This is a genomic window from Sphingomonas sp. Root710, from assembly GCF_001429065.1.
In the GTDB taxonomy this organism is placed as follows: Bacteria; Pseudomonadota; Alphaproteobacteria; order Sphingomonadales; family Sphingomonadaceae; genus Rhizorhabdus.
In genome coordinates, this window is sequence record NZ_LMIB01000015.1 from 393,690 (window position 1) to 449,512 (window position 55,823).

General features: G+C 64.6%; 55 protein-coding genes (2 of these 55 cut by a window edge). 26 read left to right on the forward strand and 29 right to left on the reverse strand.

The features are described from left to right. Both ASE00_RS16975 and ASE00_RS16980 read left to right on the forward strand, forming a co-directional pair. Positions 1-66, forward strand: partial view of a nuclear transport factor 2 family protein gene (locus ASE00_RS16975; RefSeq protein ID WP_082594780.1) — the end only. Its footprint begins 324 nt before the window's first position; the window shows 66 of its 390 coding nt (coding positions 325-390); its start codon lies beyond the left edge, outside the window; the stop codon is at positions 64-66. 26 nt (positions 67-92) lie between these two features. Continuing rightward, complete coding sequence (locus ASE00_RS16980; protein WP_056382450.1) at positions 93-632, forward strand: nuclear transport factor 2 family protein; 540 nt, start codon at positions 93-95, stop codon at positions 630-632. A 48-nt stretch (positions 633-680) separates the two neighbouring features. On the opposite strand, the gene ASE00_RS16985 is transcribed toward ASE00_RS16980, so the two are convergent. Beyond that, positions 681-1,565, reverse strand: coding sequence for a LysR family transcriptional regulator (locus ASE00_RS16985; protein ID WP_056382452.1), 885 nt, complete (start codon positions 1,563-1,565; stop codon positions 681-683). A gap of 85 nt (positions 1,566-1,650) precedes the next feature. On the opposite strand from ASE00_RS16985, the gene ASE00_RS16990 reads away from it, so the two are divergent. Beyond that, complete coding sequence (locus tag ASE00_RS16990; protein ID WP_056382454.1) at positions 1,651-2,358, forward strand: CoA transferase subunit A; 708 nt, start codon at positions 1,651-1,653, stop codon at positions 2,356-2,358. Continuing rightward, positions 2,358-3,008 (forward strand): 3-oxoacid CoA-transferase subunit B, encoded by a 651-nt coding sequence (locus tag ASE00_RS16995; RefSeq protein ID WP_200957958.1) that lies wholly within the window; start codon positions 2,358-2,360, stop codon positions 3,006-3,008. The genes ASE00_RS16990 and ASE00_RS16995 overlap by 1 nt, the downstream gene beginning before the upstream one ends. A 76-nt stretch (positions 3,009-3,084) precedes the next feature. On the opposite strand, the gene ASE00_RS17000 is transcribed toward ASE00_RS16995, so the two are convergent. Further along, on the reverse strand, positions 3,085-4,743 hold the full coding sequence (locus ASE00_RS17000; RefSeq protein WP_056382456.1) for an FAD-binding protein: 1,659 nt from the start codon (positions 4,741-4,743) through the stop codon (positions 3,085-3,087). A 290-nt stretch (positions 4,744-5,033) separates the two neighbouring features. Between ASE00_RS17000 and ASE00_RS17005 the strand changes: the two genes are divergently transcribed. The 6 genes from ASE00_RS17005 to ASE00_RS17030 all read left to right on the forward strand — a co-directional run bounded on the left by ASE00_RS17005 (position 5,034) and on the right by ASE00_RS17030 (position 11,420). Further along, positions 5,034-5,903, forward strand: a complete 870-nt coding sequence (locus ASE00_RS17005) for a helix-turn-helix domain-containing protein (RefSeq protein ID WP_082594781.1) — start codon at positions 5,034-5,036, stop codon at positions 5,901-5,903. Positions 5,904-5,971: 68 nt separating this feature from the next. Beyond that, positions 5,972-6,694 (forward strand): glutathione S-transferase N-terminal domain-containing protein, encoded by a 723-nt coding sequence (locus ASE00_RS17010; RefSeq protein WP_056382462.1) that lies wholly within the window; start codon positions 5,972-5,974, stop codon positions 6,692-6,694. Between the two features lie 10 nt (positions 6,695-6,704). Further along, entirely contained in the window at positions 6,705-7,865 is a 1,161-nt protein-coding gene (locus ASE00_RS17015; RefSeq protein ID WP_056382463.1) for an epoxide hydrolase family protein, read from the forward strand. After that, on the forward strand, positions 7,862-9,124 hold the full coding sequence (locus ASE00_RS17020) for a cytochrome P450 (RefSeq protein WP_056382464.1): 1,263 nt from the start codon (positions 7,862-7,864) through the stop codon (positions 9,122-9,124). The genes ASE00_RS17015 and ASE00_RS17020 overlap by 4 nt, the downstream gene beginning before the upstream one ends. Positions 9,125-9,154: 30 nt before the next feature. Beyond that, positions 9,155-9,718, forward strand: a complete 564-nt coding sequence (locus ASE00_RS17025; protein WP_056382467.1) for a nuclear transport factor 2 family protein — start codon at positions 9,155-9,157, stop codon at positions 9,716-9,718. 205 nt (positions 9,719-9,923) lie between these two features. Then, positions 9,924-11,420, forward strand: coding sequence for an aldehyde dehydrogenase family protein (locus ASE00_RS17030; protein WP_056382471.1), 1,497 nt, complete (start codon positions 9,924-9,926; stop codon positions 11,418-11,420). Between the two features lie 71 nt (positions 11,421-11,491). Here ASE00_RS17030 and ASE00_RS17035 read toward each other — a convergent pair whose 3' ends face one another. Further along, a complete protein-coding gene (locus ASE00_RS17035; protein WP_056382473.1) occupies positions 11,492-13,576 on the reverse strand; it encodes a PQQ-dependent dehydrogenase, methanol/ethanol family in 2,085 nt (694 codons plus the stop codon). 369 nt (positions 13,577-13,945) lie between these two features. On the opposite strand from ASE00_RS17035, the gene ASE00_RS17040 reads away from it, so the two are divergent. After that, the gene (locus tag ASE00_RS17040) at positions 13,946-16,180 is read left to right on the forward strand and encodes a TonB-dependent receptor (RefSeq protein ID WP_162256483.1); all 2,235 of its coding nucleotides are present in this window, start codon (positions 13,946-13,948) and stop codon (positions 16,178-16,180) included. Between the two features lie 65 nt (positions 16,181-16,245). Here the strand turns inward: ASE00_RS17040 and ASE00_RS17045 are convergent, their stop codons facing one another. The 5 genes from ASE00_RS17045 to ASE00_RS17065 form a co-directional block, all read right to left on the reverse strand. Further along, positions 16,246-17,457: a cytochrome P450 gene (locus ASE00_RS17045; RefSeq protein ID WP_056382478.1), complete on the reverse strand. Its 1,212-nt coding sequence runs from the start codon at positions 17,455-17,457 to the stop codon at positions 16,246-16,248. Positions 17,458-17,541: 84 nt separating this feature from the next. Continuing rightward, positions 17,542-18,195, reverse strand: a complete 654-nt coding sequence (locus ASE00_RS17050; RefSeq protein WP_162256484.1) for a TetR/AcrR family transcriptional regulator — start codon at positions 18,193-18,195, stop codon at positions 17,542-17,544. Then, entirely contained in the window at positions 18,188-19,327 is a 1,140-nt protein-coding gene (locus ASE00_RS17055) for a Gfo/Idh/MocA family protein (RefSeq protein ID WP_056382481.1), read from the reverse strand. The genes ASE00_RS17050 and ASE00_RS17055 overlap by 8 nt, the downstream gene beginning before the upstream one ends. Positions 19,328-19,433: 106 nt before the next feature. Continuing rightward, positions 19,434-20,258 carry an acetoacetate decarboxylase family protein gene (locus tag ASE00_RS17060; RefSeq protein ID WP_056382483.1) on the reverse strand — a complete coding sequence of 275 codons (825 nt, stop codon included), beginning with the start codon at positions 20,256-20,258 and terminating at the stop codon, positions 19,434-19,436. A 19-nt stretch (positions 20,259-20,277) separates the two neighbouring features. Next, positions 20,278-22,506 (reverse strand): TonB-dependent receptor, encoded by a 2,229-nt coding sequence (locus ASE00_RS17065; protein ID WP_056382485.1) that lies wholly within the window; start codon positions 22,504-22,506, stop codon positions 20,278-20,280. Between the two features lie 366 nt (positions 22,507-22,872). Here ASE00_RS17065 and ASE00_RS17070 point away from each other — a divergent pair, with 366 nt between their 5' ends. Continuing rightward, positions 22,873-23,742, forward strand: a complete 870-nt coding sequence (locus ASE00_RS17070) for a helix-turn-helix transcriptional regulator (protein WP_056382487.1) — start codon at positions 22,873-22,875, stop codon at positions 23,740-23,742. Positions 23,743-23,757: 15 nt separating this feature from the next. On the opposite strand, the gene ASE00_RS17075 is transcribed toward ASE00_RS17070, so the two are convergent. From ASE00_RS17075 to ASE00_RS17090, 4 genes are all read right to left on the reverse strand, one after another. After that, entirely contained in the window at positions 23,758-25,146 is a 1,389-nt protein-coding gene (locus ASE00_RS17075) for a spinster family MFS transporter (protein ID WP_082594785.1), read from the reverse strand. A gap of 68 nt (positions 25,147-25,214) precedes the next feature. Further along, positions 25,215-27,710 carry a TonB-dependent receptor gene (locus ASE00_RS17080; protein WP_082594786.1) on the reverse strand — a complete coding sequence of 832 codons (2,496 nt, stop codon included), beginning with the start codon at positions 27,708-27,710 and terminating at the stop codon, positions 25,215-25,217. Between the two features lie 178 nt (positions 27,711-27,888). Further along, positions 27,889-28,716 carry an SDR family NAD(P)-dependent oxidoreductase gene (locus ASE00_RS17085; protein ID WP_056382493.1) on the reverse strand — a complete coding sequence of 276 codons (828 nt, stop codon included), beginning with the start codon at positions 28,714-28,716 and terminating at the stop codon, positions 27,889-27,891. After that, on the reverse strand, positions 28,713-29,423 hold the full coding sequence (locus ASE00_RS17090) for a glutathione S-transferase N-terminal domain-containing protein (protein WP_056382664.1): 711 nt from the start codon (positions 29,421-29,423) through the stop codon (positions 28,713-28,715). Before ASE00_RS17090 ends, ASE00_RS17085 begins: the two co-directional genes overlap by 4 nt. A 182-nt stretch (positions 29,424-29,605) precedes the next feature. On the opposite strand from ASE00_RS17090, the gene ASE00_RS17095 reads away from it, so the two are divergent. Then, positions 29,606-30,643, forward strand: coding sequence for an LLM class flavin-dependent oxidoreductase (locus tag ASE00_RS17095; RefSeq protein ID WP_162256485.1), 1,038 nt, complete (start codon positions 29,606-29,608; stop codon positions 30,641-30,643). Between the two features lie 22 nt (positions 30,644-30,665). Here ASE00_RS17095 and ASE00_RS17100 read toward each other — a convergent pair whose 3' ends face one another. After that, on the reverse strand, positions 30,666-31,157 hold the full coding sequence (locus ASE00_RS17100; protein ID WP_056382497.1) for a nitroreductase/quinone reductase family protein: 492 nt from the start codon (positions 31,155-31,157) through the stop codon (positions 30,666-30,668). A gap of 178 nt (positions 31,158-31,335) precedes the next feature. Here ASE00_RS17100 and ASE00_RS17105 point away from each other — a divergent pair, with 178 nt between their 5' ends. The 4 genes from ASE00_RS17105 to ASE00_RS17120 are packed head-to-tail and all read left to right on the forward strand — an operon-like array spanning position 31,336 to position 35,298. Then, positions 31,336-32,604 (forward strand): cytochrome P450, encoded by a 1,269-nt coding sequence (locus tag ASE00_RS17105; protein ID WP_056382499.1) that lies wholly within the window; start codon positions 31,336-31,338, stop codon positions 32,602-32,604. 19 nt (positions 32,605-32,623) lie between these two features. Next, a complete protein-coding gene (locus ASE00_RS17110) occupies positions 32,624-33,406 on the forward strand; it encodes an HpcH/HpaI aldolase family protein (RefSeq protein WP_056382500.1) in 783 nt (260 codons plus the stop codon). 13 nt (positions 33,407-33,419) lie between these two features. Beyond that, entirely contained in the window at positions 33,420-34,367 is a 948-nt protein-coding gene (locus ASE00_RS17115; protein ID WP_156405477.1) for a TauD/TfdA dioxygenase family protein, read from the forward strand. A 1-nt stretch (position 34,368) separates the two neighbouring features. Beyond that, positions 34,369-35,298 carry an NAD-dependent epimerase/dehydratase family protein gene (locus ASE00_RS17120; RefSeq protein ID WP_056382504.1) on the forward strand — a complete coding sequence of 310 codons (930 nt, stop codon included), beginning with the start codon at positions 34,369-34,371 and terminating at the stop codon, positions 35,296-35,298. 6 nt (positions 35,299-35,304) lie between these two features. On the opposite strand, the gene ASE00_RS17125 is transcribed toward ASE00_RS17120, so the two are convergent. Then, positions 35,305-36,081, reverse strand: coding sequence for a hypothetical protein (locus ASE00_RS17125; protein WP_056382505.1), 777 nt, complete (start codon positions 36,079-36,081; stop codon positions 35,305-35,307). Between the two features lie 197 nt (positions 36,082-36,278). Here ASE00_RS17125 and ASE00_RS17130 point away from each other — a divergent pair, with 197 nt between their 5' ends. After that, the gene (locus ASE00_RS17130) at positions 36,279-37,031 is read left to right on the forward strand and encodes an SDR family NAD(P)-dependent oxidoreductase (RefSeq protein ID WP_056382507.1); all 753 of its coding nucleotides are present in this window, start codon (positions 36,279-36,281) and stop codon (positions 37,029-37,031) included. A gap of 24 nt (positions 37,032-37,055) precedes the next feature. Here ASE00_RS17130 and ASE00_RS17135 read toward each other — a convergent pair whose 3' ends face one another. The 4 genes from ASE00_RS17135 to ASE00_RS17150 are packed head-to-tail and all read right to left on the reverse strand — an operon-like array spanning position 37,056 to position 40,130. After that, complete coding sequence (locus ASE00_RS17135) at positions 37,056-37,358, reverse strand: DUF1330 domain-containing protein (protein ID WP_056382509.1); 303 nt, start codon at positions 37,356-37,358, stop codon at positions 37,056-37,058. A gap of 4 nt (positions 37,359-37,362) precedes the next feature. Next, complete coding sequence (locus ASE00_RS17140; RefSeq protein ID WP_056382510.1) at positions 37,363-38,271, reverse strand: isocitrate lyase/PEP mutase family protein; 909 nt, start codon at positions 38,269-38,271, stop codon at positions 37,363-37,365. A gap of 19 nt (positions 38,272-38,290) precedes the next feature. Further along, positions 38,291-38,803 carry a hypothetical protein gene (locus tag ASE00_RS17145; RefSeq protein ID WP_056382512.1) on the reverse strand — a complete coding sequence of 171 codons (513 nt, stop codon included), beginning with the start codon at positions 38,801-38,803 and terminating at the stop codon, positions 38,291-38,293. Further along, positions 38,793-40,130, reverse strand: coding sequence for a 3-isopropylmalate dehydratase large subunit (locus ASE00_RS17150; RefSeq protein WP_200957955.1), 1,338 nt, complete (start codon positions 40,128-40,130; stop codon positions 38,793-38,795). Before ASE00_RS17150 ends, ASE00_RS17145 begins: the two co-directional genes overlap by 11 nt. 296 nt (positions 40,131-40,426) lie before the next feature. Here ASE00_RS17150 and ASE00_RS17155 point away from each other — a divergent pair, with 296 nt between their 5' ends. The 3 genes from ASE00_RS17155 to ASE00_RS17165 all read left to right on the forward strand — a co-directional run bounded on the left by ASE00_RS17155 (position 40,427) and on the right by ASE00_RS17165 (position 42,944). Beyond that, the gene (locus tag ASE00_RS17155) at positions 40,427-41,491 is read left to right on the forward strand and encodes a hypothetical protein (protein WP_056382515.1); all 1,065 of its coding nucleotides are present in this window, start codon (positions 40,427-40,429) and stop codon (positions 41,489-41,491) included. A gap of 115 nt (positions 41,492-41,606) precedes the next feature. Continuing rightward, complete coding sequence (locus tag ASE00_RS17160) at positions 41,607-41,897, forward strand: hypothetical protein (RefSeq protein ID WP_056382518.1); 291 nt, start codon at positions 41,607-41,609, stop codon at positions 41,895-41,897. Between the two features lie 162 nt (positions 41,898-42,059). Continuing rightward, positions 42,060-42,944: a helix-turn-helix transcriptional regulator gene (locus tag ASE00_RS17165; RefSeq protein WP_056382519.1), complete on the forward strand. Its 885-nt coding sequence runs from the start codon at positions 42,060-42,062 to the stop codon at positions 42,942-42,944. 43 nt (positions 42,945-42,987) lie between these two features. Here ASE00_RS17165 and ASE00_RS17170 read toward each other — a convergent pair whose 3' ends face one another. Both ASE00_RS17170 and ASE00_RS17175 read right to left on the reverse strand, forming a co-directional pair. Then, the gene (locus ASE00_RS17170) at positions 42,988-44,148 is read right to left on the reverse strand and encodes an NADH:flavin oxidoreductase (protein WP_056382522.1); all 1,161 of its coding nucleotides are present in this window, start codon (positions 44,146-44,148) and stop codon (positions 42,988-42,990) included. 13 nt (positions 44,149-44,161) lie between these two features. Beyond that, positions 44,162-44,617, reverse strand: coding sequence for a nuclear transport factor 2 family protein (locus tag ASE00_RS17175; RefSeq protein WP_056382524.1), 456 nt, complete (start codon positions 44,615-44,617; stop codon positions 44,162-44,164). 217 nt (positions 44,618-44,834) lie between these two features. Here ASE00_RS17175 and ASE00_RS17180 point away from each other — a divergent pair, with 217 nt between their 5' ends. After that, a complete protein-coding gene (locus tag ASE00_RS17180) occupies positions 44,835-45,767 on the forward strand; it encodes an SDR family NAD(P)-dependent oxidoreductase (RefSeq protein WP_162256486.1) in 933 nt (310 codons plus the stop codon). On the opposite strand, the gene ASE00_RS17185 is transcribed toward ASE00_RS17180, so the two are convergent. Together ASE00_RS17185 and ASE00_RS17190 are read right to left on the reverse strand one after the other, a co-directional pair. Beyond that, positions 45,754-46,131, reverse strand: a complete 378-nt coding sequence (locus ASE00_RS17185) for an EthD domain-containing protein (protein ID WP_056382528.1) — start codon at positions 46,129-46,131, stop codon at positions 45,754-45,756. The genes ASE00_RS17180 and ASE00_RS17185 overlap by 14 nt on opposite strands. Beyond that, entirely contained in the window at positions 46,128-46,553 is a 426-nt protein-coding gene (locus tag ASE00_RS17190) for a VOC family protein (protein ID WP_162256487.1), read from the reverse strand. The genes ASE00_RS17185 and ASE00_RS17190 overlap by 4 nt, the downstream gene beginning before the upstream one ends. A gap of 169 nt (positions 46,554-46,722) precedes the next feature. On the opposite strand from ASE00_RS17190, the gene ASE00_RS17195 reads away from it, so the two are divergent. Further along, on the forward strand, positions 46,723-47,721 hold the full coding sequence (locus ASE00_RS17195) for an aldo/keto reductase (protein ID WP_056382531.1): 999 nt from the start codon (positions 46,723-46,725) through the stop codon (positions 47,719-47,721). 37 nt (positions 47,722-47,758) lie between these two features. On the opposite strand, the gene ASE00_RS17200 is transcribed toward ASE00_RS17195, so the two are convergent. The 3 genes from ASE00_RS17200 to ASE00_RS17210 are packed head-to-tail and all read right to left on the reverse strand — an operon-like array spanning position 47,759 to position 49,905. Continuing rightward, on the reverse strand, positions 47,759-48,682 hold the full coding sequence (locus ASE00_RS17200; RefSeq protein WP_056382533.1) for a TauD/TfdA dioxygenase family protein: 924 nt from the start codon (positions 48,680-48,682) through the stop codon (positions 47,759-47,761). 19 nt (positions 48,683-48,701) lie between these two features. Then, positions 48,702-49,136 (reverse strand): nuclear transport factor 2 family protein, encoded by a 435-nt coding sequence (locus ASE00_RS17205; RefSeq protein WP_056382536.1) that lies wholly within the window; start codon positions 49,134-49,136, stop codon positions 48,702-48,704. Then, positions 49,126-49,905 carry a class II aldolase/adducin family protein gene (locus tag ASE00_RS17210; RefSeq protein WP_056382538.1) on the reverse strand — a complete coding sequence of 260 codons (780 nt, stop codon included), beginning with the start codon at positions 49,903-49,905 and terminating at the stop codon, positions 49,126-49,128. The genes ASE00_RS17205 and ASE00_RS17210 overlap by 11 nt, the downstream gene beginning before the upstream one ends. A gap of 248 nt (positions 49,906-50,153) precedes the next feature. On the opposite strand from ASE00_RS17210, the gene ASE00_RS17215 reads away from it, so the two are divergent. Continuing rightward, positions 50,154-51,419 (forward strand): cytochrome P450, encoded by a 1,266-nt coding sequence (locus tag ASE00_RS17215; protein ID WP_056382540.1) that lies wholly within the window; start codon positions 50,154-50,156, stop codon positions 51,417-51,419. A gap of 18 nt (positions 51,420-51,437) precedes the next feature. Further along, complete coding sequence (locus ASE00_RS17220) at positions 51,438-51,980, forward strand: nuclear transport factor 2 family protein (RefSeq protein ID WP_056382542.1); 543 nt, start codon at positions 51,438-51,440, stop codon at positions 51,978-51,980. A gap of 30 nt (positions 51,981-52,010) precedes the next feature. Here the strand turns inward: ASE00_RS17220 and ASE00_RS17225 are convergent, their stop codons facing one another. From ASE00_RS17225 to ASE00_RS17240, 4 genes are read right to left on the reverse strand one after another with little or no spacing between them, the layout of a single operon-like run. Continuing rightward, positions 52,011-52,550 (reverse strand): VOC family protein, encoded by a 540-nt coding sequence (locus ASE00_RS17225; protein ID WP_056382544.1) that lies wholly within the window; start codon positions 52,548-52,550, stop codon positions 52,011-52,013. Then, complete coding sequence (locus tag ASE00_RS17230; protein WP_056382546.1) at positions 52,547-53,317, reverse strand: SDR family NAD(P)-dependent oxidoreductase; 771 nt, start codon at positions 53,315-53,317, stop codon at positions 52,547-52,549. The genes ASE00_RS17225 and ASE00_RS17230 overlap by 4 nt, the downstream gene beginning before the upstream one ends. Then, positions 53,314-53,661 carry an EthD domain-containing protein gene (locus ASE00_RS17235; protein ID WP_056382548.1) on the reverse strand — a complete coding sequence of 116 codons (348 nt, stop codon included), beginning with the start codon at positions 53,659-53,661 and terminating at the stop codon, positions 53,314-53,316. The genes ASE00_RS17230 and ASE00_RS17235 overlap by 4 nt, the downstream gene beginning before the upstream one ends. A gap of 25 nt (positions 53,662-53,686) precedes the next feature. Continuing rightward, a complete protein-coding gene (locus ASE00_RS17240; RefSeq protein ID WP_056382549.1) occupies positions 53,687-54,709 on the reverse strand; it encodes a ferredoxin--NADP reductase in 1,023 nt (340 codons plus the stop codon). 280 nt (positions 54,710-54,989) lie between these two features. Between ASE00_RS17240 and ASE00_RS17245 the strand changes: the two genes are divergently transcribed. After that, positions 54,990-55,823, forward strand: the 5' portion of a protein-coding gene (locus ASE00_RS17245) for a flavin-dependent monooxygenase (RefSeq protein WP_056382551.1). It continues 369 nt past the right edge of the window; 834 of the gene's 1,203 nt are visible here — the first part of the coding sequence; its start codon is at positions 54,990-54,992; the stop codon falls past the right edge of the window.

Below are 55,823 nucleotides of genomic sequence, written 5' to 3' on the forward strand. Positions count from 1 at the left end.
CAGCGCGCCTATCTCGACCAGAGCGCAGTGTTCGCCGACGAACCCGGCGAAGTCCGCGCCGCCTGAACTGCTACCTCTTACGAAAGCCGATCATGACTGACGCCGCGAAGCTCGCTACCATCTGGGACGAGCGCAACATCCGCAACGCGATGCTCCAGTTCGGCGCGACACTCGATTCCGGCGACTGGGCCGCGCATCGCGCCTGCTTCATGGATGTCGCCAATATCGATTTCGAACGGCTGACCGGCCAGAAGGAAATCCGCCTCAATACCGACCTGTGGGTCGCATTCGCCGACGCGATCCTCTCTCCAGTCCGGCGCCACCACACCTATTCCAACTTCCGCATCGACGTGCAAGGCGACCGCGCCTTCGTCCGCCTCAAGCACACCTCGCGCCACTGGAAGCTCAGCGACAGCGGCGGCGTCGAATATAACCAATATGGCTCCTATGATGTCTGGTTCCGCCGTGTAGCAACCGATGTCTGGAAGATCGAATATCTCAAGCACGACTTCACCTGGTCGAACGGCAACAACGCGATGTTCGACATGCGCGAACCCAAGCTGATCGAGGCGATGGCCAAGGTGTTCGTCCCGGAGCATTTCGCCGCCGCGGTCAGCAACCCGGTCGGTTAGGCACCATCCTGTCACCCGTGCTTGTCTCGGGGTCCCGCTTTTCTGCCCTCACCCCCGCCCCGGATCGATCTCCAACCCCGCGATCTGCTGGAAGATCGTCCGCACCAGCGGATCGCGTTCCTGCGTCCGGATCGCGGCGTGGAACATGATCGAGCGATTCAGGTCGGGGCGTAGCGGCACCAGCGCACCCTGCGCCAAGTGGTCGCGCACCATCACCTCTGGAACATAGCTGGTACCGCCGCCGCGCAGCGCGATATCGATCAGGGCGCGCGCATTGTTGGTCGTGTTGATCATCGCTTCAGGTGGAGCCCGGTCGCCCAGGCCCGCAAGTGCCGTGCCGTGGATCGGCGAGTGGCGATGCAGCAGCCAGATCGGCGCAGCCGCCGGGTCGTCGCCGATCGCCGCAGCGGTCGCCGGGCTCGCTATCCAGATCAGCGCCACATTCCCGATCGGCGCAGTCTCGAGCTGCGCGCTCGCCACCGGCCCGGCGACGATGATCAGGTCGCTGTTCGCGCCGAGCAGCTTCTGGAGGAGGCTTTGCGACAGGTCGATCTCGATCTCCAGCCGGGCACGCGGCAATTCGGTCTTCAGCGCCGCCAGGAAGGGCGGCAGGCAGGTTGCGGCGGCGATCTCCCCCGCGCCGATCCGCACCGTGCCCGACGCCCCCGCGAACTGCCCCGATTGCAGCAGCATCGTCTCGATCGACGCCCAGAGCGGTTCGCATTCGGTGACGAACTGCCGCCCCCTTATCGTCAGCACCATGTTGCGCCCCGCCCGCTGAAACAGCGCGAAGCCGATCTGGTTTTCGAGCTCGCGGATCCGCGCCGATACCGCGGGCTGGGTCGTGTTGAGCCGTTCCGCGGCGGCGGCGAAGGTGCCCAGGCGGCTGATCCACAGCAGCGTCTCGATATGGTAGAGTGCGATACGCTTCATAGATATCGATTATGGATATCGAACAAGAAGAACAATTAGATTTTATACATCCGTACCCTATAGGCCGCTGCGAGGAGGATCGCCGATGACCAAGATTTATTCATCCGCCGCGGCGGCGCTTGAAGGCCTGCTGTTTGATGGAATGACCATCGCATCGGGCGGATTCGGCCTGTGCGGCGTGCCCGAGCGGCTGATCGACGCGATCGTCGCCTCGGGGGTAAAGGGCCTCACCGTTGCCTCGAACAATGCCGGTATCGACGGCGAAGGGCTCGGCAAATTGCTCCGCAGCCGCCAGATCGCCAAGATGATCAGTTCCTATGTCGGCGAGAACAAGGAGTTCGAGCGGCAATATCTGGCTGGCGAACTCGAGGTCGAGTTTTGCCCGCAGGGCACGCTGGCAGAGCGGATGCGCGCGGGCGGCGCGGGCATTCCGGGCTTCTACACCAAGACCGGCGTCGGCACGCTGGTCGAGGAAGGCAAGGAGACCAAGGAGTTCGACGGACAGACCTATATCCTCGAACGCGGCATCCGTGCCGATGTCTCGATCATCAAGGGCTGGAAGGCCGATGAGAGCGGCAACCTCGTCTTCCGCAAGACGGCGCGCAACTTCAATCACCCCGCCGCCACCTCGGGCAAGATCTGCGTCGCCGAGGTGGAGGAAATCGTCCCCACCGGCAGCCTCGATCCCGACTCGATCCACCTTCCCGGCGTCTATGTGAAGCGCATCGTGCTCGGGGCGCCCTATGACAAGAAGATCGAGTTCCGCACCGTCCGGCAGAAGGAGACCGCATGATGGCCACGCTGATCAAGGGCTGGGACCGCAACCAGATGGCGGCACGCGCCGCGAAGGAACTGCGCGACGGCTATTATGTGAACCTCGGCATCGGCATTCCGACGCTGGTCGCCAACAACATCCCGGAAGGGATGACCGTCACGCTGCAATCGGAGAACGGTATGCTCGGCATCGGCCCCTTCCCCTATGAGGGCGAAGAGGATGCCGACCTGATCAACGCGGGCAAGCAGACGATCAGCGAACTGCCCTCGTCGAGCTACTTCTCCTCGGCGGACAGCTTCGCGATGATCCGCGGCGGCCATATCGACCTTACCGTGCTCGGCGCGATGGAAGTGTCGGAAACCGGCGACATCGCCAACTGGATGATCCCCGGCAAGATGGTCAAGGGCATGGGCGGCGCGATGGATCTGGTCGCGGGCGTCAAGCGGATCATCGTCGTGATGGAGCACACGTCGAAGAACGGCGACCCGAAGTTCATCCCGGCCTGCACCCTGCCGCTGACCGGCAAGAATGTCGTCGACATGATCATCACCGATCTGGCGGTGTTCCAGCGGCCCGATCACAACTCGCCGTTCAAGCTGATCGAGACCGCCCCCGGCGTCACTCCCGAGGACGTCGCGGCGCGCACCACGGCGCACTATCTGGTCTGAGCGAGGCGGCCGGGGACGGCCTTTCCTCTTCCTTCAGGCGAAAACGGGATCGTAGCGGCTCCGCCCGGTCCCGTTTTCATGCGCCGGCGTTGGCTGCCGCACGCCCGGCGCGGCGGCCTGAGAAGACGCCGTCGCCGATCGACAGCCCGCTCAGATATCCGTTCGAGCAGAGCCCCACCGCGGCACGGCCCGCGGCATAGAGCCCGGCGATCGCCGTCCCATCCGCCCGCAGCACCGCGCCGCTGTCTTCATCCACGCGCAGCCCGCCGAGCGTGAACATATAGGTGAAAGCATAGATGTTCGGGATCGACATGTTCACCGCATAGAAGGGCCCCTGGCCGAAGAGCTTTCGCATCGCCATCGCCTTCCCGAAAGGATCGGCAAGACCCGCCCGCAACTCGGTGTCGGCCTCGGTCGCGCTTCGCTCGAGGCCGGCAGGATCGATACCGCATTTCCGGGCCAGTTTCCCCAGCGTGGCGCCGCGGCGGGTGCCACCCAGGGCGAAGTTGAGCAGCGCGGGCACGCCATAATATTTGAAGAACAGGAAGCCGCCGAACAGCGACTGGCGAACGGCCTGCCAAAAGCTGTCGGCGCGCAGGATCAGCCATGCCTTGCCGCCCTCCTGCGCGGCGATGGCGAGGCCGAGATGGCCCGAATAGGCTTCCTCGTTGATGAAGCGCTTCCCCGCCGGATTGACGAGCATGCCTTCGAGCAGCGCATTGGGCGGGGCCATGTTACGCGCGGCATAGAGATTGGACATCCGGCCGGTCTCTCCGCCCGCGGTCTGCCCCAGCATTATGCCGCTGCCGTCGCAGCCGAGCGAACCGAGCCGCATCAGCGCCCGGAAATTGTCTGCGTAGAAGGGCTGGTGGGCGCGCAGCATGTCCAGGTTCATCGCGAAGCCACCCGTCGCAAGCACGACGCCCCGGCGCGCGCCTATGCGCCGAACGATCGAATGCGCTTCTTCGAGCTTGCGCGCGGCCGCCGAGGAGCGCTCGGCAAGCACCGCCTTTAAGGGAAGCATCGGCACGACCTTGTCGTACAGCCGCTGGTGCTGCCCCTTCGCACTGTCGGCGAGTTGCGCCACCTCGACGCCGATCACCCGCCCGCCGCGATCCATGATCAGCCGGACCGCGCGCTGCTGCTGCGCCAGCTTCACGCCGAGGCCGGCAGCCGCCCTGGCAAGCGCGGCGAAATAGACATGGCCGGTCAGCCCGGCCCCCACGGGCCGGTGCCCGCGCGGCGCGGGCCGGGCGCGGGCCGCATGTTCGGGCATCTTCTCGTTGCCGGCATAATAGAGATATTTGCCGTCGGGCGGGTACAGCGTCTTTTCGACATAGGCCTCGGATGAATAGGGCACGCCATGCCCCTCCAGCCATGTGAGGTTCGCCGCGCTTTCGTCGCAATAGCGGCGCAGCGTCGCGGGCGAGACGACATCGCCGACCTCCGCCGAAAGATAGTCGTACATCTGACCGGCGTCGTCGTCGAAGCCGGCGTCGCGCTGGTGCCGGGTCCCGCCCGCGTAGATGATGCCGCCGCTGAACGCGGTGGCCCCGCCTCCCGCGAAGCGATCGATTGCGATCACGCTGGCCCCCTGTTCGCGCGCCTCGATCGCGGCGCACGCACCTGCCCCGCCGAAGCCGACCACGACGACGTCGGCTTCTTGGTCCCAGCGCATGTCCGCGGGATCGACGATCAGCGGGTCGAGGACCGCGGCCGGAACGTCGCCGCGCATTGGTCCACCTGCTTGCCCTGCCATGACCCCTCCCGCCTTTTATCGAATGATCAGATGGTCGCGGCGATGGGATGGTGACTCAATACCGCAGACTATCGCGTGACGCTCTTTACCTGACCAATCTGTCCCTGCCGCACCCAGGGTCCGTCTTCAAAAGAGATGAACATTTATGAACAGGCTCGGTGGTTGCCCGTTCGCTGATCCAGGGCGACACAAAGTGTCCGGCCAGGCGGCAGCGGTCCAACGCTGCGCCTAGTTCGGCCGAGAGGAAGCAAGAGGCAGGTACCGCCATGCAAGCCGGTCTTCAGCAATGCCATGTGCGGGTCATCGCGGAGCATCGCTCCGAAGATGCGCTGGTGAGCCTGGTCGATTATGAATGGCCGCAGGCCTTCATCTTCCACAACCATAACAACAGCGTCCATTACCGGCTGATGCCGGTCAACCTGGGCCTGCGCGGCAGGGTGGGCGGCCAGGCCGAGCGCGACCTGGGCAATATGTCGCTGTTGCCTGCGGGCTCGATGCTGAAAGTATCCGACTATGGCGTCGATCATCGTGCACGCGCACTGCGCTGCCTGTTCACGCCGTCGTGGATCGAGGCGCTGCTCGGCCAGCCGCTCACCGCGCTGATCCCCGAGGTCGACGATTATCTGGGCGTTCGCAACAGCAACGCCCGCAACTGCCTTCACCGTATCGCGCTGGAGCTGCTCGAACCCGGCTTTGCGTCGGCGGCGCTTATCGAGTCGCTGATGCGGAGCGCAGTGGTGGAGATCATGCGCGATGTCCACGATCAGTTCCGTCCCGCCGTCATCGACGTCGCGGCGACCGCGCCCAAGCTGTCGCACGCACAAATGCACCGGATCGTCGCGATGATCGAGGACAGCCGCAGCGGGCCGCCCAGCGTGGCCGCGCTCGCGGGAGAGCTGGGCTTCAGCGTTTCGCATTTCCGCCGCCTGTTTCGCGCCACCACCGGCCAGTCGGTCCACGAGTTCATGTCCGCGCTGACCGTCGAACAGGCCAAGAGCCTGCTCGCCAACAGCCGCCTGTCGATGAAGGAGATCACCTATCGGCTGGGCTTCACCTCGCCGAGCAGCTTTTCGGTGGCGTTCCGCCGGATGACCGGATGCTCGCCCAGCCAGTTCCGCAACAAGGCCCGCACCTGAGCGCCAACGCCGCGCCGCCAGCCAGGCATGCGGGCCCGCCATCTCGCAGACGCCCTCGGGGGACCCTCGTGATCGATCTCTTCTTCGCCACCAGCACCAACGTCTACAAGATCATCATCGCGCTGGAGGAGCTGGGCCTGAGCTATCGCCTCCAGCTGATCGACATCAGCAAGGGCGAGCAGCTCGATCCCGCCAATCTGGCCGGATCACCGACCCAGAAGCTGCCGGTGATCCGCGACGATGAACCCGCCGACGGCGGCGATCCGCGCGTCGTCTTCGAATCCGGCGCGATCCTGCTCTACCTGGCCGAAAAGGGCGGCGCGCTTCTGCCCGACGAACCGCGCGCCCGGCTCGATGCGATCCAATGGCTGTTCTGGCAGGTCGGCGGACTAGGGCCGATCAGCGGCCAGGCCTTCCATTTTCACGCCTTCGCGCCGCGGATCGCGCCCGATCGAGACCATGATTATGCGCATAGCCGCTACCACAATATGATGAGCGCGCTGTGGCGCGTGATGGATCGCAAGCTCGGCGAGACGCCCTGGCTGGCGGGCGCCGGCTATTCGGTCGCCGACATCGCCTGCTATCCCTGGATCGTCTATTATGACGCGCAGGAGGGCATCGGCGCCTATCCGAACATCCTGCGCTGGCGCGACGCCGTGGCCGCGCGGCCCGGAGTGATCCGCGCCTATGACCGGATTGGTCAGGTCAAGACCGGCTATGCCTTCAACGACGAGAAGAAGGTCGCCTTCTACCCATGGGAAGGCGTTGTCCAGAACATGATCGTCACCTGAGCGCAGCGGCATGAGTGAAGCGATCACCCCCTTTCGCGTGAAAATCCCGCAGGCCGCGCTCGACGATCTGCACGACCGGCTGGCGCGCACGCGCTGGCCCGAGCGCGAGCCAGTCGACGATTGGAGCCAGGGCGTGCCGCTGGCGGCCGTGCAGGCCCTCTGCGAGCATTGGCGCACCGCTTATGACTGGCGGCGCTGCGAGGCGCAGCTCAATGGATTTGACCAGTACCGCACCGTCATCGACGGCCTCGGCATCCATTTCCTGCACGTCCGGTCACCCGAACCCGATGCGCTGCCGCTGATCATGACCCATGGCTGGCCCGGCTCGGTCCTCGAATTCATGAAGGTGATCGGGCCGCTGACCGATCCCGCCGCTTATGGCGGCGATCCGCGCCAGGCGTTCCACCTGATCCTGCCTTCCCTGCCCGGCTATGGCTTTTCGGACCGGCCCGACCGGACGGGGTGGGGCGTCGAACGGGTCGCGGCGGCATGGGTCGAGCTGATGCGACGGCTCGGCTATCGGCGCTATGTCGCGCAGGGCGGCGACTGGGGCGCGGGCGTCACCGCCGCGATCGGCCGGCTCGCCCCGCCCGAATGCGCCGCCATCCATCTGAACGTGGCGCTGACCGAGCCGACGGGCCCGCTGCTCGATGATCTGACGCCTGCCGAGCAGGCCGCGCTCGCCGACATCAAGGCCTTTTACGACGACGGCTCGGGCTATGCCGCCATTCAGGGGACGCGACCACAGACGATCGGCTATGCGCTGACCGACTCCCCCGCCGCGCAAGCCGCCTGGATCTATGAAAAGTTCCAGGCGTGGACCGATTGCGGCGGCGACCCCGAAAGCGTGCTGAGCCAGGACGAAATGCTCGACGCGATCAGCCTCTACTGGTTCACCGGCACGGCAGCATCGTCGGCGCGGCTTTACCGGGAGAGCATGGCGACCGCCTTCCGCGCCCGCCCGATCACAATCCCGATCGGACTGAGCATCTTCCCGCGCGAACTGTTCCGGTCGTCGCGGCGCTGGGCGGAGGCGCTCTATCCCCGGATCATTCACTGGAACGAACTGCCGCGCGGCGGCCACTTCGCTGCCTTCGAACAGCCAGGGCTGTTCGTCGACGAGCTGCGCGCCTGCTTTGCACCGCTGAGACGGGAAGCCGCCGCCCCATGACCGACGATATCGAGAGGTTGACCGCGCGGCTCGCCGACCCCGCCTTCTTCCTGGAGCCCGGCTTCACCACGTTGCTGCGCCATCTGCGCGACCGCTCGCCGGTGCATTGGTGCCAGGCCTGGCCGCAGCGCGGCTTCTGGGCCGTTACGCGGCACGCCGACATCAAATGGGCGCTGGAACATCCCGAGCTGCTGTCTAGCGAGGCCGCGGGCAATATCATCCCGGCCGATCCCGACCTCCACCGGCAGGACCGCGACGCGATGGGCTTCGGGGTGATGCTGACCAACACCGATCCGCCGAACCACGCGCGGCTGCGCCGCATCTATAGCCGCTTCTTCTCGGGTCCGCAGGTTGCGAAGCTGGAAGGCCAGTGCCAGCAGATCGTCGATGAAATCCTCGCCGAACTGGACGGGCGCGACCGGTTCGATTTCGTGATGGACGTCGCGGCGCCCTTGCCGGCCCGGCTGATCTGCCGCCTGCTCGGCGTACCGCGCGGGGACTGGCCCTTCATCTTCCGCTATGCCAACAGCTTCGCCTCCTTCGCCGATCCCGCGCTGCAGCTGGGGGGAACGCCCGGCGAAACCTTCATGATCGCGATGCGAACGACATTCGATTATGTCAGCGACCTCGTCGCGCAGCGGCGCGCCGATCCGCGCGACGATCTCTGTTCGATGGCCGCGCTGGCGGAGGCTGAGGGCGAGCCGCTGTCGCACGCAGAGGCAGCGTGGAATGCCTGGGCCGTCCTGGCCGCCGGGTTCGAGACCTCGCGCAATGCGATATCGGGCGGGCTGCTCGCGCTGCTCGAACATCCCGAACAGGCGGACGCCTTGCGCCGCGAACCCGGCCTGCTGGTGACCGCGGTCGAGGAGATGTTCCGCTGGTCTAACCCGGCCACCGCCTTGCTCCGCGTCGCCCGCGAGGACATCGAGATTGCGGGTCAGCCGATCGCCCGGGGCGACTGGCTGGCGCTGTTCATCGAGTCCGCCAATCGCGACGAGCGGGTGTTCGACGATCCCTATCGTTTCGACATCCGCCGCCGCCGCAACCCGCATATGAGCTTCGGCTTCGGCATTCACAACTGCATCGGGCGGATGCTGGCGGCGCTCGAGGTGCGCGTGATGATCCGCACGATGCTGAAACGCACCAGCCGGATCGAGGTCGCCGGATCGCTGGAACGAAGCGCATCGACCATCGCCAAGGGGCTCGCGCGGATGCCCGTCCGCGTCGAGTGGACGTCCCCCCGGTCCGAGGCGGCATAGAATTCCGGACGATCGCGAAAGGCAAACAGGATGATGACGCTCGAAGAATTATCCGCGCGCGAGGAAATCCGCCAGGTGATCTACCGGCATTTCCGCGCCGGGGACCGGATCGACGCCGAGCTGGACCGCGCCGCGTGCTGGGACGACGCCGTCTTTATCGGCGGTCCGGTCGACCTGCCGATGGGCGAGGCAATCCCGCTGATCTATGAGGAGATGATGCGGAAATATTTCCGCGTCACCAATCATTACATGATGAACATCTCGATGGACGTGAACGGCGCCGAGGCCCGCGGCGAGATCTATGCCATCGCCTACCACATCCTGCCGACCGAGCGCGAACCACTGGAAGCGGTGCTCGGCGCGGCCAAGCTCGCCGCGCTCGGCGACGCGGCGGACCAGCCGCTCGAACTGTGGATCGGCATCCGCTATGCGACCACCCTGTCCCGGCGCGGGGACGAATGGCGCATCGCTTCGATGAGGCTGATCGTCGATTGGAGCAAGGTCGAACCCTATAGCGGGATCGAGACCGGCGGCTTTCTCTCCTATCTGACGCTACGGGGTGCGCGGGACCGGACGGATCCGTCCTACGGCTGAACCTTGCGGCGCGATCGGAAAAGCATTGGTCGAATATGGAAAGCCTTGGCGATGGCGTCGCGAAGGGCTGCATGGGAGACTATTCTCGATCGAAATCCGCATCTCCTCCGCCAGTCTCCGCAATCACTACCGCATCCTTGCGGCCAGGGCGGGGCGCGGCGCGAGCCTATCCTCAGGCGCGGGTTTCGAGGCTTAGGAGAACCCAATGAACGAGCATAGTTCCATCCTCAAGGCACGCCCTGCCTTCCTGAACGGAAAGCCCAAGAAGCTGCTGATCGACGGGAAGTGGGTGGAGGCCCAGTCGGGCCAGACCTTCGGATCCTTCAACCCTTCCACCGGCGAGGCGCTGGACCCCGTAGCGCTGGGCGCGAAGGCCGATGTCGACCTCGCGGTCGCCGCCGCCCGCCGCGCCTTCGAGGGCCCGTGGAGCCGCTTCAAGCCCGCCGATCGTCAGCGCGTCATCCTGAAGCTCGCCGACCTGATCGAAGCCAATTTCGACGAGCTGTTCCTGCTCGATTCGATTGACATGGGCGCGCCTATCATCATGAAGCCGTTCATCCAGCGGCTGGTGGTCGACACCTTCCGCTTCTGCGCGGGCATGGCGGTGGGCATCCAGGGCGAGACCCTGCCGAACTCGGTGCCCGGCAACATCCTGTCCTACACGCTGCGCGAGCCGGTCGGCGTCGTCGCCGGCATCGTTCCATGGAACGGGCCGGTGTTCAACGCGACGTGGAAGATCGCCCCCGTGCTGGCCACGGGCTGTACGCTGGTGCTCAAGCCTGCCGAGCAGGCTTCGCTCAGTCCGCTGCGGCTGGGCGAGCTCTGCCTCGAGGCGGGCATTCCCGAGGGCGTGATCAACATCATCACCGGCTATGGTGAAGATGCTGGGGCGGCCCTGTCGGCCCATCTCGACGTCGACAAGGTGGCATTTACCGGCTCGTGCGAGACCGGCCAGCGGATCGTCCAGGCGTCCGCCGGCAACCTCAAGCGCCTCACCTTGGAACTGGGCGGCAAGTCGCCCGACATCGTCTTCGCCGACGCCGATCTCGATGCAGCCGTTCCGGGTGCGGCGATGGCGGTCTATGGCAATTCCGGTCAGGTGTGCAGCGCGGGCAGCCGCCTGTTCGTCGAGCGCAGCATCTATGACGAGTTCACCGAGAAGGTCGCCGCCTTTGCCAAGTCACTTCAGGTAGGTAACAGCCTGGACCCGCAGACGATGATCGGCCCGCTGGTTTCCCAAGGCCAGCTCGAACGCGTCAGCGGCTATCTCGAAGCCGGCGCGCAGGAAGGCGCACGGGCGATGGCGGGCGGCGCCCGGCTGACCGACGGCGATCTGGCCAACGGCTATTTCGTGCCGCCGACGCTCTTCGCCGACGTCAACGACGACATGAAGATCGCCCGCGAAGAGATTTTCGGCCCGGTCATCTCCGCCATCCCCTTCGACGACATCGAAGAGGTGGTGAAGCGCGCCAACAACACCGTGTTCGGCCTTGGCAGCGGCGTGTGGACGCGCGATGTCAAGAAGGCGCACAAGCTGGCCGGCCTGATCCGGGCGGGTTCGGTGTGGGTCAATTGCTATCAGGCGATGGACCCGGCGGTGCCATTCGGCGGCTACAAGATGAGCGGCTATGGCCTGGAGGCCGGCAAGCATCATCTCGACGAATATCTCAACACCAAGGCGGTTTGGATCAACATCGACTGATCGTCCCAGGCTTCCTCCGCGAGGCCTGACGCCCCCGTCCGCCGATCGCGGACGGGGGCTTTTTTGTCAAATCAGCGCGGCGGCTGCCAGCTGTCGGGATCCCCCCGTTCGACGACCTTGCGCGCCTCCTGGATCAGGTAGGCGCGGATGTCCTCAGCGCGTTCAGGCGAAACATGCGGGGCGAAGCTCACCATGCCAAGCTCCTTGAAGGCGCCGTCGATCACGACCGAACGGAAAGCTTCGGGATCCTTGACGATCTGCGAACGGCGCAGGTCGGCGGTGTAGCGGCCCCGGGCGCTGAAGCCATGACAGACCAGACAGGTGTCGTTATAGGCGGCAAGCCCACGCACCGGATCGCCCGAACTGGCGACCCCGGTCAGGTCGATCGGCGCGGGCTGCGGAATGACATAGGGTTTTGCCCTGGCCTTGCCGTCGAGCGCGAACACCATCAGGCGGCCAGGCAGCCGCGGCCGATAGGGCACGATCGTCCCGTACATCGCGCTCGGCCCGCCATAGCCGACCATCACCGCGACATATTGACGGCCATCGATCACATAGCTGATCGGCGGGGCGACGATGCCGTTGACGGTGGGATAGGACCACAGCTTCGCTCCGGTCGAAGCGTCGTACGCATTGAGCGTCCCCTCGGCGGTTCCCTGGAACACCAGTCCGCCCGCTGTGGCAAGGACGCCGCCATTGACGAAGAAAGGATGCTTCACCCGCCAGCGCGCCTTCTGCTCGAAGGGATCCCAGGCCAGGAGCTCGCCATGGACCGCGGCCTTCATCTTTTCGAGCTGCGCCGGATCGTCAGGCACCGCCAGGGTCCGTGTGTCGATCCCGATGTTCATATGGCCCGGACGATGTTTGAAGCCGGGATCACGCGCGAATTCCTGCACCATCGCCTGGGCGGGTATGTAGACCAGCCGCGTCTGCGGACTATACGCCATCGGGTGCCAGCTGTGCGCGCCGAGGCCCGACGGCGACTGCAAAAAGGGCTTGTCCTGATAATGCGCGCCCGGGGCTTCGATCGGCCGGCCGGTCTTGATATCCACGCCCTTCGACCAGGTGACGTCGGCATAGGGCTCGGCCGACAGCAGTTCGCCGGTGGTCCGGTCGAGGATATAGAAATAGCCGTTCTTGGGCGCCTGAATCAGCAGTTTGCGCTGACGGCCCTTATACTCGGCGTCGAGCAGCATGATGTGCTGGGTCGCCGTATAGTCCCAGCTGTCGCCTGGGGTGGTCTGGTAATGCCAGAGATATTCCCCCGTCGCCGCCTTCACCGCGACGATAGACGAGAGGAACAGATTGTCGCCCTTGCCGTCCGAGCGAATGTTCCAGTCATAGGGGCCGCCGTTGCCGACGCCGAAATAGAGGATGCCGCTTTCGGGATCATAGGTGATCGAATCCCAGACGGTGCCGCCGCCGCCATTCTGCCGCCAGCCATCGCCGAACCAGCCGGGCGCGGCAAGCTCGCGCAGCGGCTTGTCGGACGGCTGACCGTCGGGCTTGCCCTCGGGATTGGGCACGGTGAAGAAACGCCAGGCGAGCTTGCCGGTGGCGACATGATAGGCTGAGATATAGCCCCGGACGCCGAACTCGGCCCCGCCATTGCCGATCAGCACCAGATCCCCTGCCACCTCGGTCGCACCGGTGATGGTGTAGGATTTGCTCTGGTCCACCGTGAGGGTCGACCAAAGCTTCCGGCCCGTCCGGGCATCGAGCGCGATCAGACGTCCGTCAAGGGTTGCGACGAACACCCTGCCCTTCGAAACCGAAACCCCGCGGTTTATGGCGTCACAGCAGCTCTTTGCCAATGTCGGCTTCGGCACCTCGGGATCGAAGGACCAGAGCTGCCGTCCGGTCCGCGCGTCGAAAGCGGAGACCTTCGACCAAGCCGTGCTGACATACAGCACCCCATCCACCATGATCGGGGTCGACTCCTGGCCGCGATCAGTGTCGAACTCATGATACCATGCCAGCCCGAGCCGCCCGACCGTGGCGCGATTGATCTGGTCGGCCGGAACGAAGCGCAGGCCCATGTTGGTGCGTCCGTAGACCGGCCATTCGACCGGCGGAGGAACTGGCCTGGCGGATACCAGCAGCGCGCAGGCCAGGACCGCTACCGACGTTTTCGCCATTGCCTTGACGGCCTTCATCCCTCAACCTCCCCAATGTTCGGCGCGGTCGCGCCATTCTATCGATCCGTCGATCTATAGATGGCCTGAAGGTCGCAGCCCATGGCTCGACTGCGCTTTGGCGCGAAACTCAAAGAAAAGAGCGCTATTCGATAAAGGCTGAATCTGGACAGCGTAGTGCATTTGTTAAAAATATGATCGAAATTGGAAAATGGGCAAAATCCGGGCTCGCTTTAATCAATCTATACACGCTTAGCCAAAGGCGCTCCTACATCACCACTTTGTCCTGGGATGCATAACAATCCCGTCCTGATGCTTTCACTTGAGCATCAGGCCTCCGCGAACGGTCGTCAACAATGAACGGCCGCGCTTATTCGAGAGGGGATGGATATGCGAAATCACCACGTTCGCCGATTGCTCGCATCGGCCTGTTTCGCCGCACTTTTTCAGCAGCCGGCGCTCGCGCAGACGCCCGAGGACAGCGCCGGGCCGCAGATTGAGGAAATCGTCGTCACCGCGCAAAAGCGCGCCCAGAAATTGCAGGATGTTCCGCTGGCCGTCGCGGCCTTCACCGGCGACACGCTGAAAGCCCGCGGTATCACCAATGTCGGCGAGTTGACGCTGACCACGCCGGGTCTGCAGATCCAGCCGGGCGGCGGCGGATCGACCATCCCCTTCCTGCGCGGCATCGGCAGCACCGCCAGCGCGGTTGGCAATGAATCGAGCGTCGCGATCTATCTCGACGGGGTCTATTATACGCGCCTTCCACCGGGATTCCTGTCGCTCAACAACATCGACCGGGTCGAAGTGCTCAAGGGGCCGCAAGGCACGCTGTTCGGCCGCAACTCGTCGGGCGGCGTCGTCAATATCGTGACGCCTGATCCTTCCTACGCATTCAAAGCGCAGGGCAGCCTCGGCTATGGCCGCTTCAACACCGTCCATGGCGACGCCTATGTCTCTGGTGGGCTAGGCGAAAAAGCGGCGATGGATATCTCCGTCGGCGGCACGCGCCAAGGCGACGGATGGGGCGTCAACCGGGCGACCGGCAACCGGGTCGGCTTCGTCGACGACTTCACGATACGATCGAAGCTGCTGCTCGAACCCGGCGAAAGCACCAAGATCCTGCTGTCCGGCTTCTACTCCTATTCGAAGTCGGGCAGCCAGGGGAACACCTTCCCCGGCTTCACCCGTGGAACCCGGACGATACCCGGCCTGATCACGCTGCCGCTCGATGATTTCCAGGACCATAATTCGGACATCGATGGGCGGCTGAAGGCCAAATTCTGGGGCGGGTCGCTGCGCGCCGAGCAGGACCTCGGCTTTGCGCGGCTGACCAGCATCACCGCTTATACCCGTGACAAGGAACGGTCGAAGGGGGACGGCGATTACGGGCCTGTCGCCGACTTCATCTATTTCCAGCGCGCCGAGTTGAAGCAGTGGACGCAGGAGCTCCAGCTCGCCGCCAATCCCGGCGGCAAGCTCGACTGGATCCTCGGCCTGTTCTACTATGACACCAAGACAGCCTATCCGAACGACTTCTCCGGCCTGCTGTTCAACGCGACGATCTTCCCGGGTGCGCATCTCTATCTCGAGAATTTCCAGCACGTTAAATCTTATGCCGCCTATGGCCAGGCGACCTATGAGATTGCACCTGGTCTGAGCATCACCGGCGGCCTGCGCTATACCCGTGACAAGCTGGCCGGAAACGGCCGTCAGAACCTCGCCACCGAAAATGCCGTGATCAATCCCGCCGCCACATTGATTCCGATCGGGGCGTCGGCAGACCGTAAGACATTCGAGAAGGTCACCTTCCGGACGGCGGTGGATTACAAGTTCACGCCCGACATATTGGGTTATGTATCGTTCAGCCGCGGCTACAAGTCGGCGGGTTACAATCTTATTCCCTTCTCCGCTCCGCCGCAGCGGCCCGAGACGCTGGACGCCTATGAAGCCGGCTTCAAAATGGACCTGTTCGATCGGCGCGTCCGGTTCAACGGCGCGGCTTTCTATTATAAGATCCAGGATCCCCAGGTGCAGTTGTTGCAGAATGGATCACTGGCGCTGTCCAACGCCGACGGATCGCGAGTCTACGGCCTCGAGCTCGACGGACAGGCGGCAGTGAGCGAGGCGCTGACGATGCGTGCGAGCGTGACGCTGCTCGACGCGAAATATACCAGCTATGGTTCAATCGACCCGGTAACCGGCGCCTGCGTACGCTGCGCACCGAGCGGCCCGCCTTCGCCGACCGGCGGCGCGGTCTCCCCGCTGATCAACATCGTCGCCGATGGCAACCGAACCCCATTGGCGGCCAAGGCGACCTTCAATGTCGGGGCCGATTACGGTTTCGATGCGGCCGGGGGACGTTTTACGCTCAGCGCCGATTATTACCACAACAGCGGCTATTATTTCGAACCCGACAATCTGCTCCACCAGCCCAGCTATGACCTCGTGAACGCGCAGCTGAAGTTCGCACCGAACGATAATCTGGCGGTCCGGCTGTGGGGCAAGAACCTGCTCGACAAGAAATATGTCGCGCTGGCGCTGACGCAGGAAGGCGGCCCCGGTTACCCCTATCTGGCCGGCGCACCGCTGACCTATGGTGTGGCGGTAGACTTCAAGTTCTAACTGCAAACGCGCGAAGAAAGCCCCCCGGAGCAAAGGCTCCGGGGGGCTTTTCTTTGTGCCGGGGCTTACCAGACGAGGTCGAGATTTTCGATGCCCATCGTCTGGCTTTTGCGGACCACCGCGACATAATCGGGCGCGGTGCGGAAGCTGGGTATCGCCGCCAGCCATTCCTCTAGACATATCTTCAGTTCGAGCCGTGCGAGATGGATACCGGCGCAGGCGTGCGGGCCGGTGTTAAAGGCAAAATGCCCCCGCGCATCGCGATCGAAATCAACCGTCATCGGATCGGGCCATTGCCCCGGATCGTTGCTAGCCGAAGGCAGCGCGCCGAGGACATGGTCCCCTTTGCGCAGTTGTACACCGCCCAGCACGACATCCTCCATCACCCGCCGGCCGGTCAGCACAAAGGAGAAGCGCCGAAGCATCTCCTCGATCGCCTGCGGGATTTTTGCCGGATCGTCGCGAAGTTGCTGTTGGTGCCCGGGATTCTCGGCCAGGAAACGGGTGATGAAGGTCAGCGCGTTGGTCACCGTGTCGAGCCCCGCAGTGAACAGCAGGTTCGAGATGTCGAGGACCATCTGCCGCGACAGCCGCTGGCCGTCGACTTCGGCGTTCAGAAGAAAGCTGATCGGATCGTCGCCGGGATTGACGGCGCGCTCGTCGGCAAGCTGCCCCTGATAGGCGTAGAGCGCCTCCATCACCTTGCCACGATCACCCGCCGAATAATGGCCGATGATGACATGCACCCAGCCGATGATCTCGCGGCGTCGCGAGAAATCCATGTTCATGATCGCCATCCAGATGCCGACCGGCAACCGCGACGAGAATTGCTCGACATATTCGCAGGAATTGCCTTGGACGAGGATGTCGCGAATCAGCTCCCGCGCATATTCCCGAACGGTGTTCTCCATCCTGCGGACCACCGACGGCGCCAGGAACTTGTTGAGCAGGGCGCGGATTTTGCGATGCTCGGGATCGTCCATGTCGAGCGGCGGGAATGGAACGGCCAGTTCGGGCGGCGGCGCCGGCACGGCGATGCCGGTGCTTGAGAATATTCTGGGCGACAGCATCATCTCGCGGACGACGTCGCTGCCCGTCGCTATCCAGTGCCCGCCGTTTCGGAAGGTGTAGAAGAGCGGCGGCGCGGCGCGGTGAAGGCCGATATAGCCGTCATGCAGATCATGATCGAGCGTCGGATCGCGATGCAGATCGAAATCGTGGACCAGGCCGGGCGGCACATGATCCGGAATCTCATGTCCCTCGATCAACTGCCCCATATTTCCCTCCTGGCCATCATTAGGTCGAACGACCGAACTTTACGTTTCTTGGGCATAGTCCCCAACGGCAAAGCCTTTCGCTTTTCAGCCTTTTGCGAGCATTATCGCGTTCCGGCGGCTCACCGAGCGCACCGTTTCGATCAGGCCCTCGGCTTCCGGTGCGGTCATGTCGCCAAGCCGGCGGTTGTGGATCAGCCGGGCCAGTGTGATCGGGCCAAACAGCGTCGTGGCGGCAATGGTGTGATCGGCCGCGCTTCCGCCACGGCTACAGGCGAGCAGCGCCGATGCTGCGCCGACGATCGGATCGATCACCTCGCGCCCGATCCGCGCCATCTCCACGCCGCCGACCGCCAGTTCGCGCATGCCGAACTGGTTCGCCGCCTCGGCCTCATGGCCGGTGGTGAGCAGCGATACCGCGACCGCGTCGACCAGCGCGACGAGCATGTCGCCGGCGTCATCCGGCGAAGCGCCGCCCGCGGCCCGTGCCCCGGCTTCGGCGACGATCGCTTCGAGGGGCGCGAACATCACCCGCGCCGCGCGGTCGGCAACCGCGGCAAACAACTCAGGCTTCCCGCCGAAATGATAGCTGATCGCCGACAGCGCCACGCCCGCCTGCTGCGCGATATCGCGTGTCGATGCGCCGTCATAGCCGTGCCGCGCGAAGATCGGCAGCGCGATGGCGATCAGCTGTTCGCGGGTTTCGGGTGAGCGGACCGGATTTGCCGAAGCGTCAGCCACCGAGACGCTGGCGCTCGCCGCTGGCGGCGGCGCGTTCGATCGTCGCGAGTTGCTCGTGCCGCAGCACGCCATGGTCGAAATCGAGCGGGCCCGGCCGGTCGTCGAACAACGCCTGCGCGAAGGCTTGGTACATTTGGGCGACGTTGAGCGGTTGGGTGTCGGGAGTGTCCCGCGGCACAGTCTTATATTCTGCCGGAATCGTCAGCGGTTCGAACGGCGCACCGAGCTTTGGGGTACCATAGATCAGATAGTCGTTGGGGACGCCCGGATGCCGTTCGCTCGGATCGAGATCGCCCTCGGTGGTGATGATCAGCGCGCCGCCCGATCCGCTGATCTCGAGGTGGAAGGGCTTATAGGTCGGCGAATTCTGCTTCATCACGATCGACGCAACCGCGCCCGATTCCAGCCGGCCCTGGACCAATATATGATCCCGGTGGGTCATCGGCACGACTTCGCCCGTGTCGATGCGGATCTCCTTCATGCCGATTTCCATATAGGCCTGGAGATCGGCGAACTCGCCGACATAGGCCGCGAGCGTGTCCAGCGCGTGCCCGCCCATGATCCGCAGGCCGGCGTTGGCATGTTCGAGGAAGTCGACATAGGCCTGGCTGACCGACATGCGCGCGGTCTGGTCGTTGGCGCGGTCGAAATTGACCGACCAGAGCGTGCCGACATAGCCCTGCGCGATCAGGTCACGGATATAGGCGACGATCGGCGCGCAACGGTTCTGCAGCCCGATCAGCGAGCGCACCCCCTTCGTCTTCGCGGCGTCGCGCATTTCGATGGCCTGCACCATGCTGGTGCCGAACGGCCATTCGCAGAAGACATGCTTGCCCGCCGCTATCGCCGGCATCACGAACTCATGATGATGCGCCGAACTGGTGCTGACCACGATCATGTCGAGGTCGGGTTGGGCGAGCATCTCGTGATAATCGCCATAGGCGCGCGGGATACCGTGCTTCGCCGCGGCGGCATCGGCATTTTCCTGGTTGCGCGAGGCGACCGCGACCAGCTCATATTCGGGCAGCGACTTCAGCGCGGGAATATGCGCCGCGCTGGCCCAGGCGAAGGGATTGGCGCTTGCGCCGAGAATGCCCAGCCTGATTTTCCCGCCACCGCGATCCGACGCCATGCTTCTCTCCCTGCTCCGGCTTGTCCACCCGAAAATAAAGCGGGAATTGATGTGCGCCAGCCGCGCGGCGATGGCATTGCGAGCAATATTGTCGAACGCTGATCGTTCAGCCGCGCGGGTCACCGGGCAACCGGTCGAGCACCTTCATGTCGGTGAAGGTCTCGACCGAGGCGGTGGCGTTGAACGCAACCGCGCGGACCACGCCTTCGGGCGCAAGTTCGCCGAGCGGATCGAGGTCGAGCGAGCCGAATTCTATCGAAGCGTCGACTACGTTCCAGGCGCGCAGCACCTGGTTGCTGCTGTCGGTGGGCGAGATGCACACCGTCCGGTCGACGAAACCCGCATAGTTCACATCGGGCACTTCGCGCACCGTCAGCGTCTTCGAGCCGCCCTGGTTCATCTGCGCCACCCCGGCCGCGCCCATCTCGGCGCCGATCTGCATGGTCATCCGGATCAGCGTCTCGCCGCGCCGCCGTACAGTAACTTCGAAGGCGTCGACACTGGTCGGCACGAAGCTGATGTCGCCCAGCTTCTTGAGCATGCCGAAATAGACGCCCCAGGGCCCCATGATGTCGATCCTGGTCTTATCGCCGTCGAGCGCGTCGATATATTCCCAGCCGGCAAAGCCCTTCACCCCCGCATGCTCGGTATAAGCGCGGAACTGAAAGCCATGATAAGGCGTCACCCGCCCGTCCATCGGCAGGGTGTTGCGGCTAGTGAAATACCAGGCCAGCACCTCCGGCGGCTGCGACCGGTCCACCTTGAGCGGGGGCGGCAGGATCAGCTTCTCGATCGCCTCATAGCTGCTGCGGAAGGTGACCATGTAAACGGTCATGTCCGGAAAGCTGAGGCCTTCGTAGCGGAAGGCCTCACCGGGGCGAACCCCGGTGAGATTGAGAATGCCGCCGGTATAGCCCTGGCCGGTCGTCATGATGCGGTCCCGTCCGTCGTCAGAAGGAGAAGAGCAGATCGAGACCATAGGTGCGCGGCGCGCCCGGCATCGCCGAACTGCCCCGTGCGCCGTCGCTCTGGATCTGCGCGACATAATATTTCTCGCGGGTCAGGTTCTTGGCCCAGGCCCGGATCGCGAAACGGTCGTAGTTGCCAGGCAGCGTATACTTCACCTGCGCGTCGAGCAGGCCGTAGGACGACTGGCGCAGCGCGTTGTCGGCATCCCAGGCGAAGCCGTCATTATAGGCATAGTTCACGTCGAAATTGAACTTGCCCGCGCTCGTCTCGACCTCATAGTTGAGCCCGACGTTGAAGGTCCACTTCGGGACGCGGACCATGTCGTTGCCGCTCGCGTCGAGCGGCGCGAAGCCGTTGACATAACCGCCGACCGGACCAGCCGTCGGGTCGGTGTTGAGATTGGGAACCGGCGTCTGCGCGTTCGGGAAATTGGTATATTTGGAGTCCAGCCAGCCCCCGCCGAAACGAAGCGTCAATCCGTCGGCCAGCGCCGCCTGCCCTTCCAGCTCGGCACCGTTGATCCGCGCCTTGGGGGCGTTGATGATGATGACGGTCGGTCCGTCGAACTGCTGGAACTGCGCGTTCTTGAAGCTGTAGTGGAACAGCGCGCCGTTGAGCCGCAACCGCCGATCGAACAGCTCGGACTTGAAGCCCACCTCGCTCGCGTCGAGGATTTCCGGCTTCGCCGCCGTCGGCAGGAAGGGCAGCGTGTTGAACAGCCCGGCCTTGTAGCCCCGGCTCTGCGACGCATAGACCATCACATTATCGTTGATCCTGTAATCGAGCGAGCCCTTGTAGGTGAACTTCTTGAAGGTCTCGCGACCGGTAACCGTCGGCCCGGGAACCGCCGGTGTTCCCGCCAGGTAGAAGTCGCCGCGTCCCGCGCCGCTCAGCTTGTCCTGGGTATATCGCCCCCCGACCGTCAGGTTGAGACTGTCGGTCAGGTGGAAGGTTGCCTGCCCGTAGGCCGCGGCCGACTTGGTGCTGGAGCGGCCATAGGTATCGCTGACCGCCGGAATTCCTCCGGTGAAGGAATCGATCGCGAGGCCAGTGAAGCGCGACGGCACATAGGCCGAGCGCGAGTTGAGGTAGAAGGCGCCGACCAGCCAGTCGAAGCTCGAGCCCGCCTGCGACGCGAGCTGCAATTCCTGCGAGAATTGCCGCACCCGGCCATAAAGATCGGCACGCAGCAGATTGCTGCGGCCGAAGTCGGAATCGAACACGATATAGCTCTTGTCGCGACGATAGGCGGTGATCGAGGTCAGCGTGGCGAAATCCAGATCCTGTTCGATCTTGCCCGACAGGCCCCAGTTGCGGCTGCGACTGACCGGCGTGTCGTTCGCCTCGATGTCGTAGAAGGGAAGTTTCGGCTGCAGACCGAAGGGCGGCACGTCATAGCCGCGCTGGATGCCCGGCAGATACTGGCTCTGCGCAATGAAATCGTTGTTCGAGCGGTTATAGTCGCCGGTCAGGGTGACGGTGGTGTTCTCGCCCTTCCAGCGCAGCTTGGCGCGGATCGCCTTGGTGTTCTCGCGGCCCCAGTCGCGGCCGTCGACGACATTCTTGCCCCAGCCGTCGCCCTGATCGATCAGAAGGCCGGTCACGTCGAACGCGAGGCCCTCGGCAAGCCCGGCCGACGCATAGAAGCTCGCGCGGGTCGTCTGGTAATTGCCATAGCCGATGCTGCCTTCCGCGGTCGGCGTCTCGCTGGGATCACGGGTGATGACATGGATCAGGCCGCCGCTGGCGTTGCGGCCGAACAGGGTTCCCTGCGGCCCCTTGAGCACCTCGACCCGGGCGATGCTGTTGAGCTGCAGCAGCGTGCTCGGCACGCGGACAAGGTAGACGCCGTCGATATAGACCGCGTTGCTCGCCTCGTTGCCGACCAGCGAGCCAGGATTGCCGATGCCGCGCAGGAAGGGCTGGACCGATCCCGAGGTCGCAAAGATCGTCAGCGACGGGACGATACGGCCGAGGTCGTTGGCGCTGGTGACGTTGGCCGAGGCGAGCGTGCTGCTGTCCACCGCGCTGACCGCGACGGGCACGTCCTGCAGGTTCTGGCTGCGCTTCTGCGCCGTGACCACGATCTCCTGCAGGCCCTCGCCATCGTCAGCGGCGGCGGCCTGCGCCCAGCCCGCGGCCGGCATGACCAGCGCGGCTCCCGCCAGGCTGAGTGCGATACGACGCCGAATCCCCAAAGTTGCGCGCATATAATCCCCTCTCTCGTCCTGCCCCCGTGCCGATGTCCGGCGCGGCCGCTATGCCCGGCGGCTGATCCGATGCCAGCGCGCTCCGGCCCGAGCGGATACGGGCGTTGCAGATGCAGGCTGTTCAATAATGGCGGCTTTTTCACCGACAATGGAGCACGCACGATCGAAAATAGAAAAGCTCAAAATCGAAAGTCTTGCGCGAAACGCTCGAACGGACCGCCAAAACAATACGCATTTCGGCACATTCGCGCCCATTGCGTTGGATGGAAAAGCAGCCTCATATCAGGATAGCCTATCTGCCGCTGGGCCAGATCAGGGCCATGCTGCGAGATCCGGACAACCGGACGATTCGAGGATGGGGTCGTTATGCAGGCTATCATGGAGAAATGCCCTTCGCGGGTGATCGCGCAAAGGGCGCTGGGCCAGGCCGAAGTCGGCATCGTCGATTATCGCTGGCAGGAATCCTTCATCTATCAGGATCAGTTGAACAGCATTCATTACCGGCTGATGCCCTTTCAGCTGGACATGCACGGCAGCCTCAGCGGACGCGCCGACCACCATCTCGGCAATCTGTCGCTGCTACCGGCGGGATCGACCCTGCGGGTGGTCGGCGACGGCCCCGTCCATCGCGCCCGCACCCTGAAATGCAGCTTTGCGCCTGCCTGGGTCGAGCGGTTGCTGGGGCATTCCTTCGACACGAGCGATCTCGACGTCGACAATTTCCTGGGGGTGAAGAACGCCCATGCGCGCGCCTGCCTCCATCGCATCTCGCTCGAACTGCTCGAACCGGGGCTCGCGTCCAATGCGTTGATCGAATCGCTCCTGCAAACGGCGGTGATCGAGATCATCCGCGACACCAGCCGGACGCCGGCGGAAGCATTCCACGCGGACCGGTCGAATTCGGCACGGTTATCATCGGCGCAGCTCGACCGCGTCACCGCCATGCTCGAGGAAGGGCATGACAGCATCCCCAGCGCATCGGCCCTGGCGAGGGAACTGGGGATGAGCGTGTCGCATTTTCGCCGCCGCTTTCGCGCCACGACGGGCCAGTCGGTACACGAGTTCATCTCCAACTCCGTCGTCGAGCACGCCAAGAGCCTGTTGGCGAACAGCCATCTGTCGATGAAGGAGATCACCTACCGGCTCGGCTTCACCTCGCCGAGCAGCTTCTCGGTGGCGTTCAAGCGCGTAGTCGGCTGCTCGCCAAGCCATTTCCGCCTTCAGGCGCAGGCCTGAAGGCGCGGCGGCGGATCAATCCTCGGGCAGCTCGCGCATAAGGCGCAGTCCGCTGAAGAAGAGCAGCGCCATCAGCGGGAAGGACAGGCCGCTGATCAGCGCGATCGACGTGCCGACCGCCAGCGGATCCCGCATCACATAATCGGTGACGAGCGCCGTCGACAGCGGCCCGAACCCAGAGCCAAGGATTGCGCCGATCAGGATGTAGGTGGCCGTCACCCGTCCGCGCACCGCACGCGGCGCGATCTTCTGCCAGGTCGAGTAGGAACCCGCCGACGTCGCGCCGAACATGACCAGTCCGCCGGACAGCATCGCCAGCGCCACGACCGGAGACGGCACGAAATAAGCACCGGCGAAGAGGGGGGTCGCGATCAGCGAAGCGATGCCGGCGACCAGGAAATAGGCGTCGGTGCGGCCACGCCGGTAGAGGCGGTCCATCAACACGCCGCCCGCGAAGGCTCCGAAAGCCCCCGACAGGCCGACGATCAGGCCGTAGGTCCAGCCCACATCGGTCGCGGTCCATTTGAAGACGCGGATGAAATAGGTCGGCGTCCAGGCGGTTATCGCATAGCTGACGAAGGCGGCGATGCCGAAGCCGCCATAAGCGATCGTGACGATCCGCCAGCGTTCGCGCAGGAAGGCGGACAGCTTCGCCGCATCCGGCTGCGCGCGGACCCGGCGGAGATGATCGGCGGGGCGCGGCTCGTAGATGAGGAAGGCCAGCAAGCCGACCAACAAGCCGGGCAGGCCGGTCGCGATCAACACCGCCTGCCATGGCGCCAGCTGTCCGAAAACCGGAAAATCGACCGTAGCCTGACCGGCGAACAGGCTGACCACCCAGCCTCCGACGGTCAGCGCTACGCCGCCGCCGATGTAGAAGCCCGCCGAATAGACGCCCAGCGGCGTCGCCACGCGGTCGCGCGGAAACAGATCGCTGATCAGCGAGACGGCGGTAGGACCCATGCTCGCCTCGCCGACGCCGACGAAGGTGCGGCTGGCGAACATTTGCCAGAAATTGCGCGCAAGTCCGCAGGAGGCCGAAGCGAGCGACCATATGGTGATGCCCGCGAACAGGATGATGCGCCGCGGATAGCGGTCCACTGCCCAGCCGATCGGCAGGCCGGCAACGGCATAAAGCAGCGCGAAAGCGAGTCCCTGCAGCAGCCCGAGCTGCGTATCGGTCAGGCCTAGATCGGCTTTGATCGGGTCCACCAGCAGCGCGATGATCTGCCGATCCAGAAAGGAGAAGAGCGAAAAGACCAGCAATATGCCGACCGAACACCAGGCGGCGACGGGCCGGTAGGGCATGTCCGCGCCCGGCTCCGTCCGCGGAGCCGCCGCACTGCCGGATGCTGCCTCCGCCGATATGGGCTGCTCAAGCGGCGGCGGTTCGGCCATCCTCATGCGGATCTCATGCTCCAGTAAAAAAAGAGGCCGCCGGACGATATCCGTCCGACGGCCCCTGCGTCACGTCAGAACTTGTAGGAGACGGTCGCGCCGTAGGTCGCCGGCATCCCCGCGAAGCGGACGATGACGTCCGACACGCGAACCACGTTCGTCGAATAATATTTGTTGAAGATGTTCTTGCCCCAGATGAACGCCTTCCAGCGGCCATCGGCATCCTCGACGCCGAGCTGTCCGTCGATCAACGTATATTCGTCGATCTTGAACGGCGCGAGGTTGGGTTGCGGCGTATTCGGCGGCGTGAACACGGCCGAAGTCTTGCTGCGATAGGAGACGTTCAGGCCGATGAAGCCATTGAGCGTCGCACTGACCGGATGCTCGTAGTTGATGTCACCGTTCAAGCTGTACTTCGGCGTGAAGTTGAACGGGGATCCGGCCTGATCCTGCAGGATACCGTCGACCGTCTGGCCGGTGTAGCGCAGGATCTTGCTCTTGATGTAGGTCCCGCTGCCGCTCAGGGTCAGACCCTCGATCGGGCGCAGCGTGGCCGAAGCCTCGAAGCCCTTCAGGCGCGATTTGGGGATGGTATCCTGCGCGTTGATGTTGCCGAACGGCGGGCCGACAAAGACGCGGGCGCGCAGTTGCTTGTCGATATAGTCATATCGGAACGCCGCCGCCTCGAAGCTGAACATCCGACCCAGGCGGAAGCGTCCGCCCAGCTCATAGGCCGTCAGCTTTTCCTGGACCACCGGATTATAGGCGACATGGTCGGTGGTGTTCAGGGTCGAGAAGTTGCCCGCCTTGTAGCCGCGGCTGACCCGCGCATAGACCAGCGAGCTCGGTGTCGGCTTGAAGTTCAGGTTGACGTTCCAAGGAACGTTGTCCTCCTTCAGCGTACGATTGGCGAAGCCCGGCGTGAGCAGCGGAAGACCGGCGGTATCCTGCTGTTGCACCGCCGCCGTCGTATAGACCGCGTAGCATTGTCCGGCGACGAGCTGGGGGATGGGAGGCAGCCCCGCGCCAGCGCGGAACGTGTTGATGAGCGCGGTATAGGCCGGGGTCGAGAAGGCGTCGATCGGCGCGCCGCAGCCGCGGAACTTGCGGGTATCCTCGCTGAGCCGGATGCCGCCCGACAAGGTCAGCTGGTCGGTCAGCTCGGCATCGATGCTGGTGAACACTGCCCAGTTCTTGATACGCTGGCGCGCCAGGATCCGGCCGCCGTTCGACGGGAAGCCGAAGATGTTCTGCACCGCCGAGGCGTTGCGCAGAAACTGAGTGACGTCGTCATTGGTACGGTCGTTGCCGTAATTGGCGCCGACCAGCCAGTGGATGTTTGCGAAGTCCGCGGTCATGCGGACTTCCTGCGCGAAGGACTTGATCTCGCCCTTCTGGAAATTGGCGAGATTTTCGGAGACGGCTGTGCCGTCGAATTCCGATGTCTGGTCGCGTTTCAGCTTGGCGTAGGAAGTGATCGAGGTCAGCGCGATCGTGTCGTTGAGCTGCCATTCGGCACGCACCGATCCCTGCCAGAAGCTGTCGTCGCGATCGAAGTCGCGGCCCGCATCCCAATCAGCCGCGCGTGGATTGCGGCCGGGCAGCAATTCGGGGCGGGTGATGACCGGATTGTTCGCCGCGGTGACGCGCGTGCCCGTCAGCGCATTGATCGGGCAACCCGGTAGACGGCCGACCGGAGCGCTGCAGCTCGCCGGATTGGCACCATCGACGACTACGAGATTGCGGTCGACATTGAACGAGTTACCCGGGAACACCGCGACCAGCTGAGGTGCGATCGTGTCCGACTTGTCGATCCAGCCATTGGCGTTGAACGACACCTTGAAATTGTCGGACGGCTCCCAATCGAGGATCGCGCGGGCGGTATAGTTGCGCACCTTGCCGAGGCTGTCGTTGCGCGAGAGGCTTTCCTGCCATCCATCGCCGAAGCTACCGCGCACCGCGACACGCGCCTTCAGCGTCGGCGCCAGCGGGCCACTGACGAAGCCCTCGACATTGCCGCGCATGAAACGGCCGAGCGTGGCCGAGATGCCAGCAGCGAATTCGTCGGTCGGCTTGTTGGCGATATAGTTGATCGCGCCACCGGTCGAGTTCTGGCCATAGAGCGTGCCCTGCGGGCCCTTCAGCACTTCGACGCGCTGCAGGTCGAGCGCTGTGCCCTGTGTCATCACCGGATAAGCGAGCGGCACTTCGTCGACATAGATGGCGACCGAAGAGCTCGAGCCGATCGAAGGCTCGTTGATGCCAACGCCGCGCAGCGTGTAGATCGGTGTCGAGAAGCCGCTGTCGCTGACCGAAAGTCCGGGAACCAGCTTGGACAGGTCCGAGACATTGTTGAAATTGCGGGTCTGAAGTGCCTCGCCGCCGATTGCGCTGATCGACATGCCGACGTCGGACAGCGCCTGCTCGCGGCGCTGCGCCGTGACGACGATTTCGCCGATGTCGGCATCGTCCACGGCGGCTTGCGGCGCGGCCGCCGTCTGCGCGTATGCGCCGGCCGGCAACGCAACCATCGCGCTTGCCGTCAGCAATAGAATCTTTCTGGAAATCATCTTTCCACCCCTCTCATGGCAATATCGGGTATTCTTCGACCCGCGTCTCTCCGGACGGATAAGCAGCCGGCAAACATGTCTTAACCGATGGTCGGTTTTTGATAGTGTCGTTTCGATTTTCGTAAGAGAGCTTCATTTTGTATTTCGGTGCAAAATGGATCGATCGCCGCGAACTTCATCAAGTTACGGGAAAATCGGCAGTTTCCCAGGGCTGCGGCACCTTGTCCGTGTGCTGGACATCCATGGTGTGGTTGAGCACCGTCCGCCCGCCATCGACGAAAATCATTTGTCCGGTGATATAGCTGGCATCGTCGCTGGCGAGAAACGCCACCGCCGCCGCCTGCTCGTCCGGCCGGGAATAACGGCCGAGCGGCGTGCGCGCCAGCATCGGCCCCTTCATGTCGGGATGGTTGAGCACGGCGTCGGCAGCCGGGGTCAGCGTCGACCCCGGCGCAACGGCGTTGACGCGGATGCCATGGGGTGCGAGCGCGACCGCCATCGCGCGGGTCAGCCCCGCAAGCCCGGACTTCGATGCCGAATAGGCGACCTGAGCCCCCGCCGCGAGTGCGGCGGCAACTGACGTTATATTGATGATCGATCCCGCCGCCTTGCGGCCGACCAGATGGCGGGCGACGCCCTGGCCCAGATAGAAGGGCCCCTGCAGATTGACCTCCAGCTCGCTTGCGAACATCGCGCTGGTCAATTCGAAGAAATCGACGAGCTGGATCTTCGCCGCCGAGTTGACGGCTATGTCCACCTTGCCGAAGCGGCCGACGGCCGCCTCGATCAACGATTGGACCGCCGCCTCATCGGATATGTCGCAAGCCGTGAACGCGGCCTCGCCGCCCGCAGCGCGGATCGCCGCCGCGGCGGCCTCACCCGCCTCACGCTGCAGGTCGCACAGCATGACGGCGGCGCCTTCCTCCGCCAGCCTTTCGGCGCACGCAAGACCGATGCCGCGCGCTGCCCCGGTGACGATCGCCACCCGTCCGTCGAGCCGCCTCATTTGACCGCATGTGCCCCGAACAGGATCCGGCGCTCGTCCTCGCTCATCATCCCGTGGTTCTTGACGACCGGGCTGCCGGTGAAATCGAACATCGTCTGATAGGCGCGCTGCACCGCCGGCCGATCGCGGATCGCCAGAAACCAGCGCTTCAGATCGGGCACCGCATCGAGATCGATCTGATCGCGCCGGGCATGGGCGAAAATCCAGGGGAAGCACGCCATGTCCGCAATTGAATAGTCACCGGCGATGAAATCGCGTCCCTGGAGCCGGCGGTCGAGCACGGCGAGCAGGCGATCATGCTCCGCACCGTAGCGCTTGAGCGCATAGTCGATCGGTTCAGGCGCATAGTTGCGGAAATGAACGACCTGGCCGCCGATCGGACCGAGTCCCGCGACCTGCCAGATCAGCCATTGCAGCGTCTCCAGCCGTATGAGCGGATCGGCGGACAGATGGCTTCCATATTTCTCCGCAAGATAGAGCAGGATCGCGCCGGATTCGAATATCGGCACCGGTTCGCCGGAAATCCGGGGCGCATGATCGATGATCGTCGGCAACCGGCTGTTCGGCGATATCCTCACGAAATCGGGCGCATATTGCTCTCCCTTGCCGACGTTGAGCGGCGTCAGCTTGAACTCGACGCCCGTCTCCTCGAGGAAGATCAAAACCTTCTGCGCATTGGCGGACGTCCAGTAGAAAAGCTCGATCATCCTCGCCTCCCGATATTCGAAGCCTGCTGTGATGCGGACCATGCACATCGGACGGAAGGCGCGTGCAAGAGGGGGCCGGTCGAATGGAAAAGCTTTGATGCTAAAAGCTAAGCCAATCCATCTGCGGCGGCCGCGCGGGCGGCCTAATCGTGATCCGAGACGATATAGTGGAGGATCATCGCGTGAAGTTCGGCCTGTCCATCCCCACCCTGACCGGGTTTCCACGATCCAGCGAGCCAGCCGGCGGATGGAAGGTGCGCTGGGAACGAACCTATGAACTGGCCGAGATGGCCGAGGCGTTCGGCTTCGACTTCGGCACGGTCGGCCATCACCGCTTCACGCCCGAGCGCGTGGATTCGCCGCAGCCGATGGTGGCGCTGGCCGCAATCGCGGCGCGCACCTCGACGCTCCGGCTGTGCACCAACATCTGCATCCTGCCGCTCCACGATCCTCTCGACATCGCCGAGCAGGTGGCAATGGTCGACGAGATCTCCGACGGCCGAATCATCCTGGGCGCCGCGATCGGCTATCGCCCCTATGAGTTCGACCAGATCGGGCTAGACTATAAGAAGCGAGTCAGCCGCTTCGAGGAGGCGATCGAGATCGTCCGCCGCGCCTGGAGTGACGAGCCGGTCGATTTCAAGGGCGCGCATTTCCGGGTAAACGGCGCGAACGTCACGCCCAAGCCGGTGCAGAAGCCGAGCCCGCCGATCTGGATCGGCGCGCAGGTCGACCCCGCCATCAGCCGCGCCGCACGACTGGGCGACGGCTGGCTGACCGACAATATCGAGAGCGCGGCGTCGCTGGCGCCCAAGATCGAACGCTTCCGCGCCGAATCCCGCGCGCATGGCCGGGCGGGAACGGTGGCACTGAACCGCAAGATCGGGATCGGGCCGACCCGCCACCAGGTCGAGGAGCAATGGCTTCCGCCGATCCTCGACGTCTATCGCGATTATGTCCGCCTCGGCGTTCCGTTCGACCAGCCCTTCGTCGACAAGCTGAGTTCAGGGCAGACACTGACGCTGGCCGACCTGCCGCCCGACCAGATCATCGGCGGCACGCCCGAAGACTGCATCGCGGCGCTCAAATCCTGCGTCGAAGCGACCGGGTGCGACTATCTGATCGTCGACTTCGGCCGCGGCGCGCATGGCGAGCAATATGAGCAGTTGCGCGCGCAGATCGAACTGTTCGGACGCGAAGTGATGCCTGCCTTCCGGTAAGACTGGGACATGGGAGCCGGCGTCAGGCCGGCTCCATCGCCACCACAGGGATCTGGCGCGTCGTGCTCTTCTGATAAGTGGTATATTGCGGCGTCTTGGTTTCCGCGAACGCCCAAAGCCGCGTATATTCATCGCTGCCATGCTCGACGAAACGGGCTCGGCGCATCGACGTTTTCCGATCGATGATCAGCTTCGCGCGCGGATTGGCCCGCAGGTTCTCGGCCCATAGCGGGTCTCGCGGTTTCGCACCGTTCGACCCGATCAGGTAGATCGTCCCGTCCATCTCAACATAGGGCATGACCGTGGAGCGCTCCTCGCCGCTCTTGCGGCCGATCGTATAGATCATCAGCACCGGCATCGGCGGAAACCCGACCATCGTCGAGAAGACCTTCATCAGCAGCGAGAAGCCGGTCGTACGGACGAGGAATTTATCGATCTTCTTGCCGGTGTCACTGCGCATGAATTGCACGAACTGCCGCCCCGGCTTCGTCTGGATCACGCTCCGCAGCATCATGAAAGCCCCATTTCCCGGTCTCGATGCCACCGGCGCTATCATGGACGCCGCTGCGCGCGCCATCGCCGCGCCGGGCTTTTGATCGATCCCCAAAGAAGTCGCCACTTCGCTTAACAGCGCGTCCGCCGGGCAGCGGCAAGCTGCGATATCAAGGCGACATTCTTTTCAGGAGACCGGCATGACGGATGCCCCCGCGCATCGCTCCGACGATATCGATCGCCAGCTGACCGACCCGCAGTTCTTCGCGTCAGGCGGCCATCACGATCTTTTCCGCCGCCTGCGCACCGAGGATCCGGTGCGCTGGACCGACGGCGATGCGGCCCGCCCCTTCTGGTCGATCAGCCGGCACGCCGATTGCGTCGCCGTGCTGCGCGACCCGCTGACCTTCAGCTCGCGCCTGGGCGGGCTGATGCCGCTGTCGGCGCGCGAGCCCGACGAGCACGAGCTGCTGGTCGGCGGCTATGGATCGATCCCGACACATACCGATCCTCCGCACCACATGATCCTGCGGCGTCCGTTCAACAAATTCTTCTCTGCCCCGGCCATCGCGCCGATGCTGGGGCGGGTGCAACGCTGTGTCGACCAGATCATGGACGAGATCATGCCGCGCGGCGAGTGCGATCTGGTCGAAGACGTCGCCGCCCAGTTGCCGACCCGGATCGTGTGCGAGATGATGGGCGTGCCGGCGGCGGACCAGCCGCGGATCCGGCACCATTGCGCTGCCTTCCTGGGCGCGCAGGACCCGGCCTACCAGATCGACGGCGATCCGCTGAAGACGCAGCAGTTCAATATGCGCGCACTGTTCGACTATATGTTCGAACTCGCGATGCGCCGGCGCGGCGCGCCGACCGACGACTTCACGAGCATCATCGGCAATATCGAGATCGACGGCGAGAAGCTGAGCGAGCGCGACGTGGGCTGGTGGTGCTTCTCGATCGTCGCCGCAGGCCTCGAGACGACGCGCGACACCGTCTCGATCGGCATGCTCGAACTGCTGAACAATCCGGCGGAAATGGCCCGTCTGCGCGACGAGCCGGACCTGATGAACCTCGCCATCGACGAGATTGTCCGCTGGGTGAATCCGGCCATGCACAAATTCCGCATCGCCACCCGCGATGTCGAGATCGGCGGCCAGACCATCCGCGAGGGCGACTGGGTGGTCGCCTGGCTCGTCTCCGCCAATCGCGACGAGACCGTCTTCGACGACCCCTATCGCTTCGATGTCGGCCGCAAGCCCAACGCCCATCTCGGCTTCGGGCTCGGCGAGCATAGCTGCATCGGCCGGCATCTCGCCCGCATGGAGATGCAGGCGATGATCCGCGCGCTCATCGAACGCACTCCCGACATGGCGGTCGCGGGCCCTTGCGAATGGCTCGTGTCCAACAAGCATACCGTGCTCAAGCACATGCCGGTCCGGTTCACGCCGCGCCCGCGCATGGCGGCCTGAGCGGAGGCGGAGAAGACAGATGGCCATATTGGAAGCGCGCAGCCGGCTCGGCGCGATGATCGGGCGCGGCGAACAACCCTTCGGAATCTTCATATCGTCGCTCGACGCCGCCTCGACCGACATAATGGCCGACGCCGGCTTCGATTTCGTGATGCTCGACGGTGAACATGGCCGACTCGACCGGATCGCCGTGGAGCAGCATGTCCGCGCGGCGCGGGCGGGCGGCATCATCGCCTTCGTTCGCGTCCTGGATAATTCTCCCACGCTGATTCAGTCGATGCTCGACGTCGGCGCGGACGGCGTGATGGTGCCGCATATCGACACCGCCGATCAGGCGCGCGCCGCGGTCGCCGCCAGCCGCTATGCACCGCGCGGCAAGCGCGGCATGTGCCCGGCCTGCCGCGCAGGGCGCTATACGCTCGACGGCTGGCCCGAGCATGTTCATGCGTCCGACGAGAATGTGATGGTGATCCCGATCCTGGAATCGCGGCAGGCCATCGAGAATGTCGACGAGATCCTGGCGGTCGACGGGATCGATCTGGTGATGTTCGGCCCCGGCGATCTGTCCGCCGACATGGCGATCGACTTCTCGAAGGACGGTCATCTGATGGACGCCGCCTGGCGCAGATCGCTCGAAGCCACCCGCGCTGCCGGCAAATATATGCTCGCACCAGCCGGCTTCACCTATGACGAAGCGGACATGCTGATCGTCGAGATGGAGCTGATGCTCCTGCGCCGGACGGTCGGAAGGCTCGTCGGTGAGCATCGCTCCGCCCAGGCCGCCCGCCGCGCTGCAGAATAAGGACCGAGACACCATGTCCGACGCTTTCGATACCCAGCCCCTGCGCGACGATTTGCCTTTCGGCGCGCGCATCACCGGTCTCGACCCAGCACTTCTAGGCGATGGCGGCATCCGGCGGGCGCTGCGCGACCTGTGGATCGACAAAGGCGTGCTCGTCTTCGAGGGACTGGAGGGCGAGGAGGTCCACCTCGAACTCAGCCGCGTGTTCGGCACGCTGGTCCAGCATCCGACCCGCGAGGCGCGCGCCGCGCATCCCGAACTGATGACGGTCCGCTACAAGCCCGACAGCGGCTGGCTGATCGACGTCGACGGCGACCTGCGCGGCACCTGGCTGCCCTGGCATTCGGACCTGATCTATGTCGACCGGATCAACCGGGGCGGCATCCTCCGCCCGATCGTCCTGCCCAGCCGGATGGGGCAGACCGGCTTCATCGACAAGATCGGGGCCTACCGCACACTGCCCGACCGGCTGAAGGCGCGGATCGACGGGCTCAACGTCATCTACAAATATGATCTCGACGCCGCGCAACAGCGTTTCGGCCGGACCGCGAACGCATCGATGGTGCGGATAAGCCCCGATGTCGCCAGCATTCAGGCCCGTCTCGACGACTTTCCGCGGGTGATTCATCCGATGGTCTACGAACAGCACGAGACCGGCCGCAAGGTACTCAACGTCTCGCCCTGGTTCGCGGTCGGCATTCAGGGGATGGAGAATGCCGAGGGCGACGCCCTGCTCGCCGAAGTCGCCGATCACATCGTCAACAGCAGCGAAATCTATCTTCACGAATGGCGGCTGGGCGACATGGTGCTGTGGGACAATTGGCGGGTGCTGCACAGCGCCACCGGCTGCCCGCCTGATGAGGAACGCTGGATGCTGCGCACCACGATCGAAGGCGATTACGGCCTGGGCCGGACCGAGGCCGACGCCGCGATCGACCGCACCGATTACATCACGGTCTGACATGGCGAGCATCCTCATCACCGGCGGCACCGGTCTCATCGGCTGGTGCGCGGTCGAAGCGCTGGTCGAACAGGGCCACAGCGTCACCGCCTACGACCTGAAGCCCAATATCGAGAACATCGCGCACCTGGGCGACCGGGTGACCGTGGTCGCGGGCGACGTGACCGACCTGCCCAGGCTGCTCAACGCAATGCGGCTGAACGAGATCGACCATGTCATGCATCTCGCCGCCTTCATCACCGATCAGGCGAAACTCGACCCGGCGGGGGCGTTCAAGGTCAATGCGGTCGGCACCGCCAACATCTTCGATGCCGCGCTGGCACTGGGCGTGCGGCGCGTGGTGTGGACGAGCAGCGTCGTCGCGCTGGGCGTCGCGCCCGGCTATGACGGCCGGGCGGTCGACGAGAGCTACAATATCGTGTCCCGCTCACCCTATGGCGCATCGAAATGGGGGTGCGAGGTCATCGCCGAGGGCTATCGCGAGCTCGGGCTCGACATCGTCGGCATCAGGCCTGCGCTGAGCTATGGCATGGGCCGGCTGACCGGCGGCACCGGCATCTTCAACAGCGCGATCCGCGCGATCGCGCTCGGCCAGCCTGCCGGGATCATGTCGGCGCCCAGCCCGCTTCATCAGCCGATGTACAATCGCGACATGGCCGGTCTCCTGATCGAAGCGATGCTCGGTCCGAAGCCCGCCGGCGGCATCTACAACGTCCCCACCGAACGCGACTATAGCGACGCGGAGATATTGGAGATCGTCCGGCGGGTCTGTCCGGCTGTCCAGGTCCACACCGATCCGGTACCGCCGTTTATCCCGGCAATTCCGCTGGTCGACGGAAGCCGCGCGCGACGCGAGATCGCCTATGTTCCGCGCTACACGCTGGAGGACGGGGTCCGCGAAATGGTCGACGCCTTCCGCCAGCAGGGCTGAACCGGCTCAGAAAACGAGCGGCAGGCCGATATGGCGTCGATAAATCCGGTCGCGATGCTCGATCAATATCGGATCGAGGGCAGCGGCGATCTCCGGCCCGGCATCCGAATAGCGCTCGTGCAGCGCGGGCGGCATCGGCGCATCCTCGATCGGCAATGGGGCGATCATGTTCGAGAAGCAGGCCCAATGCAGATCGCAGGCGCCGAGCCGATCGCCGACCAGATACCCCGATCCCGCCTCGCTTTGTGCGCGAAGCTGCGCAGCCAGCATGCCGAGAATATCGACCATCCGGCGGGTCGCGGCCTCGGCGGCGGCGCGCGAATAGCCATATTGGCGGCACATGTGCAGGACGTGCGGCGGCGCCTCGGGGGAAACGTCTCCGGGGCCATAGAGGCCCTGGAACATCACCAGCCGCCGCGACCAGCCAAAGCCGCCCGGCGCGCAGATTTCCGCCGAGAGGCCGATGGAGAGCGCTCGATCGAGCGGCGCGTCGGGCAGCAGCGAGGGGCCGCTGCCGATCCGTTCGGCCAGCATCACCAGATCGAGCCAGTTGGTCACCGGCGGATGATCGTCGAGCATTGCGATCGGCGCGTTACGCGATCCGGTCCAGGCGACGAGTTCGTCATTGGGGTCGAGCATCTTCTGCTCGACCGGGTGATAAGCCAGGCCGCGCGCCGTGAAGACCGCCTTGGCCGCCTCGCTCCAGGGCCCGGGCACATGCGCCGTCAGCACGAGCCGGAGGCCGGCCAGTTCGCGCGCCTCCGCAACGCTCAGATATTTCATGCCGGCTTCCCTCTCCGCTAGCGCGCCTGTCGTCAGTCTGGAACGCGCGACGGCGAGATTCCACCAGTGCAGGCCGGTTTGTTCCGATTGAACAAGAGATAGCCGAAATCCCCAACCGCAGGACGCTGCCGCGGGACGAACGCTGCCATAGACCTGATCCCCGATCGGCACACAGGGCCGTAGCGCAGGAGAGACTGGTGAAAAACCTGAAGGACAAGATCGTGCTGGTCACGGGCGGCGGCGCCGGCTTCGGCAAGGCCATCGTCGAGCGGTTCGTCGCCGAAGGATCGAAGGCGATCATCGCCGACATCGACGAAAGTGCCGGTCAGGCGACCGCCGACGCGGTGGGCGGTCATTTCGTCCGCACCGACGTATCCGACCCCGCCTCGGTCGAAGCAGCGGTCGCCTTTGCGGTCGCAACCCATGGCCGGCTCGACGTGATGGTCAACAATGCCGGGATCGAATCCGCGCAGGCGCCAATCCACGACTGCACGATGGAGAATTGGCGGCGGGTGCTCGACATCAACCTGAGCGGCGTCTTCTACGGCATGAAGTTCGCGCTGGCCCAGTTCGTGAAGCAGGGCAGCGGCAATGTGGTCAACATCTCGTCGATCGCGGGCATCGTCGCCTGCGCCAATCTGCCGCCCTATTCGGCGGCGAAGGCGGGCGTGTCCAACCTCACTCGCGAGGGCGCGCTCGAATATGCGCGGCTGGGCATCCGGGTGAATGCGATCGCCCCGACCGCGGTGATGACCGAAATGAACGAGCGGATGCGGCAGGTCGCCGACGATCCGGACGGTTTTGTCGGCTATCTCAATTCGATGAATCCGATGCCCGGTACACCGACCGCCGACGATATCGCCGCTGCCGCCGCCTTCCTGGCGAGTGACGATGCGGGCTTCATCAGCGGGGTGATCCTGCCGATCGACGGCGGCTATACCGCACAATAGCCGGCAAGAGCGGAACCGGACGGGTCAGGGCTCGTCCGGTCCGCGCATCGCCATGATGTAGCGGGTGTGCGCCGATGCATGCCGGATCGGAATGCATCGGCCATAATCTTCGGATTCCATGAAGGCCCTCGCCCGATCGAGCGAGGGGAATTTCAGGATGAAGAGATGGTTCGCGGGCGCCTCGCCCTCGAACAGCAGCGGATTGTCGTCTCCCGACACCAACTCGACATCACCGAGCGCTGCGATCAGCGGCATCGCCGCGGCGCGATACCGGGCATAGCCCGCCGCGTCATGGACGTCGATCGCGCCCACCAGATAGGCGGCCATCGCCTTAAAGGGTCGCCGTATAACGCTGCTCCAGCGCGACATAGTCGTCGAGCCGGGCGGCCTTCATCAGTTCGAGCGGGTTGTTGTACGGACCGGGGTGAGCGGCGAGATAATGCTCGTCGGTGCCCTTTTCGCGAATGTCGCGGAATATCTCCGCCACCGCATTGGCGGCGACGCCCAGTGCCGAACTCGCGAACATGGTGAAGGCATAGCCCGCGTCGGCCAGATCGGCGACGGTATGGCCGGGCGGCGGGCTGCCCCCCATGTTCATCACCGGTCCCTTGATCTGCGAGATCAGCTTGCGCGCCCACGCCATCTGTTCCTCGGGAGGAAGGCCAAAATAGGATTTGCCATCGACCTGCATGATGATGGGCATCACCATGTCGGCCCCGGCTTCGAGGAAAAGGTTGCACCGCTCGACCACCTCGTCGAACGAGATGGTGTCGCCGTCGGTCCGCGCGACGATGACGAAATCGGGATCGGTGCGCGCGTCGAGCGCCGCCTTCACCCGGTCGATCGCCTCGGCGCGGCTCACCACCTTGCGGCCCGCGAGCAGCGGACAATGCTTGGGCAGCGCCTGGTCCTCCAGATGAACGCCGGCGATGCCCGCCCGCTCCATCTCCTGGATCGTCCGGCCCACGTTGAGCACGCCGCCGAAGCCGGTGTCGACATCGGCCAGGATCGGGATCGTCACCGCCTGCGCCATGCGCGCGGCGTGCTGGACGATCTCGCTCATCGTCATCAGACCCAGGTCCGGTGCGCCGAGCTGAGCTGCCTCGACTCCGAGCCCGGTCATATGAATCGCCTGGAAGCCTGCGAGCTGCGCCAGCCGCGCCGACAGCGCGTCATAGCAGCTCGGCGCGACGACGAGTCCCTTGGCCAGTTCGGCGCGAAGCTTGGTGGACATGCGCATGTCTGTATTTTCCTTCGGATCAGGCCGCGGCGACGCGCTGAAGCGCCCAATCGAGGCTGCCTCCTGCGCCGACGATGTCCAGGATGATTTGCGACACGGGCGCGAAATCCTGTGTCGCGCCGGTGGTCCGGTTCACCGCATGACCGGTGACCAGGTCGATCTCGATCATGTCGCCGGTCCGGGCAAAGGAGCCGATGCCGGGAAAAGCCCATGTCAGCAGGCCCAGGTCGATCGAAGCGCGCTGATATAAGGCGTTGACGCCATCGCACAGCATCGCCGCGATACCGGCTTCCTTGCAGGCCATGACCGACGCCGTGTAATAATGGGCGTGGCCACGGCCGAGATTGTCGCCTGCGATCACGATATCGCCCGGCGCAACCGCGCTGGTGAAGGCCGGATCGACGTCCTCCATCAGATGCTTGCGGCACTCCGCCCAGTCATGGCTCATGCCGGCCTTGTCATATTTGGCCGAGACGATGTCGGTTGCGCCCAGCCCGTTGCCGAACACCCATGCCTTGCCTTCAAGCTTCATGGCTCGCCTCCAGTTCACGCACGAGATAGGGGGCGGGATCGGCGATGCGTCCCTCTATGGCCGATGCGGCGACCACCGCGGCATTGGCCAGCATCACTTCGGATTCCTGGCTGCCCATGCGGCCGCGCAGCGTCTCGACCGATGTCGAGATGCACCGCTCCCCGTCGCCCAGCTTGAGCGGCGAGAGATTGCCGCTGTAACAGGCGCCGCAACCCGGCTGGGTGACGGTCGCCCCGGCATCGAGGAATATCTCGATCAGCCCGGCGCGCGCCGCCTCGCGATGCGTCTCGGCGGAGATCGGCGTGACCACCAAGCGGACGCCCGGGTGCAGCTTACGGCCGCGCAGCACATCGGCGGCCAACTGCAGGTCCGAAAGCCGGCCGCTCGAGCAGGAGCCGATATTGGCGGCGTTGACCTCGAGCCCTTGGACATTGCCAAGCGGCCGCACCAGCTCGATGTCGTGCGGGCCCGCCACCAGCATTTCGAAGCTGGACAGGTCATAGTCATATGTCGCGACATAATCCGCATCGTCGTCGGCCGCGACTGGCTGGAACGCCTCGCGCGCGCGCCCTTCCAGATAATCTTCCAGCACCTGATCATAGGGAAAGACGATGGTCAGCGCGCCGATCTGGACGGCGCCATTGGCGATCGCCATGCGAAAATCCATCGGCAGGCTGGCGACCCCGGGGCCCGAAAACTCGATCACCTTCCCGCCCACGGTTTCGCCGAGGTCATGGATCAGCCGATAGACCACGTCCTTGCCATTCAGGCCCGCCGGCAGGCTTCCGGTCAGGTTGATGCGCACGCATTGCGGCACCACCATCCAGATGTCGCCGGTCAGGATGATCGGGTCGACGCCGAACAGCGCCGGGAGAGCGAAGCAATTGGCCGCGCCCATCGTCGCGCTCTGGGTGTCCGCGCCGATCGCGACGGCACCCGGCAGCGCCCAGCCCTGCTCGACCGGGATATGGTGCGAGATGCCGTTGCGCCCGACATCATAGACATTCTCCGCCGGAACGCCCTGTTCCTTGGCGAACGCCTTGATCTTGGGATGCTCCTTGCCCGCCTGCTGCGGAAACCATTCGGGCTGGAAGAAATGATCGAAGCAGAAGATCAGCCGCTTCGGATCCCAGACCTTCAGGCCGCGTTCGCGGAAGGTGTCGATGAAGGTCGTGCCGTCGAGGCACGTCATCAGGCTTACTCTGGCGAGCAGCGCCTCTCCTGTATCCGCGCGGTCCTTGCCCGCGGCGCGCGCCAATATCTTGGCGGCCATCGTCGATCCCATGGCGCGATCATCCCTCCTCAGCCCATACTGCACCTTCAGCATGGCGATATCGATTGGCTACCCTGTTTGCGCCGTGCGCGGGAGAGCGGAGCGCTTGGGAAATCCGTTGATCCTTTTGGTGCGATGATCCCGTCTGCCGATGATCGCAAAAAGGCAAAGAATAGCCCGTTCTAACAAATCGGGTGCGGTTGCGTGTCTGCTCCGCCCTGCCATGCTGGGCGGAAATCCGAGAAAAACAGAGGATGGCCCCGCATGGCGGCAACCGAGGCGATGACAGCAATCGAGCAAAGGAGGGGCGTGCTCCACGATCCTTCCCATGCGCTGGGCATGGCCGGAGCATGACCGGCCGCCGACGATCAGGCCGGATAACCCCGAAACTGGCCGCACTGCTCGACATGCTGCCGCTGCCCGCGCTTATGACCGCCGCCGAGGCGTTGACGCTGGATGGCCACGGGCCCGTCGTCACCTATTCGCCGGCGATCGATATCCGCCTCACCGGAACCGGGCGCGACGCCTGCCGCTGTTGCCCGGCGTCCAAGGCCGCCTGCGACGACATGCTCGATCGCGCGCGGCGTGGCGCGGCGCTGGGCTGCCGAGAGGCTAATCTAACGCTCGAACGTCCCGCAAACCGCGCGACGCTCGACCGCCTGGCAGAGGCGGCGGAAGCGATCCTCGGGGAAACACAGCTGCTGCCCCATCTCGACCCCGGTCCATTGATGGCCGCCGATTATGCCCGGTTGCGCCCCTTTTCGGCATCGATGCGGGTCGTGCTCGAAAGTGCATCGGAACGCCTCTGCGAACCGGGCGCACCGCTTCACCACGTTGCGGACATGGGCCCGGTGCGCGGACTGGGCGCCATTCGGGCCGCTGCCCGGGTCCGCGTGCCGCTGACCGTGTCCCTTACGATCGGAAAGGGCGAGGACAGGACCGAGCGAATCGAGACGCTGGCCGCGATCCGCGACGTTCAGCGGCGTCATGGCCATATTCAGGGAATCGCGATCCATCCCGCCCGTCCAGAGATGCCCGCCGAGGAACTGCTTTGGACGATCGCGGCGACGCGGCTCATCTTCGGTCCGGCCATGACGATCCAGACCCCGTCCGATTTCCAGCCAGCCGGAATGCTCCGGCTGCTCCTGAAGGCCGGCGTCAACGACTGGGGCGGCATTCGTCCCGACATCATCGAAACGCCCGACCCCGGACCAGCCTGGTCGCAACGTAATTTCGTCGAGCGAGAGACCCGCGCGGCCGGCCGGAAGCTGGCGGAGCGCCTGGCAATCGCACCGGCCCACGCGCTCGACGCCGACCGGTGGACGCACCCCGCGATGGCACGACGGATCAGCCGCGCGGTCGATGCGCGGGGCCTGCCCAGGCGACGGCGCGCGCATCTGACCGCCGTGAAATAGCCGCGCCCGGCCGCCGGTGACGCTTTAGTCAAGCCGTGTGCCGCAAAACATAAGAAGCAACCGGCGCGATCACCGCCCGAGAAGCTATCATCACACGAAAGAGGAAAGGACCGCCATGGCTGCGACCGAATTGAAACGCTACCGGATCACCCCTGATGGCTGGGAGGAATTTCTGGAGGTCTGGCGCCGGATCGTCGCGGTGCGCCGCCGCCACGGCTTCGGCATATTGTTCGCATTCGCCGACCGTGAGCAGAACATGTTCACATGGGCGATCGACCATAACGGCGATTTCGACGCTGCGGCCAAGAGCTATTATGAGGATCCCGAGCGGGTCGAGCTCGAGATCGTCGGAAACTTCGTGACCGATCACGAGATTCGCAAGGTCGAGGTGCTCGACCTACCCTGACGCGAACGGTCCCGGCGGCGCGCATTTTGGACAAATGAGCGCCGTTATCGCCATTTGACGCTCCCTTTGCCGCGGCGCATGTTCTATCATCATGCCCGCATAGCGGGTCGAGGGCAGCGGATCGGACGGAGAATCCGGCGCCGCCTGGCGAGAGGACAGGCCATGACCGCATTTGATGCCCATATTGGCAAGGGCTACAACAAGCATGTGTTCGTCGAACGCGCCGCGTCGGGCGCGTCGATCGAGATCGTCGACTATGAATTCGACGGGACCGAACTGGAAGGCTGCGAGGATCGTTCGCTGCTGCGGTGGCGGCTCGCTCCCGATTATTTCAGTTCGTCCTGGCGGCTGGCCCGCCAACCCGAGTTCGTGAAGCTCGGCAAGCTCATGTTCCTGCCGGGTCGCGTTCCCTTTCGCACTCGGCCTTCTAATCCGCTCCGGTCGAGCCGGAACCTGGTGTGCCATTTCCAGCCCGAACTGGAGCAGCAGATCATGGGCGACCTCGAATATTGGAGCGAAGCCCAACTGGCGGAATGCCAGGACATACGCTGCGGCCGGACCGAATTGACGCTGCGCCGCATGTGGCAGGAGATGATGCATCCGGGCTTCGCCAGCGAATTGCTGCTCGACGGCCTGCTCGCGACGCTGGTGGTCGATATCAGCCGTTATTTCCGGCGGGCCGGGCCCATCGAAGACGATCTGCCGAAGCGCGTCAGCGCCCTGTCCAAGGCCGACATCCAGCGCATCATCGACTTCATCCATGGCGCGCGCGGAGGATGTCCGACCGCGAGCCAGCTGGCGGGTGTCTGCGGCATGAACCTGTCGAGCTTCCGCAACCGCTTCAAGCTGACGACGGGCCGCAGCGTCCATTCCTTCGTCGAGGAGATACAGCTCGAACGCGCCAAGGGGCTTCTGGTCAACAGCGGCATGCTGATGAAGGAAATCGCCTATGAGCTGGGCTTCACCCACCAGGCGACCTTCACCTCCAGCTTCCGCCGTCTCGTCGGGATGTCGCCCAGCGAATATCGCACCCGCCATCTCAATTGAGGCGGCCACCCCGAATTGATGCCGCCGGACCGGGGACCCGCGATCAGTAGAGCTGCCGCGTGGCCTCGACCGTATAGGGCTTGAAGGGTTCGCCGGTGCGCGCCCGCACCGCCCAGGCCGGATCGGCGATCAGCGAACGGCCGACCCCGGCAAGGTCGAACTCGCCCCGCTCCATGCGGATCATCAGCCGCTCCAGCCCGGCTCCCGCGATCGCCTCCTCCTCGGATGGCCGCTGATAGAGGTCCTTGCTCAGGCCGATGCTGCCGACCGCCATCGCCGGCTTGCCGGTGAGCTTGCGCGCCCAACCGGCGAGGCTGAGGTCCGATCCCTCGAACGCGGGCGTGTCGAACGTCCGCGTGCTCGCATCGAGGATGTCGACCCCGGCATCGACCAGCAGGCCGAGCCAGCGGGCCAGGTCGTCGGGCGTCTCCGCGATCCGGGCGTCGAAGTCCTGCTGCTTCCACTGCGAGAAGCGGAACATGATCGGCATGTCGGCGCCCACCTCGCGGCGGATCGCGCGGATCACCTCGGTGGCGAAGCGCGCGCGTCCGGCCATGTCGCCACCGAAATGGTCGGTACGCTTGTTCGTCTCTGCCCAGAAGAACACGTCGAACAGATAGCCATGGCCGCCATGGAGCGCGATGCCGTCGAACCCCGCCGCTTTGGCATTGCGAGCGCTGCGCGCGAACGCGCCGATCACGTCGGCGATCTCGCCGTCGGTCATCGCGCGGGTGGGTGGCAGCATCGCTTCGACATAGTCGGCTGCCGACGAGGTGCGACGGCCCGGTGGGCCCCAAAGGCCCGATGGCCGCATCGACTCGGCTTCGGGATACCGCCCGCTCCCCGCCAGACGCATCACGCCCTGATGCCAAAGCTGCGGAAAGATCGTACCGCCCGCCTGATGCACCCCATCGACGATATGCTTCCAGGCGGCCAGCGCGGCGTCGCCGAACATCTCGGGCACCGCGAATTCCTTCAGGCCGGCATTGCCGACCGCCGCAGGGTGGTCGACCGCGACGCCTTCGGTGACGATCAACCCGACGTCGTTCTCGGCCCGGCGGCGGTAATAGGCGGCGACATCCTCGCCGGGCACGCCATCGGGTGAGCGGTTGCGCGTCATCGGCGCCATCACCACGCGATTGCGCAGGGTCAGCGCGTCGTTGATGCGCAGTGGTTCGAACAACAGGCTGGTATCGGCGGTCATCAGGCTTTTCCGTTCAGTCGACGCGGCGCGGCTGGGCTTCGACCGCGAGGCGCAGGCGTGAGAGCCGGACCGAAGCGAACAGCCATTTGCCGCCGCGGCGGACATAGGTCTCATGATAATGGCCCGCGCCATGGATCTCGCTGGCGCCGGCGAGGCCGCGCGTCCCCGGTGGGAAATAGAGCGCGTCCTGCATCGCCCAGACGGCGCGGGCATTTTCCTCGTCGAGGATCTCGATTTCGGGCGCCATCACATGATGGACGGTGACTCCGCCTTCCAGCGCGGGTCCTACGCCCTCCATAAAGGCGTCGATCGTCGCGGCCTGATCGTAATTTTCAGGAAAGAAGAGTGTTGCCTCATCCGCGAACAGCGCGCGGAAGGCGGGCCAGTCCTGGGTGTCGACAAAGCGGCAATAGCGCGCCTTGAGGATCTTGATCTCCTCCATGGCCGCGAGGCGGCGGATATCGTCCATGGCCTTCTCCCCTCATTCTTCGCTCATCTCTTCGCCGCAAAGCCGGGCCGCCGCCAGAGCCTGCGCTTGGCCTTTCCAAGCAGCTTGTTGATTTTCCGCACAATCGGAGCGTGGCCTTGCGCGAATACACAAGATGCCGGCGGCAAACCCAATTGCCCGCCGTTGATCCCGGCACGGCCACCGCCCAAGCTGCGCACAAAATCTGGTGGAGGGATCATTGAGCGAAGTTCGACTGGACGGGCGCGTGGCGCTGGTGACGGGCGCCGGCCGTGGGCTGGGCCGAGGCTATGCGCGGCTGCTGGCGGCGCACGGCGCGAAGGTGGTCGTCAACGATCCGGGCGTTGGGCTAGGCGGCGAAGGTCATGACGAGTCCCCAGCGCGCGACGTAGTCGCCGAGATCGAGGCCGCGGGCGGCATCGCAATCGCCAATTTCGACACGGTCGCGACCGAGGACGGCGCGCGCGCCATGGTTGCCCAGGCCCTCGACAGCTTCGGCAAGATCGACATCGTCGTGAACAATGCCGGCAATTTCTACACGCGCCACAGCTTCGATCAGACCAGCCCGGAAAGCTTCGCGCATATCTGGCAGGTCCATGTGATCGGCAGCGTCAACGTGATCCGGGCCGCCTGGCCGCATATGGTCTCGCAAAAATATGGCAGGATCATCAACACCGCCTCGCACACCGGCTATCTGGGCTCGCGTGACAATCTCGAATATTCGGCGGCGAAGGCGGCGATCCATGGCATCACCCGCACCCTGTCGCTCGAAGCGGGCGACCATGGCATCGCGATCAACGCGGTCGCGCCCGGCGGGGTGACCCGCCCCGTGAAGCTGATCCCCGGCATTCTCGACAAGATGCCCGCCGGAGCCTTCGAACCCGAGCTGGTGGCGCCGACGGTCGTCTGGCTGGCGCATGAGGACTGCAAGGTCAACGGCGAGATCTTCGGGGTCATGGCGGGTACGACGACGCGCATCAAGGTGGTAGAGACGCCGGGCTATTGCTCGCGCAACCCGACGCCCGAGACGATCCGCGACGCATTCGACGCGGTGATCCTCGACCAGCCGCGCTTCGACGCTTCGGGGTTCGTGGTCGGCAAGGAAGCCGAGCTGCGCGGGATGGAACTGGTCGAGCGCTTCACGAAGGCGTGATTGCGCCCGGCGAGCTGATGGTGTCGACCATGTAGAGGGCCAGCGAGTCGCGATCGAGGAAATTCTCCTCGTCGCGGCGGATTGGTTCGCCGATCGCCGGGTCCTCAAGCGCGGCGAGCATCCGACGATAATCTTCGGCGCTGGCGAAGCTGATCTCGGTCACGACGTCGAAGTCGGGGCCGGTGAACTGGTTACCCACATGCGCCGGCGCGAACTCATGCTCCGGATTGCGGTAATTGCGCTCATAGGCGGTGAAAAAGGGCAGCAACCGCGTGACGAGCGGCACATGATTGGCCTCATAATAGTCGCGGAATTCCTGCGCGGTCATTCCAGCCTTGCGCTTCAGCAGGCACAGCAGCTTCATGCCGCCTCTCCTTTCGTGTCGGTTATCGTGAGCAGTTCGAGCAGATTGCCGTCGGGATCGCGGAAATAGATCGACAGACCGGCGACGCCGTTCGAGGCATAGCGTTCGCCCGGCCCCTCAATGATCTCGACGCCCTTGCGCTCGAGCAGTCCGATCGCGGCGGCGATCGGGCCTTCCCAGCGGAAGCATATGTCGGCCGAACCAGGGGTCGGCCGGCCCGCGACGATCGGGTGGCTATGACCCACCTGGTGGATGTTGAGCATCGCGCCGCCGAGATGGAATTGCCGGATCATGACCCGTCCCTCCAGTTCATATTCGCGTATCTGCACGGCTTCGAGCACATCGGTGTAGAAGCGGCTGGCGCGATCGAGATCGGCAACGGTGATCGCGATATGATCGATGCGGCTGATCGGATGGGTCATGGCGCGCTCTCCCTGGACCATCGGGAATAGCGGTCCGGCGGTGCATGGGCCAACACGCCGGCTTAGGAATCGCGTTCAGTCCTTAAGGCGCTCGTTCGACAGGCCTCCGTCGCGCTTGCACGGCCGTGGAGCGCGGTCCAACGCAGGCCGATCAATCAGAGGAGTCCGCATGGAATATCGTCATCTCGGGCCCGATCTTTCGGTGTCGGCGCTGGGCCTTGGCTGCATGCCGATGTCGGGCAATCCGGTGGGCAATTACGGTGTCGCCGACGAGGGCGAGTCGATCCGCACCATTCACCGCGCCATCGACCTCGGCGTGACCTTCTTCGACACGGCCGAGGCCTATGGGCCGATCGCTAACGAGGCGCTGCTCGGCCGCGCCATCGCCCGCCGCCGCGAGGGGCTGGTGCTCGCCACCAAATATTCGATGCAATATGACGAGGCGGGCAACCAGATCGGACCGTTCGACGGCAGCCCCGCCAATGCGCGTCGCTCATGCGAGGCGGCGCTGCGCCGCCTGGGCACCGACCGCATCGACATCTTCTATCTCCACCGCGTCGATCCGAAGGTGCCGATCGAGGACAGCGTCGGCGGGATGGCCGAACTGGTGCGGGAGGGCAAGGTCCTGCACATCGGCCTGTCCGAAGCGGGGGCCGACACGATCCGCCGTGCCCATGCCGTCCACCCGATCGCCGCCGTCCAGTCCGAATATTCGCTGTGGGAACGCGGCGTGGAAGAGGACATATTGCCGGCGATCCGCGAACTCGGGATTGGTTTCGTCCCCTTCTCCCCGCTCGGGCGCGGCTTCCTGACCGGGACGATCACCTCGCGCAGCGATCTGGCGACGGGCGACTACCGGCTGGGCGACCCCCGCTACGGCGAAGGCAATTTCGACCGCAACATGGCTCTGGTAGATGCAACCCGCCAAGTCGCCGCGCGGCATGGCGTGTCGCCCGCCCGCGTCGCGCTCGCCTGGCTGCTCGGCCGGGGCGAGGACATCGTTCCGATCCCCGGCGCGAAGCGGCGGACGACGATGGAGGACAGCATCGCGGCGGTCGAACTCCGCCTGTCCGATGCCGACCTGGCCGACCTGGATCGCGCAGCGCCGATCGGCATCGCGGCCGGCGATCGCTATCAGCCCGAGAATATGGCGATGCTGCGCCTCTGAAGCTCCGGCGCGGCAGCCCGCCGCGCCGGGCCCATGCTCATTGCGCGGCGAGCAGGTCTGCCGGGGTGGCGGCGCTCAGCGGCGCCTGTTCCAGCGCAGTACTGTCGTCGACGGTGGCGACGCGCCGCATCTCGCGCCGCTCGGTCATGTCGAAGCGGCGGCCGCGGTGGAGAACCGAGCGGTTGTCGTACATCACGACATCGTGCGGCTTCCAATAATGGGCGTACACATTCTCGCGCTGGCCGATATGCTCGATCAGCTCATGCGCCAGTGCGCGTCCCTCCGGGATCGACATCCCCGAAATCTCGCAAACCTTACTGTCGCACCAGAGAACCTTGCGCCCCGACCCGGGATGGGTGCGGACCATCGGCCAGCGCACCGGCGGAAAGACACGGCGGTCCTCGGGGCGGTCTTCGATGCCCAGCCATTGCCGGGTGAAATGCGAGTAGAAGGTCGCGACCTTGTCGGCAATCAGCGCCTTGGTGTCGTCGTCGAGCGAATCATAGGCCGATCGCAGGTCGGCATATTCGGTCGCCCCGCCTTTGCTCGCGGCCGTCTTTGCGGTGAGGATCGAATAGCGATAGGGATGTTTGTCATAGGATGAATCGCTGTGCCAGAAGCGGTTGCCGACATTCATGATCGCCTGCTTGTGCTGCCGGTCGGCGACATCGCCGGACGTGGCATCGACGTTGGAGATGTCGCTGATCGCCGCGCTGGAATAGCGATCCTGCACCTTCTTCATCAGCTTTTCCTGGAGACCGACGTCTAGGGGGCCGAAGGTCGCGCCGAAGTTGACGAGTTCCTCATCAGTGAGCGGCTGATCGTGAAAGACGAGCACGGCATATTTGTCGCTCGCCTTGACGATCGCGTCGACGGTCGCCGGATCGAGCGGCCTGCTCAGATCGACGCCGCTGATTTCGGCGACATAGTCCGCGCCGACAGGGCTGACGGTCAGGGTCATATCTCTGCTTCCTTGATGATCACGCCGGTACTTCGACGCTGTTGAGGGTGCGGCGGCGGAACTTCCAGACGCCGTCATATCGGGCATATTCGTCGTGATAGACCCCGACGAAGCGGACGCGCATGGCTTCGCTGCCGATTCGGAACTCGGTGTAGACATGGCCGGTGGCGCTGTCGTCGCCGGTCAGGTCGATCACATGGTTATGGGTGAATGGCCACGGGTCCATCGCCTCGTTGTTCCGGGCGAAGGTCTCGGCGATCGCCGCGCGGCCGGACCGCACGCCGCCTTCGGCCATGACCGCAGGCATGTCGAACACCCCATCGGGCGTATAGAGATCGACAATCTCCTCATGGCGCCGTTCGCGCACATAATGGCAATAGCGCGCGACGAGGTCGCGGATGGCGTCTCGCGCCTCCAATGCCGCGATCCGCGCGGCGAGATCCTCAGACGGCATAGCCCGGATCCTTGCGGTCGAGCAGCCGTAGCAACGCGGCCCATTCGAGCCCCGAACCGTTCTGAAAACGCGGATCCCGCGCAACCGGCGGCACCGCAGCGCACAGCTCGTGCGGCGGCATCTTGAGCCTGCCGCCCGCCATCGCATCGACTTGGATACGGCACGCGCTTTCCAGCTGATAGGCGGTCAGGAAGGCATGCGGCACCGTGCGGCCGACCGTGATCGTGCCATGGTTGCGCAGCAGCATCACATCGTGCGGTCCGAGATCATCGACCAGCCTGCGGCGCTCGTCCGGATCGACCGCCGGCCCCTCGAAATCATGATAGCCGACCTCGCCATAGAAGAACATCGCGCTCTGCGAGAGCGGCAGCAGACCGCACTCCATCGCAGACACCGCGGTAGCCGCGCGCGAATGGGTGTGGATTACGCAGCCGGCGTCGTGCCGCCCGCCATGGATTGCGCTATGGATGATATAGCCGGCCGGGTTGATGCCGAACTCGCCCGGCGCGCGCAGCATGAAATTCCCGTCGAGGTCGATCTTGTGCAGGTTGGAGGCAGTCACCTCGTCATAGAGCAGGCCATAGGCGTTGATCAGAAAATGCCCGGTGCCGGGCACCCGCGCCGTGATGTGATTGTAGATCAGGTCGGTCATGCCGAAATGGGCAAACAGACGATAGCAGGCCGCGAGCTGGACCCGCAGCTGCCACTCTTCCGCGCTGACCTGATCCCTCACCGATATCTCGGCGGCGATCCCCGGCTCCGAACGCATTGTCTGACGCTCCTCAACGATCGGGCATGGGCCCGTTGGCAGAGCTATCCCGCCGCCGCGCGAACTCAATCGGCAAGTCTTGGGAAAAGCGTCACCTTATTGTTGATCCGCGAAAGCGGCGGCGCGGCGAGCACTATCGCTTAATCAATAGCACGCTTTTAAAAAGCATAGCTGTGCCGGAGCCGGCCCCGATCCCGTAAAACCAACTCCGAAGTCCCGGCGCTTCCGCCGGCTGCAGGAGTTTGGAAATGAGCGACACGATCGTCGAGGCCAAAGCGGCGGGCGGCAAATGTCCGATAACCTTCACCGATCCCGAGACCCGCAAATGCCCCTTCCCGGCCTATCATGCGCTGCGCGAAGAGCATCCGGTCTACCAGGACCCGGTCAGCGGCAATTATGTGCTGACCCGCTATGAGGACGTTCGCAAGGCGGTGATGAACAACAAGACGCTATCGTGCAAGACGGGCGTCATCCAGACCCGCAAGTCGAGCGTCAGCGACCAGGTCGACAAGATATTCCTCGAAACCGGTTATCTGCCGATGGACACGCTCGTCACCAACGATCCGCCGTCGCACAAGATGTATCGCACGCTGGTCGATAAGGCCTTCACCCGCGCCAAGGTACAGGGGCTGGAGCCGCAGATCGAAATCTCGGCGAACGAGCTGATCGACAAGTTCATCGACAAGCCCGAGGTCGAGTTCTTCGACGAGTTTGCGATGCGCCTGCCGCTGACGGTGTTCACCGACATTCTCGGCGTGACGGACAAGGATCTCGACAAGTTCAAGCGCTGGAACGACCTCTCGCTCGAATCGAGCAACCCCGCGCTCGATCCGCAGCGTGAGCTGGAGATCGTACCGGTGGTCACCGAACTGCACCGCTATCTGGCGCAGAATGTCGAACGCGTGCGCGCGACGCCCGACGACAGCCTGCTCAGCACGATCGTCCACGCCGACGTCGACGGGCGCACGCTCGACATGCGGGAGCTGATATCGATCCTGTTTCTGCTGTTCCTGGCGGGCGGCGAGACGACCGCGAACGCGATCGCCGGCGGCATGAAGATCCTGATCGAGCGGCCCGCGCTGGCCGACGAGATTCGCGATGACGACGCCAAGCTCGACGCCTTCGTCGAGGAGACGCTGCGCATCATGGCGCCCGCGACGGTGATGTTCCGCCGGGTGACCGAGGATATGGAGATCGGCGGCGTGGCGATCCCCGAAGGCGCGATCATCGAGACCCGCTTCGGTGCGGCCAACCTCGACCCCACCGTCTTCCCCGACCCGGAGACGCTCGACCTCGACCGTCCCAATATGAACAAGCACCTGACCTTCGGTGCCGGCATCCACATGTGCATCGGCAACCAGCTGGCGCGCGGCGAGATGCGGATCGCGTTCAAGGCACTGGTGACCCGCATGAAGAACTTCCGCGCCAGCCGCGGCGAGGGCAGCTACGACTACACCACGACCTATGTGGCGTTCGGGCTGAAGCAGCTGTGGATGAGCTTCGACAAGCGCTGAGCGGGCAGGATCTTGACCATGACACGAACGGACGATGGCGGTCTTAGCGAGCTGCTCGCGCGCCAGCGCATCCATGATGCGCTCGTCCGGTCGTGCCGCGGCGTCGACCGCCTCGACGCCGCGCTGATCCGCTCAGCCTACCACCCCGATGCGATCGACGACCATGGCAGCTTCGTCGGTTCGGTGGATGATTTCATCACCTGGGTGATGGGCAATCATGGCGACGGCAAGGTCATTGCCTGTACGCATCATATCTCGAATGTGCTGATCGTGATCGATGGCAGTGTGGCGCATTGCGAATCCTATGCGCTCGTCACCCATCGCCGGATGATCGATGGCGTGCTGTGCGACATGCTCGCGCATGGCCGTTATCTCGACCGGTTCGAGGAACGCGACGGCGAATGGAAAATCGCGCACCGCTTCGTCATCGGAGACTGGGACCGCATCGATCCAGTCGAGCGCCGGCTGGGCGGACCGCTGACCGAAGCGCTCCGCCCGAGCCTGCGGTCGCGGGATGACAATTCCTATTCCGTCCTCGATCCGCGCTATTTCACCACGTGACGGTCGCGCCCTGAAGGTCGGCATCCACCGTCAGGACGGCTGCATGGTTTCGGGTCTCGCCGGGTGCCAGAGCCGCCGGTCGGTATCGGCCTCATAGCCTTTGCCGCCAGGAAAGCTGACCAGTTCGAACTGCATGCCCCAGGGCGCCAGGAAATAGACCCAGGTCTGACCCGCACTCGGGCCAGCAGTCCGCACGGTTGGTTCGCCCAGGATCCGGATGCCGTGGCCGCGCAAATAGGCGACCGCCGCGCCGATGTCGTCGACATAGAGCGCAATGTGGTGGCCGCCGACATCGCTGTTGCGCGGTGGCTCGCGGCGCTGGTCGGGCGCCTCATATTCGAACAGTTCGAAATTGGAGCCGTTGCCGCAACGCAGGAACTTCAACCGCCGCATGACGGTGCGAGGGTGAACGTTCAGATGCGTCGCCATCCAGTCATCGTCCGACTGGAAGGGGCCGAGTTCATAGAAGGGCTCACAGCCCAGCACGTCGACGAAGAAACGGATCGCCTTATCGAGATCGGGGACGGTGATGCCGATATGGTCGGTCCCGCGCAGGCCAGGCAGGCTCATGCCGTCAGCCCCGTATCGTTGACGCCGACGCTATAGCCGCCATCGACGCCGATCGTCTGGCCAGTCGTGTAGCCAGCACGCGGATCGGCCAGATAGAGCGCGGCATGAGCGATCTCATCCGCCTCGCCGAGCCGCCCCACAGATGTCTTGCCCTCGAAATAACGCAGCAGCGCGGCGTCCTCGACGATCGGACGGGTCATCCCGGTCAGGATCGTGCCGGGCTGGATGACGTTCGCGGTGATCCCGTAACGGCCCAGCTCGACCGCCAGGTTCATGGTGAATCCGGTCAGCGCATGCTTGCTGGCGTTATACGCCGCCATGCCCGGATTGGTCAGCCGCACGCATATCGACCCGATATTGACGATCCGGCCTGATCCCGATCGCTTGAGCGCCGGAATCGCCTTCAGGCATAGCGTGGCCGGCCCCGTGACGTTGGTCGCAAAGGTGCGGTCCCAATGATCGCGGCCGATCTGCTCGACCGGGGCCATCTCGAACAGCGCCGCGGCGTTGACGACGATATCGATCCCGCCCAGCGCCTGGGCCGCCGCGACGATACGGTCGGCCGCATCGGGCGCGGCGATGTCGGCGGCGAAGGGTGTGATCGCGGCATTGCCGGGATGCGCCGCCTCGATCGCCGCCTGATCACGCGAAACGGCAAGAACCTTTGCCCCCTCTGCCGCGAAAAGCGTTGCAATCGCCTGCCCCATGCCGCTCGACGCACCGGTGACGATCGCGACGCGGCCCGCAAGGCGGCCCGCCTCACTCACTGCGATTGCTCCACCTCGACCGCACACACCATGACACGGGTCGGATCGAGGAATTTCTTTTCGTCCTCGGCGACCTGTTCGAACACGGCGGGGTCGCGGAAGGCGTTGAACCAGCGCTCGCAGGCGGCGCGGTCCTCGAACTCCATCTCGGTCACCACATCGAAACCGATCTGGTCGTCGTCGCGCTTGAAAGGCTCGTCGAAGTTCAGGAAGTTGCGGCGATAGGCCGACATCTTCGGGGCAAGCCGGCCGACCAGCGGCGCATGCTGCCCCTCATAATAGGCGCGGAATTCCTCGCGCGAGATTCCCGGCTTGCGCGCCAGGAAAGCCATCACCTTGTACATCCTCACCTCGCTCTTTTTGATTGCGTCAGAAGGTCACCTTCACCTCCGGCGAACGCGCCACCGCCTGACACGCCAGGATCAGGCCATCGGACAGGTCACGGGCGTCGAGCACCTGATTCTGCAGCATGTCGACTTCGCCCTCGTCGAGTTGGCAGATACAGGCGCCGCACGATCCCGAGCGGCAGGAATAAGGCGGGTTCAGCCCCGCCGCCTGCATGGCGTCGATCATCAGTGCGCCGCCCGCCCAATCGATGCTGTCGGTCTTGCCGTTCAGCGTCACCTCCAGCCGCGACGCCTCGACGGCGGGCTGCTCGCGGCTCGGAACGCTTGTCACTGGCTGCGGCGCGGCGAACACGAACCGCTCAAGATGGACCTGATGGCGATCGACGTCGAGCTGGTCGAGCGCGGCGGCGACCGCATCCATATAGGGCGCGGGCCCGCACACGAAATGCTCGCGATCGGCCAGATGCGCGGCATGGGCCGCCAGCAGCTTCGGCGTCGGCAATCCCTGCACGCTTTCCAGCCAGTGCGTGATCGACAGCCGGTCCGGATGCTCGGCGGCGAGCCTGTTGAGTTCAGCCTTGAAGATGACCGAACGCTCGTCGCGGTTGGCGTAGAAAAGCGAAACCTTGCCGCTCGACTGGCGCAAGCGGTCCTTGGCGAGCGAGATGATCGGGGTGATCCCGCTGCCCGCCGCGAACAACGACAGGTCGCGGTCGGCATCGCGCGACACGAACACCCCGGCGGGGCGCATCACCGGCAAGCGGTCGCCCTTACGGACGCGGTCGACCATCCAGTTGGAAACCGGGCCGAACGGCACCCGCTTCACGGTGATCCGCAGATGCTCGTCCGCGCCATGCACGCTCGACAGCGAATAGCAGCGCTCGTGCTCGCCCTCGTCGGTCGCGCAGCGAACCGTCAGGAACTGGCCCGAGCGATAACCGAACAGGTCGCGCTTTTCCGCAGGAACCGCGAGGACGAAGGTGCGCGCATCGTCGCTCTCTTCGATGACATCCACAACCTCGAGCGCATGATAATTGTCGCTCACGCCACGCCTGCTCCCCTCCTCGGACCGATGCGCGGATTGTCTCAGCGCGACCCGCCGGGCGGAAGGCGCATAGCCATGGCCAAGCTGCGCAGAGCATTGCCAATCCGCACGCGCGCGAACCGCCTGGCAGGCGGCAAGGCTCAAAACGCCCATGCAGTGATCGGTTTGTCACAAGCTTGCCAAATGCGGTCGCGGCGGCGGCGGACTAAGTTCTCCATCAACCTGCGGCAAGGATCGTCCGACGAGGAAATCCGTCCGCGCAAACTAAGGATTGGAGCCTATGGTGGAGGCAGCTTTGAAAGTCGTGCAGGGCGAGACCCCGTCCGCGGCCGAACTGGTGGACCGCGCGCGGGCGCTGATTCCCGTGCTGCGGGAACGCGCTGCGGCGGGCGATGCGGCGGCCAATGTGGTCCCGGAGACGGTCGAGGATATCAAGAAGGCGGGCCTGTTCCGCATACTCCAGCCCAAGCGCTGGGGCGGCTATGAGATGAGCCCGAAGGTCTTCTACGACGTTCAGATGGCTCTGGCCGAGGGTGATATGTCGGTCGGCTGGATCTACGGCGTCATCGGCGTCCACAACTGGCAGATCGCGCTGTTCGACGACCGCGCCGGGCGCGAAGTGTTCGAGAACAACCCCGACGCGATCATCGCGTCGACCTATATGCCCAAGGGCAAGACCGAAGCCGTGGACGGCGGCTACCGTTTCTCGGGCCGCTGGCAATTCTCGAGCGGCTCGAAGCATGCCCAGTGGTTCTTCCTCGGCGGCCTGTTTCCCGGCGCCGGCGACGGTGTGCCCAACATGGGCACCTTCCTGATCCCGCGTGAGGATGTCGAGATCGTCGAGACGTGGGACACCCATGGCCTCAAGGCGACCGGCAGCCATGACGTGATCGTCAAGGACGCCTTCGTGCCCCAATATCGTACCCATACCCACCGTCAGGGCTTCGAGATCAACAGCCCCGGCAATGCGGTGAACACCGGCGCGCTCTACCGCCTGCCCTTCGGCCAGGTGTTCCTGCGCTCGGTCTCGACCGCATCGATCGGCGCGCTGCAGGCGTTGCTGAACGAGGTGATCGCCTTCGGCAGCGGCAAGCTCGGCTCGTTCGGCGGCCGC

Bases quoted from the DNA above. Each gene is read 5' to 3' on its own strand.
- ASE00_RS16980 (WP_056382450.1), top strand. From the start codon at position 93: ATGACTGACGCCGCGAAGCTCGCTACCATCTGGGACGAGCGCAACATC.
- ASE00_RS16985 (WP_056382452.1), bottom strand. From the start codon at position 1,565: ATGAAGCGTATCGCACTCTACCATATCGAGACGCTGCTGTGGATCAGC.
- ASE00_RS16990 (WP_056382454.1), top strand. From the start codon at position 1,651: ATGACCAAGATTTATTCATCCGCCGCGGCGGCGCTTGAAGGCCTGCTG.
- ASE00_RS16995 (WP_200957958.1), top strand. From the start codon at position 2,358: ATGGCCACGCTGATCAAGGGCTGGGACCGCAACCAGATGGCGGCACGC.
- ASE00_RS17000 (WP_056382456.1), bottom strand. From the start codon at position 4,743: ATGCGCGGCGACGTTCCGGCCGCGGTCCTCGACCCGCTGATCGTCGAT.
- ASE00_RS17005 (WP_082594781.1), top strand. From the start codon at position 5,034: ATGCAAGCCGGTCTTCAGCAATGCCATGTGCGGGTCATCGCGGAGCAT.
- ASE00_RS17015 (WP_056382463.1), top strand. From the start codon at position 6,705: ATGAGTGAAGCGATCACCCCCTTTCGCGTGAAAATCCCGCAGGCCGCG.
- ASE00_RS17020 (WP_056382464.1), top strand. From the start codon at position 7,862: ATGACCGACGATATCGAGAGGTTGACCGCGCGGCTCGCCGACCCCGCC.
- ASE00_RS17025 (WP_056382467.1), top strand. From the start codon at position 9,155: ATGATGACGCTCGAAGAATTATCCGCGCGCGAGGAAATCCGCCAGGTG.
- ASE00_RS17030 (WP_056382471.1), top strand. From the start codon at position 9,924: ATGAACGAGCATAGTTCCATCCTCAAGGCACGCCCTGCCTTCCTGAAC.
- ASE00_RS17035 (WP_056382473.1), bottom strand. From the start codon at position 13,576: ATGAAGGCCGTCAAGGCAATGGCGAAAACGTCGGTAGCGGTCCTGGCC.
- ASE00_RS17040 (WP_162256483.1), top strand. From the start codon at position 13,946: ATGCGAAATCACCACGTTCGCCGATTGCTCGCATCGGCCTGTTTCGCC.
- ASE00_RS17045 (WP_056382478.1), bottom strand. From the start codon at position 17,457: ATGGGGCAGTTGATCGAGGGACATGAGATTCCGGATCATGTGCCGCCC.
- ASE00_RS17055 (WP_056382481.1), bottom strand. From the start codon at position 19,327: ATGGCGTCGGATCGCGGTGGCGGGAAAATCAGGCTGGGCATTCTCGGC.
- ASE00_RS17060 (WP_056382483.1), bottom strand. From the start codon at position 20,258: ATGACGACCGGCCAGGGCTATACCGGCGGCATTCTCAATCTCACCGGG.
- ASE00_RS17065 (WP_056382485.1), bottom strand. From the start codon at position 22,506: ATGCGCGCAACTTTGGGGATTCGGCGTCGTATCGCACTCAGCCTGGCG.
- ASE00_RS17070 (WP_056382487.1), top strand. From the start codon at position 22,873: ATGCAGGCTATCATGGAGAAATGCCCTTCGCGGGTGATCGCGCAAAGG.
- ASE00_RS17075 (WP_082594785.1), bottom strand. From the start codon at position 25,146: ATGAGGATGGCCGAACCGCCGCCGCTTGAGCAGCCCATATCGGCGGAG.
- ASE00_RS17080 (WP_082594786.1), bottom strand. From the start codon at position 27,710: ATGATTTCCAGAAAGATTCTATTGCTGACGGCAAGCGCGATGGTTGCG.
- ASE00_RS17085 (WP_056382493.1), bottom strand. From the start codon at position 28,716: ATGAGGCGGCTCGACGGACGGGTGGCGATCGTCACCGGGGCAGCGCGC.
- ASE00_RS17090 (WP_056382664.1), bottom strand. From the start codon at position 29,423: ATGATCGAGCTTTTCTACTGGACGTCCGCCAATGCGCAGAAGGTTTTG.
- ASE00_RS17100 (WP_056382497.1), bottom strand. From the start codon at position 31,157: ATGATGCTGCGGAGCGTGATCCAGACGAAGCCGGGGCGGCAGTTCGTG.
- ASE00_RS17105 (WP_056382499.1), top strand. From the start codon at position 31,336: ATGACGGATGCCCCCGCGCATCGCTCCGACGATATCGATCGCCAGCTG.
- ASE00_RS17110 (WP_056382500.1), top strand. From the start codon at position 32,624: ATGGCCATATTGGAAGCGCGCAGCCGGCTCGGCGCGATGATCGGGCGC.
- ASE00_RS17115 (WP_156405477.1), top strand. From the start codon at position 33,420: ATGTCCGACGCTTTCGATACCCAGCCCCTGCGCGACGATTTGCCTTTC.
- ASE00_RS17120 (WP_056382504.1), top strand. From the start codon at position 34,369: ATGGCGAGCATCCTCATCACCGGCGGCACCGGTCTCATCGGCTGGTGC.
- ASE00_RS17125 (WP_056382505.1), bottom strand. From the start codon at position 36,081: ATGAAATATCTGAGCGTTGCGGAGGCGCGCGAACTGGCCGGCCTCCGG.
- ASE00_RS17135 (WP_056382509.1), bottom strand. From the start codon at position 37,358: ATGGCCGCCTATCTGGTGGGCGCGATCGACGTCCATGACGCGGCGGGC.
- ASE00_RS17140 (WP_056382510.1), bottom strand. From the start codon at position 38,271: ATGCGCATGTCCACCAAGCTTCGCGCCGAACTGGCCAAGGGACTCGTC.
- ASE00_RS17145 (WP_056382512.1), bottom strand. From the start codon at position 38,803: ATGAAGCTTGAAGGCAAGGCATGGGTGTTCGGCAACGGGCTGGGCGCA.
- ASE00_RS17150 (WP_200957955.1), bottom strand. From the start codon at position 40,130: ATGCTGAAGGTGCAGTATGGGCTGAGGAGGGATGATCGCGCCATGGGA.
- ASE00_RS17155 (WP_056382515.1), top strand. From the start codon at position 40,427: ATGACCGGCCGCCGACGATCAGGCCGGATAACCCCGAAACTGGCCGCA.
- ASE00_RS17160 (WP_056382518.1), top strand. From the start codon at position 41,607: ATGGCTGCGACCGAATTGAAACGCTACCGGATCACCCCTGATGGCTGG.
- ASE00_RS17165 (WP_056382519.1), top strand. From the start codon at position 42,060: ATGACCGCATTTGATGCCCATATTGGCAAGGGCTACAACAAGCATGTG.
- ASE00_RS17170 (WP_056382522.1), bottom strand. From the start codon at position 44,148: ATGACCGCCGATACCAGCCTGTTGTTCGAACCACTGCGCATCAACGAC.
- ASE00_RS17175 (WP_056382524.1), bottom strand. From the start codon at position 44,617: ATGGACGATATCCGCCGCCTCGCGGCCATGGAGGAGATCAAGATCCTC.
- ASE00_RS17185 (WP_056382528.1), bottom strand. From the start codon at position 46,131: ATGAAGCTGCTGTGCCTGCTGAAGCGCAAGGCTGGAATGACCGCGCAG.
- ASE00_RS17190 (WP_162256487.1), bottom strand. From the start codon at position 46,553: ATGACCCATCCGATCAGCCGCATCGATCATATCGCGATCACCGTTGCC.
- ASE00_RS17195 (WP_056382531.1), top strand. From the start codon at position 46,723: ATGGAATATCGTCATCTCGGGCCCGATCTTTCGGTGTCGGCGCTGGGC.
- ASE00_RS17200 (WP_056382533.1), bottom strand. From the start codon at position 48,682: ATGACCCTGACCGTCAGCCCTGTCGGCGCGGACTATGTCGCCGAAATC.
- ASE00_RS17205 (WP_056382536.1), bottom strand. From the start codon at position 49,136: ATGCCGTCTGAGGATCTCGCCGCGCGGATCGCGGCATTGGAGGCGCGA.
- ASE00_RS17210 (WP_056382538.1), bottom strand. From the start codon at position 49,905: ATGCGTTCGGAGCCGGGGATCGCCGCCGAGATATCGGTGAGGGATCAG.
- ASE00_RS17215 (WP_056382540.1), top strand. From the start codon at position 50,154: ATGAGCGACACGATCGTCGAGGCCAAAGCGGCGGGCGGCAAATGTCCG.
- ASE00_RS17220 (WP_056382542.1), top strand. From the start codon at position 51,438: ATGACACGAACGGACGATGGCGGTCTTAGCGAGCTGCTCGCGCGCCAG.
- ASE00_RS17225 (WP_056382544.1), bottom strand. From the start codon at position 52,550: ATGAGCCTGCCTGGCCTGCGCGGGACCGACCATATCGGCATCACCGTC.
- ASE00_RS17235 (WP_056382548.1), bottom strand. From the start codon at position 53,661: ATGTACAAGGTGATGGCTTTCCTGGCGCGCAAGCCGGGAATCTCGCGC.